The 57,143-nt window shown below is 58.8% G+C and carries 48 protein-coding genes and 2 pseudogenes (1 of these 50 running past the window's edge); 28 read left to right on the forward strand and 22 right to left on the reverse strand.

Features of this window, described 5'->3' with window-relative positions:
- Positions 1 to 252: 252 nt before the first annotated feature.
- The gene (locus AEQ67_RS11375; protein WP_059403960.1) at positions 253 to 2,307 is read right to left on the reverse strand and encodes a S9 family peptidase; all 2,055 of its coding nucleotides are present in this window, start codon (positions 2,305 to 2,307) and stop codon (positions 253 to 255) included.
- A 214-nt stretch (positions 2,308 to 2,521) separates the two neighbouring features.
- Between AEQ67_RS11375 and AEQ67_RS11380 the strand changes: the two genes are divergently transcribed.
- The 3 genes from AEQ67_RS11380 to AEQ67_RS11390 are packed head-to-tail and all read left to right on the forward strand — an operon-like array spanning position 2,522 to position 4,384.
- The gene (locus AEQ67_RS11380; RefSeq protein WP_059403961.1) at positions 2,522 to 3,019 is read left to right on the forward strand and encodes a hypothetical protein; all 498 of its coding nucleotides are present in this window, start codon (positions 2,522 to 2,524) and stop codon (positions 3,017 to 3,019) included.
- A 33-nt stretch (positions 3,020 to 3,052) separates the two neighbouring features.
- A complete protein-coding gene (locus AEQ67_RS11385) occupies positions 3,053 to 3,829 on the forward strand; it encodes a class II glutamine amidotransferase (protein ID WP_059403962.1) in 777 nt (258 codons plus the stop codon).
- A 12-nt stretch (positions 3,830 to 3,841) separates the two neighbouring features.
- Positions 3,842 to 4,384 carry a DUF2937 family protein gene (locus AEQ67_RS11390; protein ID WP_059403963.1) on the forward strand — a complete coding sequence of 181 codons (543 nt, stop codon included), beginning with the start codon at positions 3,842 to 3,844 and terminating at the stop codon, positions 4,382 to 4,384.
- 103 nt (positions 4,385 to 4,487) lie between these two features.
- On the opposite strand, the gene AEQ67_RS11395 is transcribed toward AEQ67_RS11390, so the two are convergent.
- Positions 4,488 to 5,402 (reverse strand): LysR family transcriptional regulator, encoded by a 915-nt coding sequence (locus tag AEQ67_RS11395; RefSeq protein WP_059403964.1) that lies wholly within the window; start codon positions 5,400 to 5,402, stop codon positions 4,488 to 4,490.
- A 147-nt stretch (positions 5,403 to 5,549) separates the two neighbouring features.
- Here AEQ67_RS11395 and AEQ67_RS11400 point away from each other — a divergent pair, with 147 nt between their 5' ends.
- The 4 genes from AEQ67_RS11400 to AEQ67_RS11415 all read left to right on the forward strand — a co-directional run bounded on the left by AEQ67_RS11400 (position 5,550) and on the right by AEQ67_RS11415 (position 9,276).
- A complete protein-coding gene (locus AEQ67_RS11400) occupies positions 5,550 to 6,836 on the forward strand; it encodes an MFS transporter (protein ID WP_059403965.1) in 1,287 nt (428 codons plus the stop codon).
- Between the two features lie 63 nt (positions 6,837 to 6,899).
- Complete coding sequence (locus AEQ67_RS11405) at positions 6,900 to 7,652, forward strand: 5-oxoprolinase subunit PxpA (protein WP_059403966.1); 753 nt, start codon at positions 6,900 to 6,902, stop codon at positions 7,650 to 7,652.
- Positions 7,649 to 8,353 (forward strand): 5-oxoprolinase subunit PxpB, encoded by a 705-nt coding sequence (gene pxpB, locus AEQ67_RS11410; protein ID WP_059403967.1) that lies wholly within the window; start codon positions 7,649 to 7,651, stop codon positions 8,351 to 8,353. Before AEQ67_RS11405 ends, pxpB begins: the two co-directional genes overlap by 4 nt.
- A complete protein-coding gene (locus AEQ67_RS11415; RefSeq protein ID WP_059403968.1) occupies positions 8,350 to 9,276 on the forward strand; it encodes a biotin-dependent carboxyltransferase family protein in 927 nt (308 codons plus the stop codon). Before pxpB ends, AEQ67_RS11415 begins: the two co-directional genes overlap by 4 nt.
- Positions 9,277 to 9,395: 119 nt before the next feature.
- Here the strand turns inward: AEQ67_RS11415 and AEQ67_RS11420 are convergent, their stop codons facing one another.
- Positions 9,396 to 10,574, reverse strand: a complete 1,179-nt coding sequence (locus AEQ67_RS11420) for a vWA domain-containing protein (RefSeq protein ID WP_059403969.1) — start codon at positions 10,572 to 10,574, stop codon at positions 9,396 to 9,398.
- A gap of 13 nt (positions 10,575 to 10,587) precedes the next feature.
- Entirely contained in the window at positions 10,588 to 11,433 is an 846-nt protein-coding gene (locus tag AEQ67_RS11425) for an AAA family ATPase (protein ID WP_010462104.1), read from the reverse strand.
- 203 nt (positions 11,434 to 11,636) lie between these two features.
- Here AEQ67_RS11425 and AEQ67_RS11430 point away from each other — a divergent pair, with 203 nt between their 5' ends.
- Together AEQ67_RS11430 and AEQ67_RS11435 are read left to right on the forward strand one after the other, a co-directional pair.
- Positions 11,637 to 11,867, forward strand: a complete 231-nt coding sequence (locus AEQ67_RS11430; RefSeq protein WP_059403970.1) for a DUF4160 domain-containing protein — start codon at positions 11,637 to 11,639, stop codon at positions 11,865 to 11,867.
- A complete protein-coding gene (locus tag AEQ67_RS11435; protein WP_059403971.1) occupies positions 11,855 to 12,358 on the forward strand; it encodes a DUF2442 domain-containing protein in 504 nt (167 codons plus the stop codon). Before AEQ67_RS11430 ends, AEQ67_RS11435 begins: the two co-directional genes overlap by 13 nt.
- Here AEQ67_RS11435 and AEQ67_RS11440 read toward each other — a convergent pair.
- Positions 12,355 to 13,461, reverse strand: a complete 1,107-nt coding sequence (locus tag AEQ67_RS11440) for a DUF748 domain-containing protein (RefSeq protein ID WP_442965634.1) — start codon at positions 13,459 to 13,461, stop codon at positions 12,355 to 12,357. The two genes, AEQ67_RS11435 and AEQ67_RS11440, sit on opposite strands and share 4 nt — an antisense overlap.
- A gap of 97 nt (positions 13,462 to 13,558) precedes the next feature.
- Here AEQ67_RS11440 and cysK point away from each other — a divergent pair, with 97 nt between their 5' ends.
- The 3 genes from cysK to AEQ67_RS11455 all read left to right on the forward strand — a co-directional run bounded on the left by cysK (position 13,559) and on the right by AEQ67_RS11455 (position 17,135).
- On the forward strand, positions 13,559 to 14,533 hold the full coding sequence (gene cysK, locus AEQ67_RS11445) for a cysteine synthase A (RefSeq protein ID WP_059403973.1): 975 nt from the start codon (positions 13,559 to 13,561) through the stop codon (positions 14,531 to 14,533).
- Between the two features lie 276 nt (positions 14,534 to 14,809).
- Positions 14,810 to 15,748: an aspartyl/asparaginyl beta-hydroxylase domain-containing protein gene (locus AEQ67_RS11450; RefSeq protein ID WP_059403974.1), complete on the forward strand. Its 939-nt coding sequence runs from the start codon at positions 14,810 to 14,812 to the stop codon at positions 15,746 to 15,748.
- Between the two features lie 523 nt (positions 15,749 to 16,271).
- Positions 16,272 to 17,135 (forward strand): DMT family transporter, encoded by an 864-nt coding sequence (locus AEQ67_RS11455; RefSeq protein WP_059403975.1) that lies wholly within the window; start codon positions 16,272 to 16,274, stop codon positions 17,133 to 17,135.
- A 36-nt stretch (positions 17,136 to 17,171) separates the two neighbouring features.
- Here AEQ67_RS11455 and AEQ67_RS11460 read toward each other — a convergent pair whose 3' ends face one another.
- The 4 genes from AEQ67_RS11460 to AEQ67_RS11475 all read right to left on the reverse strand — a co-directional run bounded on the left by AEQ67_RS11460 (position 17,172) and on the right by AEQ67_RS11475 (position 21,309).
- Complete coding sequence (locus AEQ67_RS11460; RefSeq protein ID WP_059403976.1) at positions 17,172 to 18,113, reverse strand: LysR family transcriptional regulator; 942 nt, start codon at positions 18,111 to 18,113, stop codon at positions 17,172 to 17,174.
- 69 nt (positions 18,114 to 18,182) lie between these two features.
- Complete coding sequence (locus AEQ67_RS11465; protein ID WP_059403977.1) at positions 18,183 to 19,712, reverse strand: tripartite tricarboxylate transporter permease; 1,530 nt, start codon at positions 19,710 to 19,712, stop codon at positions 18,183 to 18,185.
- A complete protein-coding gene (locus AEQ67_RS11470) occupies positions 19,709 to 20,242 on the reverse strand; it encodes a tripartite tricarboxylate transporter TctB family protein (RefSeq protein WP_059403978.1) in 534 nt (177 codons plus the stop codon). Before AEQ67_RS11470 ends, AEQ67_RS11465 begins: the two co-directional genes overlap by 4 nt.
- Before the next feature lie 53 nt (positions 20,243 to 20,295).
- Positions 20,296 to 21,309, reverse strand: a complete 1,014-nt coding sequence (locus AEQ67_RS11475; protein ID WP_059403979.1) for a Bug family tripartite tricarboxylate transporter substrate binding protein — start codon at positions 21,307 to 21,309, stop codon at positions 20,296 to 20,298.
- A gap of 581 nt (positions 21,310 to 21,890) precedes the next feature.
- Here AEQ67_RS11475 and AEQ67_RS11480 point away from each other — a divergent pair.
- From AEQ67_RS11480 to AEQ67_RS11505, 6 genes are all read left to right on the forward strand, one after another.
- The gene (locus AEQ67_RS11480) at positions 21,891 to 23,228 is read left to right on the forward strand and encodes an MFS transporter (protein WP_059403980.1); all 1,338 of its coding nucleotides are present in this window, start codon (positions 21,891 to 21,893) and stop codon (positions 23,226 to 23,228) included.
- The gene (locus tag AEQ67_RS11485; RefSeq protein WP_059403981.1) at positions 23,221 to 24,177 is read left to right on the forward strand and encodes an amidohydrolase family protein; all 957 of its coding nucleotides are present in this window, start codon (positions 23,221 to 23,223) and stop codon (positions 24,175 to 24,177) included. Before AEQ67_RS11480 ends, AEQ67_RS11485 begins: the two co-directional genes overlap by 8 nt.
- Positions 24,174 to 25,178, forward strand: coding sequence for a 4-hydroxythreonine-4-phosphate dehydrogenase PdxA (locus AEQ67_RS11490; protein WP_059403982.1), 1,005 nt, complete (start codon positions 24,174 to 24,176; stop codon positions 25,176 to 25,178). Before AEQ67_RS11485 ends, AEQ67_RS11490 begins: the two co-directional genes overlap by 4 nt.
- A 713-nt stretch (positions 25,179 to 25,891) precedes the next feature.
- Positions 25,892 to 27,067 (forward strand): L-rhamnonate dehydratase, encoded by a 1,176-nt coding sequence (locus AEQ67_RS11495; protein WP_007943924.1) that lies wholly within the window; start codon positions 25,892 to 25,894, stop codon positions 27,065 to 27,067.
- A 52-nt stretch (positions 27,068 to 27,119) separates the two neighbouring features.
- Positions 27,120 to 28,115 carry an AraD1 family protein gene (araD1, locus tag AEQ67_RS11500; RefSeq protein ID WP_059404049.1) on the forward strand — a complete coding sequence of 332 codons (996 nt, stop codon included), beginning with the start codon at positions 27,120 to 27,122 and terminating at the stop codon, positions 28,113 to 28,115.
- Between the two features lie 250 nt (positions 28,116 to 28,365).
- The gene (locus tag AEQ67_RS11505; protein ID WP_059403983.1) at positions 28,366 to 29,946 is read left to right on the forward strand and encodes an aldehyde dehydrogenase (NADP(+)); all 1,581 of its coding nucleotides are present in this window, start codon (positions 28,366 to 28,368) and stop codon (positions 29,944 to 29,946) included.
- 133 nt (positions 29,947 to 30,079) lie between these two features.
- Here AEQ67_RS11505 and AEQ67_RS11510 read toward each other — a convergent pair whose 3' ends face one another.
- Positions 30,080 to 30,988 carry a DMT family transporter gene (locus AEQ67_RS11510; RefSeq protein ID WP_059403984.1) on the reverse strand — a complete coding sequence of 303 codons (909 nt, stop codon included), beginning with the start codon at positions 30,986 to 30,988 and terminating at the stop codon, positions 30,080 to 30,082.
- Between the two features lie 178 nt (positions 30,989 to 31,166).
- Between AEQ67_RS11510 and aceK the strand changes: the two genes are divergently transcribed.
- The 3 genes from aceK to AEQ67_RS11525 all read left to right on the forward strand — a co-directional run bounded on the left by aceK (position 31,167) and on the right by AEQ67_RS11525 (position 38,467).
- Entirely contained in the window at positions 31,167 to 32,885 is a 1,719-nt protein-coding gene (gene aceK, locus AEQ67_RS11515; RefSeq protein ID WP_059403985.1) for a bifunctional isocitrate dehydrogenase kinase/phosphatase, read from the forward strand.
- Positions 32,886 to 33,070: 185 nt separating this feature from the next.
- Positions 33,071 to 36,982: an ATP-dependent RNA helicase HrpA gene (hrpA, locus tag AEQ67_RS11520; protein ID WP_059403986.1), complete on the forward strand. Its 3,912-nt coding sequence runs from the start codon at positions 33,071 to 33,073 to the stop codon at positions 36,980 to 36,982.
- A gap of 363 nt (positions 36,983 to 37,345) precedes the next feature.
- A complete protein-coding gene (locus AEQ67_RS11525) occupies positions 37,346 to 38,467 on the forward strand; it encodes a beta-ketoacyl-ACP synthase III (RefSeq protein ID WP_059403987.1) in 1,122 nt (373 codons plus the stop codon).
- Positions 38,468 to 38,689: 222 nt separating this feature from the next.
- On the opposite strand, the gene AEQ67_RS11530 is transcribed toward AEQ67_RS11525, so the two are convergent.
- Complete coding sequence (locus AEQ67_RS11530; protein WP_059403988.1) at positions 38,690 to 40,006, reverse strand: putative porin; 1,317 nt, start codon at positions 40,004 to 40,006, stop codon at positions 38,690 to 38,692.
- A gap of 284 nt (positions 40,007 to 40,290) precedes the next feature.
- Between AEQ67_RS11530 and AEQ67_RS11535 the strand changes: the two genes are divergently transcribed.
- On the forward strand, positions 40,291 to 41,415 hold the full coding sequence (locus tag AEQ67_RS11535; protein WP_059403989.1) for a GNAT family N-acetyltransferase: 1,125 nt from the start codon (positions 40,291 to 40,293) through the stop codon (positions 41,413 to 41,415).
- Positions 41,416 to 41,430: 15 nt separating this feature from the next.
- Here AEQ67_RS11535 and aqpZ read toward each other — a convergent pair whose 3' ends face one another.
- The 5 genes and pseudogenes from aqpZ to AEQ67_RS11565 all read right to left on the reverse strand — a co-directional run bounded on the left by aqpZ (position 41,431) and on the right by AEQ67_RS11565 (position 46,993).
- A complete protein-coding gene (aqpZ, locus tag AEQ67_RS11540; RefSeq protein ID WP_059403990.1) occupies positions 41,431 to 42,126 on the reverse strand; it encodes an aquaporin Z in 696 nt (231 codons plus the stop codon).
- A gap of 637 nt (positions 42,127 to 42,763) precedes the next feature.
- Entirely contained in the window at positions 42,764 to 44,596 is a 1,833-nt protein-coding gene (locus AEQ67_RS11550; RefSeq protein WP_059403992.1) for an ABC transporter ATP-binding protein, read from the reverse strand.
- Between the two features lie 92 nt (positions 44,597 to 44,688).
- Positions 44,689 to 45,246 carry a peptidylprolyl isomerase gene (locus AEQ67_RS11555; RefSeq protein WP_059403993.1) on the reverse strand — a complete coding sequence of 186 codons (558 nt, stop codon included), beginning with the start codon at positions 45,244 to 45,246 and terminating at the stop codon, positions 44,689 to 44,691.
- Positions 45,247 to 45,249: 3 nt separating this feature from the next.
- Positions 45,250 to 46,055: pseudogene (locus AEQ67_RS11560) on the reverse strand (alpha/beta fold hydrolase).
- Positions 46,056 to 46,069: 14 nt separating this feature from the next.
- Entirely contained in the window at positions 46,070 to 46,993 is a 924-nt protein-coding gene (locus AEQ67_RS11565) for a LysR family transcriptional regulator (protein WP_059403995.1), read from the reverse strand.
- Positions 46,994 to 47,042: 49 nt separating this feature from the next.
- Between AEQ67_RS11565 and AEQ67_RS11570 the strand changes: the two genes are divergently transcribed.
- From AEQ67_RS11570 to AEQ67_RS11580, 3 genes are all read left to right on the forward strand, one after another.
- Entirely contained in the window at positions 47,043 to 47,357 is a 315-nt protein-coding gene (locus AEQ67_RS11570; RefSeq protein ID WP_059403996.1) for a hypothetical protein, read from the forward strand.
- A 151-nt stretch (positions 47,358 to 47,508) separates the two neighbouring features.
- The gene (locus AEQ67_RS11575) at positions 47,509 to 48,108 is read left to right on the forward strand and encodes an FMN-dependent NADH-azoreductase (protein WP_059403997.1); all 600 of its coding nucleotides are present in this window, start codon (positions 47,509 to 47,511) and stop codon (positions 48,106 to 48,108) included.
- Between the two features lie 340 nt (positions 48,109 to 48,448).
- Positions 48,449 to 49,318 (forward strand): carboxylate/amino acid/amine transporter, encoded by an 870-nt coding sequence (locus AEQ67_RS11580; RefSeq protein ID WP_059403998.1) that lies wholly within the window; start codon positions 48,449 to 48,451, stop codon positions 49,316 to 49,318.
- A gap of 99 nt (positions 49,319 to 49,417) precedes the next feature.
- Here AEQ67_RS11580 and AEQ67_RS11585 read toward each other — a convergent pair.
- Both AEQ67_RS11585 and AEQ67_RS11590 read right to left on the reverse strand, forming a co-directional pair.
- A pseudogene (locus AEQ67_RS11585) lies at positions 49,418 to 50,026 on the reverse strand (mechanosensitive ion channel family protein); the annotation flags it as partial.
- A 503-nt stretch (positions 50,027 to 50,529) separates the two neighbouring features.
- Positions 50,530 to 51,006 carry a helix-turn-helix domain-containing protein gene (locus AEQ67_RS11590; RefSeq protein WP_059403999.1) on the reverse strand — a complete coding sequence of 159 codons (477 nt, stop codon included), beginning with the start codon at positions 51,004 to 51,006 and terminating at the stop codon, positions 50,530 to 50,532.
- A 167-nt stretch (positions 51,007 to 51,173) separates the two neighbouring features.
- Here AEQ67_RS11590 and AEQ67_RS11595 point away from each other — a divergent pair, with 167 nt between their 5' ends.
- The 3 genes from AEQ67_RS11595 (at position 51,174) to AEQ67_RS11605 (ending at position 52,544) form a co-directional block, all read left to right on the forward strand.
- Positions 51,174 to 51,569, forward strand: coding sequence for a DUF6957 family protein (locus tag AEQ67_RS11595; RefSeq protein WP_059404050.1), 396 nt, complete (start codon positions 51,174 to 51,176; stop codon positions 51,567 to 51,569).
- Positions 51,570 to 51,779: 210 nt separating this feature from the next.
- Positions 51,780 to 52,070 (forward strand): hypothetical protein, encoded by a 291-nt coding sequence (locus tag AEQ67_RS11600; RefSeq protein ID WP_236710306.1) that lies wholly within the window; start codon positions 51,780 to 51,782, stop codon positions 52,068 to 52,070.
- A gap of 90 nt (positions 52,071 to 52,160) precedes the next feature.
- A complete protein-coding gene (locus AEQ67_RS11605; protein ID WP_059404001.1) occupies positions 52,161 to 52,544 on the forward strand; it encodes a hypothetical protein in 384 nt (127 codons plus the stop codon).
- Positions 52,545 to 52,617: 73 nt separating this feature from the next.
- Here AEQ67_RS11605 and AEQ67_RS11610 read toward each other — a convergent pair whose 3' ends face one another.
- The 4 genes from AEQ67_RS11610 to AEQ67_RS11625 all read right to left on the reverse strand — a co-directional run.
- Positions 52,618 to 53,649: an AAA family ATPase gene (locus tag AEQ67_RS11610; RefSeq protein ID WP_059404002.1), complete on the reverse strand. Its 1,032-nt coding sequence runs from the start codon at positions 53,647 to 53,649 to the stop codon at positions 52,618 to 52,620.
- Positions 53,634 to 55,199 carry an ATP-dependent nuclease gene (locus tag AEQ67_RS11615; RefSeq protein ID WP_059404003.1) on the reverse strand — a complete coding sequence of 522 codons (1,566 nt, stop codon included), beginning with the start codon at positions 55,197 to 55,199 and terminating at the stop codon, positions 53,634 to 53,636. Before AEQ67_RS11615 ends, AEQ67_RS11610 begins: the two co-directional genes overlap by 16 nt.
- Before the next feature lie 57 nt (positions 55,200 to 55,256).
- A complete protein-coding gene (locus tag AEQ67_RS11620) occupies positions 55,257 to 56,657 on the reverse strand; it encodes a hypothetical protein (RefSeq protein WP_152974830.1) in 1,401 nt (466 codons plus the stop codon).
- A gap of 160 nt (positions 56,658 to 56,817) precedes the next feature.
- Positions 56,818 to 57,143: the 3' portion of an SIR2 family protein gene (locus tag AEQ67_RS11625; RefSeq protein ID WP_059404005.1), read on the reverse strand. 1,204 nt of this gene lie beyond the right edge of the window; the window shows 326 of its 1,530 coding nt (coding positions 1,205–1,530); its start codon lies off the right edge, out of view; the stop codon is at positions 56,818 to 56,820.

A 57,143-nucleotide genomic window follows, 5' to 3' on the forward strand; every position in this document is an offset into this window, starting at 1 on the left:
CGCTTGGGTGAAAGGAGGAGAGGCGAAATCTCCCACGGATCTGTACTGCGTCAACAGTCAGAATCGGGCTTTGTCCCTCCTCCTCCCTTCAAGTCCTACCATACAAGCGGGCTTGCCCGCGATGAGGCGATAACATTCGACATTGATGTTGAATGTGCCGCCGCTATCGCGGGCAAGCCCGCTCCCACAGGGAAAGTGTGTTGGATCGGGCCCGGTGTCAGGTCTTAAGACCGGCACGCCGGGCCAAGTTCCTCAGGCGATGCCCAGAACCTTGAAAACAAATGCATATTCGAGTGCTACGTCACGTAATCCCTGATAGCGACCGCTCATCCCGCCATGCCCGGCGCCCAATTCAGTCTTGAGCAACAGGGGATTGGTGTCGGTTTTGGTCGCGCGCAATTTCGCCACCCACTTCGCCGCTTCCCAATACTGCACGCGACTGTCGTTGTAGCCGGCGATCACTAGCGTGGCGGGATACGCCTGTGCGGTGACGTTTTCGTACGGGGCGTAGGCCTTGATCCGCTCATAGACGTCCGGCTCTTGCGGATTGCCCCATTCGTCGTATTCGGTGACGGTCAACGGCAGGTCCGGGTCGAGCATGGTGTTGAGCACGTCGACGAACGGCACTTCGGCAATCGCCGCAGCGAACAGTTCCGGACGCTGGTTAAGCACCGCGCCGATCAGCAGCCCACCGGCGCTGCCACCGCTGATCGCCAGTTGTCGAGAGGTGGTGAAGCCGTTGGCAATCAGGTGTTCGGCGCAGGCAATGAAGTCGCTGAAGGTGTTGTGCTTGTGTTCCTGCTTGCCGGCGCGATACCAGGCCTCCCCGAGTTCACCGCCGCCACGCACGTGCGCAATGGCAAACGCCACGCCGCGATCCAGCAAGCTGAGACGGGCATGGGAGAACCACGGGTCGAGGCTTTCGCCGTAAGCGCCGTAGCCATACAGATAAAGCGGTGTGGGTTTTCCGAGTGCTTCACGTTTGACCACCAGGCTGATCGGCACTTGCGTACCGTCCGGTGCGGTAGCCCAGAGGCGCTGGCTGACGTAGGCATCAGCGTCGAACGGGCCGAGCACCGGGGTTTCCTTGAGGACCTTTTGCTCGCCGCTACCCAACTCAAGCTGGCGGATTTGCGCCGGACGGTTCAACGCCTCATAACGCAGGCGGATCTTGTCGCTGACGAATTCCAGACTGTTCTGCACGTGCAGGCTGTACGCCGCATCCGGTAGTTGCACACGGTAGCTCGGCAGGTCTTGCGGGTGGACTTCGATGATCGGCAAGCCGCCTTCACGCAGGCTCAGGGTCATGGCCCCGGTATTCAGGCTCATGCCTTCGATCATCGTGGTGGCGCTGTGCGGGATCAGGTTCTGCCAGTCGGCTTCGGTCGGCGCGGCGCCGGTGTCGACCGCCGTGTACAAGGCGAAGTTGATGCCGTCGCGGTTGGTGCGAATGAACCAGGTCCATGCGCCGTCGAGGGCGCCGTGGTCGACGTCGTACTCATGGTCTTCAACCCTCGGCGCGATGCAGGTAAAGGCCTGCTGCGGCAGGAAAGCGTCGAGGACCCAGACTTCGCTGGTGGTTTTACTGCCCACGGACAGCAGCAATTGCTGCTCCGAACTCGAGCGGTAGCAATGCATGAAGAAGCGACCGTCGGTCTCATGGAACACTTCTTCGGCCGCCGTGCCGTCCAGCCGATAGCGGAACAGTTTGTGCGGGCGGTGGGTGTCGTCCAGTTCGCCAAAGAACAGCGTCAGGCTGTCATTGGCCCAGGTCATGCTGCCGTCGCAGTCCTGGAATTCCAGTTCGCTGACACGTCCGCTGGATAATTCCTTCACGAACAGCGTGTAAATCTCATCGCCGGTGGTGTCGAGGCTGTAGGCCAGGCGCTGGTGGTCGGGGCTGATGCTGAAGGCGCCGAGGGAGAAAAAACCGCCCTTGGCCAGTTCGTTCGGGTCCAGCAGCAGTTGTTCCTGGCTTTCGTCGAGCTGCAGGCTGTCGTCGGCCGGGCGCGGGCAGCGGTAATGACGGGCGTATTCGTCACCGGCCGTGGTGCGCGTGTAATACAGGTATGGGCCCCACGGGGAGGGCAGCGACAGGTCGGTTTCGAGAATCCGCCCCTTGATCTCTTCGAACAGGGTCTCGCGCAGTTCGGCCTGATCGGCGGTTTGCGCCTCCTGATAGCGATTTTCAGCGTTCAGGTAGTCCAGCACCAAAGGGGTGTCGCGCTCCTGCAGCCAGGCATACGGGTCAGAACCTTCAGCCTTGTGGGCAATGGGCGCGTCGGAAACGTTGGCGGATAGGGGCATGAAAGACTCTCGAACAATGTACGGAATAGGGGCTTCACACAGTGTAGGAGCGAGCTTGCTCGCGATGGAGTGTCAGTCGCCATTGACGCTCAATGACACACCGCTATCGCGAGCAAGCTCGCTCCTACAGGTTTCGTGTCCCGACCGACTGGCATTGGGGCAAGCCTGATGTGCGAAAAGTCGTTACTATAAGCGCCTCTTTGCCTGCCTTGCCATGGACACCATGACCGAGAACGACTATCTGATCGCTTGGGGCCTCTACGCCTTTGCCGCTTTGGGCTGCCTGTTGGTGTGGATGCGCTTGACCCGCTGGATGTGGCGTTGGCTGCGTGAACCGCTGCGGCTGTTGGTGGCCGTGTTGCTGTTCAGCCCGACCATCATCGATCCGGTGAAGGAAAAAGTCGCCCCGGCCATTGCCATTACGGCCCTGGACCTCGCCTTCAAGGTCGGCAACAACGCCTGGCGGGCGATTTCCGATCTGTTGATGTACGGCATGATCGCCTTCGGCATTTACCTGGTGTTCGTGGCGATCCGTTTCCCCATCGAACGCGCCTCCAGGGCTCGCAAGGAACAGGCGGCCGCCGCCAAGGCTGCGGCCCGAGCCGACGAACCGGAAGACGATCAGCCTTTCGGTGGTGCCGGTGATGATCGTTACGGTCGTCCACCGGTCCCGAGCAATCCTCAGCGTATGCGCGTAGAACCACGGTTGTAACCTTGCCCCTTGCCTTGAATCGAGAATCCGAACATGTGTGAATTGTTGGGCATGAGCGCCAATGTGCCGACCGATATCGTGTTCAGCTTCACCGGGCTGATGCAGCGAGGTGGGCGCACCGGGCCGCACCGTGACGGTTGGGGCATCGCTTTCTATGAAGGCCGTGGCCTGCGATTGTTCCAGGACCCGGCCGCGAGCAGCGAATCGGAAGTGGCGAACCTGGTGCAGCGCTACCCGATCAAGAGCGAAGTGGTGATCGGCCACATCCGCCAGGCCAACGTCGGCAAGGTCTGCCTCTCCAATACCCATCCGTTCGTGCGCGAACTGTGGGGGCGCAACTGGTGCTTCGCCCACAACGGCCAGCTCGCGGACTTTGAACCCATCAAGAGTTTCTACCGCCCGGTCGGCGATACCGACAGCGAAGCGGCGTTCTGCGATTTGCTCAACCGGGTGCGCGCAGCGTTCCCCGAACCGGTAGAGATCGAAGCGCTGCTGCCGGACCTGGTGGCCGCCTGCGCCGAATACCGCAGCAAAGGCGTGTTCAACTGCCTGCTCAGCGATGGCGATTGGCTGTTCTGCTATTGCTCGACCAAATTGGCGCAGATTACCCGTCGCGCACCGTTCGGCCCGGCGCGCTTGAAGGATGTCGATGTGATCGTCGACTTCCAGGCTGAAACCACGCCCAACGATGTGGTCACGGTGATCGCCACCGAACCCCTGACTGAAAATGAAACCTGGACCCGCTACGAACCGGGCCAATGGAGCCTCTGGCGACGCGGTGAATGCGTCAGCCAGGGCAAGACCGAATAAGGACTCTGCCCCATGTTGCTCAGTTATCTACGGCTGGTGCTGTTCGCCGCGGGCCTGTTGATCGGTGTCCAGGTGCCGGGTTTCATCAGCGATTACGCCAAGCGGGTCGAAGCGCATCTGATTGAAGCGCAGACCTCTTTGAGTGGTTTTCAGGGCACGGCCAATCAGTTCTTCAAGGGTGACATGCAGGCGTTGGTCGCCCATTACCGCGCCAGCGAAGATCCGATCTTTCGCAGCGATGCCGACAGCCTGAGTACCTTGCTTACCCGTCAGATCGCTCTCGACAAGCAATTCCAGGCCATGCAGGGCCCGTGGTACATCCGCTTCCTGCAAGTGGCGCTGGCCGCCGACCCGGATATCCGCAAGGAAACCTGGAATGGCTACAGCTACCAGATCCTGCTGACGCCGGAAGCGATGATCTGGGGCATGAGCGGCGCGTTGCTGCTGTCGTTCGGCATCGAGTGCCTGTTCCGACTGATCGACTGGGTGGTGCTGGGCGGCAAACGCCTGCGCCAGAGCCGCCCGATCGAAGATCGCGATGTGCGCGGTCTTTGATCCGTCCAAGATCGCAGCCTCGTTTCACTCGACAGCTCCTACAGGGGAATGCAAGACCCTTGTAGGAGCTGTCGAGTGAAACGAGGCTGCGATCTTTTGATCTTCAACGACTCAAGACGATGTAGTTTTCACCCACCTTGCGCGCATACCCCTTCAGCACTTGCTGGCACAACGCAACAATCTCCTCGACCCACTCCACGCCCGTGCGCCACGACACCACCACCTGCAAATCCGGCGGTCGTTGATCGATCGCCAGCAAGGTCAATTCCCCCCGCGCCAGCTCCTCGGCGACCAATACCGGCGGCAACGCGCCGATGCCGAAGCCGTCCCGCAGCAAGCGGGTAATCGCCGACACCGAGTTCACGCAGTTCAGGCGTGGTGTCACAACACCACCGGCCTGCATCAGGGCTAGAATTTCCTGATGCGGATGGGAGTTTTTCGAGTACGTAATGATCCGTTCCCGAGCCAGGTCGGCGATGCCCGAATACTCGCGGTTGTAGATCGAATTACTGGCCACGATCCAGCCCATGGGATGGCTGGCCAGTTCCAGGCTGCGCACGCTTTCCTGGCGCAGCAGGTCGGTTTGCAGGATCAGGTCGAGAAAACCTTTTTGCAGTTGATCGCAGAGGTTGAGCGAGGTATCGGCCACCAGCTCGATTTCCACCAGCGGATAGTGATCCATCATCTGTGCTACCAATGGGCTCAGCCACGTGTGAATGACCGTGTCCATGACGCCGATCCGCACGCGTCCGACCTTGCTCGAACGGGTTTCGATCGACTGCTTGAGGGCTTGCATGGTGTCCATCATCTGCTCGGCATAATCGAGCACTTTCAAGCCTTCGGGTGTCAGGCTCACGCCGCGTGAATCGCGCAGGAACAGCTTCACGCCGAGCTCGCCTTCGAGCACCGCGATGCGGCTGGAAATCGACGCCTGGGCGGTGAAGAGCTTGTCTGCCGTCAGGCGAAAACTCTTGAGACGGGCGACCCAGACGAAGGTCTCGAGAAATTTCAGGTTCATGCGATCAACTTTTTCTTATGCATAGGCCGGGGTTTTATTAGTTGGACGTAGAAGGGCCGGGCGCCCAAAAATCGACGCATCCGGTTCCCACGATAGGCGTCGTCGGGGCTCAGAACAATACCAATAAAATCAGCGCGGAGATTTGCCATGAGTGCGCCCGACACCACAGCCATCCCGAAAGCCACGGCTCGCCCGGGTCCTTTCGACTGGTACAAAAACATCAATCAGCAGGAACGCCGCACGTTCTGGAGCTGCAAGATCGGCTATGGCCTGGACGGCATGGACACTCAGATGCTCAGCTTCGTGGTGCCGACCCTGATTGCCATGTGGGGCATCACCACCGGCGAGGCCGGGCTGATTCACACCAGCACCCTGATTGCCTCGGCCATCGGCGGCTGGGTGGCGGGGATTCTCTCCGACCGCATCGGCCGCGTACGCACCTTGCAACTCACCGTGCTGTGGTTCGCCTTCTTCACTTTCCTGTGTGGCTTCGCCCAAAACTACGAGCAACTGCTGATCAGCCGCACCTTGATGGGCTTCGGTTTCGGCGGTGAATGGACCGCTGGCGCCGTGCTGATGGGCGAAGTGATTCGCGCCAAGGACCGCGGCAAAGCGGTGGGCATGGTGCAATCGGGCTGGGCGCTGGGTTGGGGGCTGACGGCGATTCTGTATGCACTGCTGTTCTCGATCATGCCGCCGGAAGACGCCTGGCGCGCGCTGTTCATCCTCGGCATCGTGCCGGCGATTTTCGTGATCTTCGTTCGTCGTCTGGTCAAAGACCCTGAGATTTATCGCGAAGCCAAAGCCAGGCAGGAACCGAGCAACCCGGCGAAGTTCTACGAGATCTTTGCCCCCGGCATCCTCTTCACCACGATTCGCGCTTCGGTGCTGACCACCGGTGCACTGGGCGGCTACTACGCAATCACGTCTTGGCTGCCGACTTTTCTGAAGAACGAACGCGGCTTGAGCGTACTCGGCACGGGTGGTTATCTGGCGATGGTGATCGTCGGTTCCTACGTCGGCTATGTCATCAGCGCGTATTTGACTGACATCCTTGGCCGTAAGAAGAACTTTATTCTGTTCGCGGTCGGCTCGTTCACCATCGTTCTGCTCTACACCCAGTTGCCGGTCAGCAACGCTGTGATGCTCTGGCTGGGCTTTCCGCTGGGCTTCTTCGCTTCGGGTATTTTCAGTGGCAGGGGTGCGTTTTTGACCGAGTTGTTTCCAACGCGGATTCGAGGCTCGGGCCAGGGCTTTTGCTACAACATCGGCCGGGCGCTGGCGGCGTTGTTCCCGCTGCTGGTCGGTTTGCTCAGCCAGAAAGTGCCACTGAGCGTGGGCATCGGGGCTTTCGCGGCGGTTTCCTACGGGGTGGTCATCCTCGCGGCGCTGAGCCTGCCGGAAACCCGTGGCAAGCAACTGGACGCCGAGTAACTGATAATCTGCGGGGTATCTGCCCGGCAGTAAAAAAACAATATGCCTACAGGAGTGTTCAGCATGAGCCGCCTGCTATTGAACTGCGACATCGGCGAGAGTTTCGGCAACTGGACCATGGGTCTGGACGCCGAGGTCATGCCCTTCATCGATTGTGCCAACATCGCCTGCGGCTTCCACGCTGGCGACCCGAGCATCATGCGCAAGACGGTCAGCCTGGCCCTGAGTAATGGCGTGCAGATCGGCGCGCATCCGGCCTATCAAGACCTGGTGGGCTTCGGCCGGCGTTCCATGGCCTACACCGCGCAGGAACTTCAAGACATTCTGCATTACCAGATCGGCGCCCTCGACGGTATCTGCCGGGCCCAGGGCGGAAGCCTGAGTTACGTCAAACCCCACGGTGCGATGTACAACGACATGATGGCCAACCCGGCGCAATTGCGCGCAGTGCTGCAGGCCGTGGCGTCCTACGACCGGCAATTGCCGCTGATGCTGATGGCCACTCGCGACAACAGCGCCGCCCAGCGAATGGGCGATGAATATGGCGTAATCCTGTGGTTCGAAGCCTTTGCCGATCGCGCTTACGACAGCGCGGGCATGCTGGTGTCGCGGCAACTGCCGGGTGCGGTGCATCACGATCCCGAGAAAATCATCGAGCAGGCGCTGACCATTGCCCGTGGCGGCGATCTGATCGCCAGCGACGGCAGCCCCTTGCACTTGCAGGCCAATACCCTGTGCGTACACGGCGACAACGCCAGTTCGGTCGCCGCGGTGCGGCGTATTCGTGATGCCTTGAATCGGCAGAGCGCGCCATGAAACTGCGCGTGGAAGTGGTCGCGCTGGATTGCCTGATGGTGCGTCTGTTCGATGAGATTGCCGAGGCCAACATGCCGTGGATGCTCGCTGCCAGCGAAAGTCTGCGTGCGGCGTTCGCCGGGCATCTGATCGACCTGGTGCCGTCCTATACGACGTTAATGGTGCATTACGATCTGACCGCGCTGAATCCGTCTCAGGCTCGGGAATTGATCGCGCAAGCTTTGATCGATCTTTCGCCAAACGCCAGTATTGGCGGCAAATGCCATGTTTTGCCGGTCTGGTACGACTTGAGTGTTGGCCCGGAGCTGAGTCTGTTGTCCAAGCGCAGCGGGCTGACGGTGGAGGAGGTGATCTGTCGTCACAGCGAACGTGAGTACCAGGTATTCGCGCTGGGCTTTGCGCCGGGGTTTGCCTTCATGGGGCTGGTGGAAGAAGTGCTCGCCGCGCCGCGTCTGAATACTCCACGCAAGAAAGTCGCTGCCGGCAGTGTCGGTATCGCCGAACGCCAGACGGCGGCTTATCCGGTGGTGTCTCCTGGCGGCTGGAACCTGATCGGCCGCACACCGGCCAAACTGTTCGACCGCGAACGCGACGGCTACAGCCTGATGCAACCGGGCGACACGGTGCGCTTCGAAGCGGTCAGTCACGCCGAATTCATCAACCTGGGCGGTGACGACACGCCACTGGAGGCGCAGGCATGAGCCGTCTATCCATTGAAGCCAGTACACCGCTGTGCCTGTTGCAGGACGCGGGCCGTTTCGGCGTGCGGCACTTGGGCGTGACCCAGGGCGGCGGGCTGGATTGGCGATCGATGTCCTGGGCTAATTGGCTGCTGGGCAATGGGCTGGATGCGCCGGTGATCGAAATCACCCTTGGCGGGTTCACCGTAGTGGCCGAGGACGATTGCGTGCTGGCACTGGCCGGAGCGGATCTTGGCGCACAAGTGAATGGCGAAGCCTTAGCGCCTTGGCGCAGCTTCCGGCTGAACAAAGGCCAGCGATTGCAGTTCACTCAGCCGTTGCTGGGCGCTCGGGCTTACCTGGCCGCACCGGGCGGATTTGATGCGCCCAAGGTACTGGGCAGCAGCGCGACGGTGGTCCGTGAAGAACTCGGTGGGCTGGATGGCCTGGGCCGGGCGTTGGCCAAAGGCGCGTCGTTGAGCTATTCGGGCAGTGCGTTGTTGTTGCTGCGGGAGTTGCCGCACGAGCATGTACCGAATTTAAAACTGGATGCGCCGCTTGACCTGGTACTCGGTGCGCAAATCGGCGAGTTCAGTGGCCAGAGTTTGTTCGACGCGTTCAACAGTGCCTGGACCCTCGACAGCCGTGCCGACCGGATGGGCATTCGCTTGCTGGGAACGGCTTTGCAGTATCAGGGCAAACCGATGATTTCCGAAGGCATCCCGCTGGGCGCGGTCCAGGTGCCACCGGATGGGCAGCCGATTGTATTGCTCAATGATCGGCAGACCATCGGCGGCTATCCGCGATTGGGGGCGTTGACGCCGTTGGCCTTGGCGCGGCTGGCGCAGTGTTTGCCGGGGGCTACGGTGAGGTTGAAGCCGGTGGTGCAGGATGTCGCGCATCGCGAACAGGTCGAGTATTTGCGCCGATTTTTGAACCGTTAAAAGCATCGCGGGCAAGCCCGGCTCCCACAGGGTTTGGGGTGGCTCACATATTTGTGAACGACATCAATCCCTGTGGGAGCCGGGCTTGCCCGCGATGGGGGCCTGAAGGGCTGCGAAGATTACTTTGAAAGAAACCGCATCCCTTCCTCCAATCCCCGCAACGTCAGCGGGTACATCTGGTCGTCGATCAAGTCCCGAACGATATTGGTCGAAGACGTATAACCCCACGTATCTTTCGGATACGGATTGATCCAGATGACCTTCTTGTACTTCGCCATGAAGCGCTGCATCCACACGTAACCGGCTTCTTCGTTCCAGTGCTCGACACTGCCGCCGGCCTGGGTGATTTCGTAGGGCGCCATGGCGGCATCACCAATGAAAATCACTTTGTAGTCAGCGCCATATTTGTGCAGCAAGTCCTGGGTAGACGTGCGCTCCGACGTGCGGCGCATGTTGTTCTTCCACACCGATTCATAAACGAAGTTGTGGAAGTAGAAGTACTCAAGGTGCTTGAACTCGGTCTTGCAGGCCGAGAACAATTCCTCGCAGATTTTCACGTGGGCATCCATCGAGCCGCCGATGTCGAACAGCAGCAACAGCTTGACGGTGTTGCGTCGCTCCGGCCGCATCTGGATGTTCAGCAGGCCGGCATCCTTGGCGGTATGGTCGATGGTGCCATCGATGTCCAGCTCTTCCGCCGCCCCCTGGCGGGCGAATTTGCGCAGTCGACGCAGGGCGACCTTGATGTTGCGCGTGCCCAGCTCGACCGAGTCGTCGAGGTTCTTGTACTCGCGTTGATCCCAGACCTTGACCGCTTTGCCCTGGCGCTTGCCGGCATCGCCAACCCGAATGCCTTCGGGGTTGAAGCCACCGGAGCCGAATGGGCTGGTGCCGCCGGTGCCGATCCATTTGTTGCCGCCGGCATGGCGTTCTTTCTGCTCTTCGAGGCGTTTCTTGAACTCTTCGATCAGCTTGTCCAGACCGCCGAGGGACTGGATTGCGGCCCGTTCTTCGTCGGTCAGGGAACGTTCGAATTCCTTGCGCAGCCAGTCTTCCGGGATCAGCGCCTGAAGGTGATCGTCGAGCTTTTCCAGGCCATTGAAGTAGGCTCCGAAGGCCCGGTCGAATTTGTCGAAATGCTTTTCGTCCTTCACCAGAATCGCCCGGGACAGGTAATAAAACTCGTCCATGTCGGCGAAGGTCACGCGCTGTTTCAGCGCGTTGATCAGGTCCAGCAGCTCGCGCACCGAGACCGGCACCTTGGCGGCGCGCATTTCATTGAACAGGTTGAGCAGCATGGCGATCAGCCTCTTAGCGGGTGCCGCGACGGCTCATGAACGCCAGGCGCTCAAGCAGTTGCACGTCCTGTTCGTTCTTCACCAGGGCACCGGCCAGCGGCGGAATGGCCTTGGTCGGATCGCGTTCGCGCAGCACGGCTTCGCCGATGTTGTCGGCCATCAACAGTTTCAGCCAGTCCACCAGTTCGGAGGTCGATGGTTTCTTCTTCAGGCCCGGCACCTTGCGCACGTCGAAGAACACGTCCAGCGCTTCGCTGACCAGGTCTTTCTTGATGTTCGGGTAATGCACGTCGACGATCTTCTGCAGCGTCACGCGATCCGGGAAGGCGATGTAGTGGAAGAAGCAACGGCGCAGGAAAGCGTCCGGCAGCTCTTTCTCGTTGTTGGAGGTAATGATGATGATCGGGCGTTTCTTGGCCTTGATGGTCTCGTCGATCTCGTAAACGTAGAACTCCATCTTGTCGAGTTCTTGCAGCAGGTCGTTCGGGAACTCGATGTCGGCCTTGTCGATTTCGTCGATCAGCAGAATTACCCGCTCTTCGGATTCGAAAGCCTCCCAGAGCTTGCCCTTTTTCAGGTAGTTGCGAACGTCGTGGACCTTTTCGGTGCCCAGTTGCGAGTCGCGCAGGCGGCTGACCGCGTCGTACTCGTACAGGCCCTGATGCGCCTTGGTGGTGGACTTGATGTGCCAGGTGATCAGCTTCGCGCCAAAGGACTCGGCCAGTTGTTCGGCGAGCATGGTCTTGCCGGTGCCCGGTTCGCCCTTGACCAGCAATGGACGTTCCAGAGTGATGGCGGCGTTGACCGCCAGCTTCAGGTCATCGGTGGCGACGTAGGCCTGGGTGCCTTCGAACTTCATCTGCTAATCCTCGAACGGTAACGCCGACCTGAACGAGGCAGGGCGGGGCGCAATAAGTTGTAGTACCCGACTATAACGCGGTGCCCGGTCGACTGTGAACGCAGACGGCTTATTCAGTCTCTGAATGGGGCGTCACATCTTGACTCAGTCTCGGCTGCTGGCCAGTATTGAGCTATCGCCATATTGGCGATAGCTTGCCGGGCATGTCTACTAAATATCGGTTTCGAGATACGTATCGCATTCAGTTGCGCGAGAAGGATCATCCGCCGCCCCATGTCCACCTCACCGGTGGCGGGCTCGATGTGATGCTTTGCCTAATAACCCTCGAAGTGATGGTGGGCAGGGCACCGCCGCTGATTATCAAGGAAGCGCTGGAGTGGGTCAGGGCCCATCAGGTGCAATTGCTGGAGGATTGGAAACGATGTTACCCATGAAGCGACCACGGCTGTCGGCCGTGCAGGCATTGCCGGATTACCGTCTCGCACTGACTTTTATCGACGGTCAGCAACTGACGCTCGATTTGAGTCGCGATTTGCACGCCTTTCCAGGGTTGCAACCCTTGCTAGTGGATCACGCATTTAACAGTGCAACCCTGGGCGATGAGGGTTGGTGTGTCGAGTGGCCTGAACGGGATATCCAGATTGGCGCCGACACCTTGTATCTGGATGCGCTCGCGCAAAATGCCTCGGACGAAAACACCCGGATCTTCATCGACTGGCGTGCTCGCACCGGCTTACCGCTCAATCAGGCCGCCGAGGCGCTGGGCGTCAGTGCCCGAAGCATCACCCGCTACAGCAGTGGTCGTGAAGCCGTGCCCCGATCGTTGGCGCTGGCCTGCCTGGGCTGGGACTTCCTGCAGCAGCAAGCGAACCCGGCACGGGCAGCGGAAGAAACCGGTCGCTACACCGTTACACGCAAACCTTAACCGGTGTCCGGCTTCGGCCGTTCGTACCGGGCGTTGAACGCCTGAATGAAACCATTGCGTAAAATCTGCAAAAACGCCTGGAACGCGCTGATATCTTGTCTATGCACGTTGCCGCTCAATTCAACACGAGTCGCAAACTGGTTCTTGCCCTGATTTTTCAGCACGGTTTCGCCGCCGCCGACAATGGCCTCCCAAATGGAGCGGAAAAGTCCTTTGTCCTTGTTTTCCACGTCCTGCTGCCAATTGAACACATCAACGTCTTTCAACAGCGGCTTGATGTAACCGGTTAATTGAGCTTTTTTGGCCTGTGCCTCAATCACCACGTCACCGTGACCGGCATTGAAGTCGAACTTGCCATAAGCCGAGGCGAAGTCGTTCATGCGTTTGAGTTCGATGTCCTTGGCCCGCAGCCGGAATTGGAAGTCTTCGAAATTGCTCAGCGGATCGAAGGTCGCGGTGGTTTCCAATGGCGCGTGTCCCAGCAATAACGCCTTGCCTTCGAAACGAGCGTCACGTTTGCCTTCGGTGTCGACCACGTTTGTCAGGTTGTAAATACTGGCGTTGACCTGGGTGGCGTTCATATTGACGGGGGGTTTGGAACTGAAATTCCGAAAGCTGATCTTGCCGTCGTCAATGCGCACTTCGTTCAAGGTGATCGGCAGCAACTTGCCCAGTTGCGCGCGCCAGTCGGTGCCTCGACCGGTCTGGGAATTCTGTTTGTTGGCGCCGCCATCGACGAAGTTCACCTCGGGTTTGATGAACTGCACCTCGGCCACCACCGCGTGGTCGTACCAGAGCGAGTGCCAACTGACCGAGAGATCGATCAGCGGCGCATTGACGAAGGGCACCGGGACCTTGCCGTCGACCTTGACGATTTTCAGTCCGTTGATTTTGTAGGCGCCGCGCCACAGCGCCAGGTCGACGTCGGTGATCTGGCCACGGTAGTCACCCATGTCCGCCAGTTTTTCGTTCAGGTAGTTGCGCACCATGTAGGGCAGGGCGACGTGCAGGGCAACCAGCAGCACGACGAGGCCCGCGAGGGTCCACAGGGGCCAACTGTATCGACGCTTCATGGTGGCAGTTCTCCGGCTATGTAAAGCCATTGACTGCGGCGTTCAGCGGACGTTCGACCCGACTGGACGCCCACGGGCAACAGGCATACCGTGGGGACCTTATTCAACGCTGTATAAGGACCCAGCCATGAGCCGTATTTTCGCTGACAACGCCCATTCCATTGGCAATACACCGCTGGTGCAGATCAACCGCATCGCGCCGCGCGGCGTTACCATCCTGGCCAAGATCGAAGGGCGTAACCCCGGATATTCAGTCAAGTGCCGGATCGGCGCGAGCATGATCTGGGACGCCGAAAGCACCGGCAAACTCAAGCCTGGCATGACCATCGTCGAACCGACTTCCGGCAATACCGGCATTGGCCTGGCCTTCGTGGCCGCCGCTCGCGGTTACAAATTGATGTTGACCATGCCTTCGTCCATGAGCATCGAGCGACGCAAAGTGCTCAAGGCACTGGGTGCCGAACTGGTCCTGACCGAGCCAGCCAAGGGCATGAAAGGCGCGATCGAAAAGGCCGCTGAAATTGTTGCCAGCGATCCGTCTGCCTACTTCATGCCGTCGCAGTTTGAAAACCCGGCCAACCCGGCCATTCACGAAAAAACCACCGGCCCGGAAATCTGGAACGACACCGACGGTTCTGTCGACGTTTTGGTGGCAGGTGTCGGAACCGGCGGAACCATTACCGGGGTTTCGCGGTATATCAAGAATACGCAGGGCAAACCGATCATCTCGGTGGCGGTGGAACCGGCGGTATCGCCGGTGATTACCCAGGCGATGGCGGGCGAGGAGATCAAGCCGAGTCCTCACAAGATCCAGGGCATCGGCGCCGGTTTTGTGCCGAAGAACCTGGACCTGTCGATGGTCGATCGGGTCGAATTGGTCAGCGACGAGGAATCCAAGGCCATGGCCCTGCGCTTGATGCAGGAAGAAGGGATTTTGTGTGGTATTTCCTGTGGCGCTGCCATGGCTGTGGCGGTACGCATGGCAGAAACGCCGGAGATGCAGGGCAAGACCATCGTGGTGATCCTGCCGGATTCCGGTGAGCGTTACCTGTCGAGCATGTTGTTCAGTGACCTGTTTACCGAACAGGAGAACCACCAGTAACACCGAGTTTGGTTGGCGCCATCGCGAATACGCCTCGCTCCTGTAGGAGCGAGTCTTGCCCGCGAATGCCACGCAACGGTCTGGAAAATGAATAAGCTGACTCAGGTCAGCCCCTGTTCAGGTGCCCTATGTTAAGAAGTGCTTTATTGCACAATCCTTAACATTGAATGTTGAGTTATGCGGGTTTTTCCCGTGGCCGGTAATGTTTATCATGGCCGGCTGCCACGTCGGGTAAATGGCGTTGTGCAGAGTTGTTTTATTCTCAAGGAGTTGTGGATGACCTTTTCCTTTGCCGCAAAGGCGTCGCTATTGCTGCTGTTTCTCGGCAGCACTCTCTATGTGCATTTGCGCGGCAAGGCGCGATTGCCGGTCCTGCGTCAGTTCGTCAACCATTCGGCACTGTTCGCGCCTTACAACGCATTGATGTACCTGTTTTCCGGCGTACCGTCCAAGCCCTACCTGGACCGCAGCAAGTTCCCGGAGCTGGACGTGCTCAAGGACAACTGGGAAGTCATCCGCGACGAGGCGATGCACCTGTTTGACGAGGGCTACATCCGCGCCGCCGAAAAGAACAACGACGCCGGTTTTGGCTCGTTTTTCAAGAAAGGCTGGAAGCGTTTCTACCTCAAGTGGTACGACAAACCCCTGCCATCGGCCGAAGCCCTGTGCCCGAAAACCGTGGCACTGGTCAGCAGCATTCCCAATGTCAAAGGCGCCATGTTCGCGTTGCTGCCGGGCGGCAGCCACCTTAACCCGCACCGTGACCCGTTTGCCGGTTCCCTGCGTTATCACCTGGGACTGTCGACGCCGAACTCTGACGACTGCCGCATCTTCGTCGACGGTCAGGAATACGCCTGGCGCGATGGCGAAGACGTGATGTTCGACGAAACCTACGTGCATTGGGTCAAGAACGAAACCGACAAGACCCGGGTCATCCTGTTCTGCGACATTGAACGACCGCTGAGCAACCGCGTCATGACCCGCATCAACCGCTGGATCAGCGGCTGGCTGGGCCGCGCGACTGCGCCGCAGAACCTTGATGATGAACGCGTTGGCGGAATCAACCAGGCTTATGCCTGGAGCAAGAACTCCAGCGATAAATTCAGCGGTGTGGTCAAACAGTGGAAACGTCGCAACCCCAAAGCCTACCGCGTGCTGCGGCCAGTGTTGGCGGTGGTGGTGCTGACGTTGTTGGGGTATTGGTTGTTTGGCTGATCCGAACACAAAAATCTCAGGCGAACCCCCTCCCTGTAGCAGCTGGCGAAGCCTGCGTTCGGCTGCGCAGCAGTCGTAAAATCAGGCGACGTGGTGTTTCAGGAAGACCGCGTGCTCAGGTTTCACGACTGCTGCGCAGCCGAACGCAGGCTTCGCCAGCTGCTACAAGGGGTGCGTTGCGGCTGGCCATTGCAATTCTTGTCTCGCGCTGGTTATAGTCGGCGCTCGGTGATTTCCTCCCCATCAAAAAAAGATCAGCCCAATGCCTGCATCCCTCATCAACGCGGTAGTCGATTCAGCGGTCAACGCTGGCGTCGTGCCGTGCGGGAATCAGCAGCCTGTGCAGATCAGTCATTACCCCCCACCTGTCAGTAGCCCGCCGGTGTGCGCAGTCGTATCCCCGCCGGGCGTTGGCGTTTCGGGCTGCTCAGCTGCTCTTTGCTGTCCCCCGCGCCCGCCACAAAAAACTACTGAATTTCAGCTTCGGCTGAGTTGGCATTTTGCCTGACTACAGGTGGTATTCATGTTTGTCCTTTCCAAGAAGTCCGCGCTCGCGGCGGCGTCCACGAGCCTGTTCGTTTTGCTGTGGAGCAGCGGGGCGATCTTTTCCAAATGGGGCCTGGCCCACGCATCACCCTTTGCGTTTCTGCTGTTCCGTTTTGCCATCGCGCTGTGCGGCCTGGTGCTGCTGGTGCCGTTGCTCAAACTGAAACAGCCCAAGGGCGGCAAGCCGATGTTGTATGCGATGGCCACGGGCGTGGTGTTGCTGGGGGCTTATCAGATTTTTTATCTGCTGGCCCTCGACCTGAAAGTGACGCCCGGTGTCATGGCCACGATCATGGGCGTGCAACCGATCCTCACCGTGGTGCTGATGGAACGTCAGCGCTCATGGAGCCGGATGTTCGGTCTGGCGCTGGGCCTGGCCGGGTTGATCATGGTGGTCTACCAGGGCATCGGTCTGGCCGGCATGTCACTGGCCGGCATGCTCTTCGGATTGCTGGCGCTGGCAAGCATGACGTTCGGCTCGATCATGCAGAAACGCATCACCGACAATCCCCTCGGCACGCTGCCGGTGCAGTACCTGGCCGGGCTGTTGCTCTGCGGGATGTTCGTGCCGTTCCAGCCGTTTCACTTCGAACACAGCAGCGGTTTCATCGTGCCGGTGTTGTGGATGGGATTGGTAGTGTCGGTGTTGGCGACCTTGTTGCTGTACCGCTTGATCGCGCGAGGCAATCTGGTGAATGTCACCAGCCTGTTTTACCTGGTGCCGGCGGTGACGGCGGTCATGGACTACCTGATTTTCGGTAACCGGTTGGCGGCATTGAGCATCCTGGGCATGCTGCTGATTATTGTCGGTCTGGGGTTTGTCTTCCGTAAAACAGCGTAAATCCGAAAAGGCCTGGGGCAGTGCTCCAGGCCTTTTTTATTTGGCCAGCGCATGTTCGGCCCGTACCGAATTCATAAACGCCTGCATCGCCGAGGATTGAATGCGATGACGCCGGGTGATCAGCCCATACGGCGGCAGCCGCGCTTCGAACTTGACCGGCAACACCGCCAGCAAATCCCGACCGGGATAATCCTCGACCACCGACACCGGCGTGACGCCGAGCATGTCGGTCTGCTGTATCAATGAGAGCAAGGTCATGATCGACGTGGTTTCGACGATGCTGCTGGGGATGTCGACCCGCGCATTGTGAAACACCTGATTGATGATCGCGCGCATCGGGCTTGGATGCTGTTGCAGCACCCACGTCATGTGCTGCAGTTCTGCCCAGCTCAGTTGTTTCTCCTGCGCCAGTGGATTTTGCGCGCCGGCGATCACGCACAAGGCTTCTTCGCCGAGGCTGTCGAACAGCAATTCTTCGGCCCGCGCGCCGACCGGAATCCGCCCCAGCACGATGTCCAGTTGATCCTGCAAAAGGGCCTGTACCAGCACGTCGCTGGTGTCGACCTGGATGCTCATGGACAGCCGCGGATGGCTTTGCTTCAAGGTCGCGATGGTCCGGGTCAGCAGCCCCGAGGCCAGCGCCGGAATCGCCCCGACCGCCACCCGGCCGAGGTTGCCGGATTCAAGCGCCACCAGTTCTTCACGCATGCCGCTGATTTCGGCAAACACCATGCGCGCGTAGTAGATGACGGTTTCCCCGAACGGGGTAGAGCGCATGCCCCGAGGCAAGCGTTCGAACAGTTCGACGCCGAGCAAATCCTCGGCTTCGTGGAGCATCTTGGTCGCGGCCGGTTGGGTCATGCCGATATGGTCGGCGGCGCGGCGCAACGAGCCGAATTCCTGCAACGCCAGCATCAGCCGCAGTTGGCGCAGACGCAGTCGACTGTGGATCACATTGGCAGCAGGAATTCGGGTCATGGGCCGTGCTCGCAAAAGGGACTGCGGCAAGCCTGACAACAAATGTCAGGCGTTGCCAGCATTGCTGTGTCACAGCACCGATTTTGGCTTGGCGACGTGGGGTTTGCGCAGGCCCATCAGGGTTTGCAGCGCCTTGGAAATCAGCGGCCAGAACAGCATCAACAGCGCCGCCGTGGTCAGGCAGCCGACCAATGGGTTGGACCAGAAAATCCCCAAGTGCCCGTCAGAGAACAGCATCGACTGCCGGAACGCGTCTTCAGCCTTGTCCCCCAGCACCGCCGCCAATACCAGCGGAGCGATCGGGTAACCGAGTTTCTTGAACAGATACCCCAGCGCGCCGAAGCCCAGCATCAGCACCACGTCGAAGAACGAGTTGTGCACCGAGTAGGCGCCGATGGTGCAGACCATGATGATAATCGGCGCAATGATCGAGAACGGAATGCGCAGGATCGAGGCAAACAGCGGCACGGTAGCCAACACCACAATCAGGCTCACGACGTTGCCCAGGTACATACTGGCGATCAGGCCCCAGACAAAATCATGCTGCTCGACGAACAGCGTCGGGCCAGGGTGCAGACCCCAGATCATCAAGCCACCGAGCATCACCGCTGCTGTCGCCGAACCGGGAATGCCCAGGGTCAGCATTGGCAGCAGTGCGCTGGTGCCGGCGGCGTGGTCAGCGGTTTCCGGGGCGATCACGCCTTCGAGTTCACCCTTGCCGAAGTTGTCGCGGTTCTTCGAGAAGCGCCGCGCCAGGCTGTAGCTCATGAACGATGCCGCGGTCGGCCCACCCGGCGTGATGCCCATCCAGCAACCGACCAGCGTGCTACGAACAATGGTCCACCAGTAGCGCGGCAACTTGGCCCAGGTGCGCAGGATGATCATCGGTGTGATGCGCGCATGCTCGCCACGGAACACCAGGCCTTCCTCAACGGTGCAGAGGATTTCGCCGATGCCGAACAGGCCGATCACCGCCACTTCGAAGCTGATACCGGTCATCAGCATCGGTTGATCGAAAGTCAGGCGCAGGTTGCCCGACACAGTGTCCATGCCGACGGCGGCCATGGCGAAGCCGATCATCATCGCGACCACGGTTTTCAGCGGCGGGTTTTTGCTCATGCCGATAAAGGTGCAGAACGCCAGCAGGTACACCGCAAAAAACTCCGGCGAACTGAAGGACATGGCGAACGCGGCAATCCGCGTCGACAGGAACGTCAGCAACAACACCCCGGCCAGGGCGCCGATCAGCGCCGAACTGAACGCGGCGGTCAGGGCTTCGGCGGCGCGGCCTTCACGGGCCATCGGGTAGCCGTCGAAGGTGGTCGCCACCGATGAGGGCTCACCGGGGATGTTGAACAGAATCGAGGTGATCGAGCCGCCGAACAGCGCGCCCCAATACATGCACGACAGCAGGATGATCGCCGACACCGGCGACATGGTGAACGTCAGCGGCAGCAGCAACGCCACGCCATTGGGGGCGCCGAGGCCGGGCAACACGCCGACCAGAATACCCAGCAGCACGCCGATCACCATCAGGCCGATGTGGCCCGGGGTCAGGATCAGGTTCATGCCTTGCAGCAGGGAATCGAACTCGCTCATTTGAAATTTCTCCCGGCCAGGGCAATCCAGTCGCCCATCGGGCCGGCATCCAGCGGGACCTTGAACCACAGCGCGAAAATCAGGTAGCTGGCCAGCACCGCGCCGAGGGACACGCTGCCGATCATCAACTTGCCGTATGGCTTGGCGCGGACCTTGTCGCGCCACATGAACCAGGCGATGAAGCAGGCCGACGCCACGTAGATGCCCGTGAATGGCATTGCGCCAACGAACAGCACAATCGGAATGAACACCGACAGCACTTGCTTGAACGCCGTGCGGCTGACGAACGAAATGCTCAGGGCGTGCCAGCGCACCAGGGTCAACACGCCATTGGCGACGCTGGCGGCGCTCAGCAGCAGGCCAATGTAGAAAGGGAAGTAACCCGGCTCAGGGCCGGAATCGCCCCAGCCGATACCCTGTTCGAGGCTGCCGAACATCACCACCGCGCCGATCAGCGTGGTGAAGAGTGCCAGGCCGAGCTCGACCCAGCGGGTGCCGACCAGCGCCGGTGAATCCGAAGAATGGGACATGAAAACACCTCCAGCAGGAGACGGCCGTGCGTATGCGGACGGCCGTGCACAACTCAGTTTTTCAGCCAGCCGGCCTCTTTGAACACCGGCGTGACACGGGCGGTGTCTTTTTCAATGTAGGCGGTCAGCGGCTCACCTTCGAGGAAGGTCGGCACCAGCGCGTTCTGCTTGACGTAGGCTTTGAACTCCGGAGTTTCGGTGACTTTGCGCATCAGCTCGACATAGAACGCGCGCTGTTCGGCGGTGACTTCGCCGGGCATGAATACGGTGCGCGGGAAGCGGTATTGATCGATGCCCAGGCCCTGTTCGTGGCAGGTTGGAACGTCGGCCCAGGATTTGTCACCCGCCACTTTCTCGGTATAGCCCATCCGCTCTTTACTGAACACGCAGAGCGGTTCGACCTGGTCGCCGCGCCATTGGCTGATGCTTTCGCTGGGGTTGTTGACGTTGGCGGCAATGTGTTTGCCGGCCAGTTGGGTCGCGGCTTCACTGCCGCTCTTGAACGGGATGTACACCAGTTTGCTGTTAGTGGTCTGGTTCAGCAGCAGGGTCAGGGTCTGGTCGACATCCTTGGACTGACTGCCGCCCATGCGCAGGTTTGACGGGTCGGCCTTGACCGCTTCATAGAACCCTTTGGCGTCCTTCCACGGTGCGTCTTTGTAGCTCCAGAGAATGAAGTCGTCCTCGGCCACGGCGGCGATCGGGGTCAGTTCCTGCCATTGGTAGCCGAGCTTGGACACCAGCGGCAACAGGTAGATGTTGTTGGTGCCGATCACCAGTTTCTCTGGATCGCCCTTGTTCATTTTCAGGTCGAGGAACGCTTCGGCGCCGTTGCCGCCGCCCTTGTTCAGGACGATGGTATTAACGTCGAGGAACTTGTGCGTGGTGATGATCGACTGGATCAGCCGACCAAGCTGGTCGGTGCCGCCACCGGGGCCACCGGCGACGACGATTTCGACGTTCTTGTCCGGTTGCCAGGCGTGAGCGAGGGCGGGAAGGGCGCCAGTGGCAACCAGCGTGCAGCCAAGAAACAGACGGGATGTGCGACGGACGAATGCATTTCGCATGATGGAAGGGCCTCGTTTTTGTAGTTGTTATGAGTGACTTGTCGTTGCTCAAAAGCTGCAAGCCTGGCCTGAGTGTGTGAAGCCGCAGGCGTCGCGTCTAGTCAAAACAATACATACACCGATAGCCTGGGGTTATAGCTCGACTAACGACTAACGACTAACGACTAACGACTAACGACTAACGACTGTAGGAGCGAACTTGCTCGCGATGGACTCAAGGGCACCACGTTTATCCAGGAAGCACGTGTTTTCGTTGAATACCATCGCGAGCAAGCTCGCTCCTACAGAAAAGAAAGCGTGGCCACGTTGAAAGGTCGTTGAAAGCAGGGCATGACATAACCCGAGGCTATCGCCTGATTTCAAGTTTTGATTAGACGGTTATCACTGCGCCTTCGATAGTTGCTCACCAACGCTGTGACAAACGCGGCACAACGCCCGACCTGTGTAGGAGCCGGCTTGCCGGCGAAAGCGGCGCATCAGTCAACATTGACGGCGCCTGAAACACCGCTTTCGCCAGCAAGCCGGCTCCTACACAGTCAATGTCTGCATCTGCACAACAATAATAAAACGAGGTACGCACCATGGCTCGTCCCAGTGCTTCCCTGCATCTGCCTGGCGCAGGTGTTCAGCCAGTAGCGGCGACATCGCTGACCGGCACCGCCAAAGCCAGCAACGTGCGCTGGCGGATCTTCGCGATCATCTTCGCGTTGACCATGGTCAACCTGATCGACCGGGTTTCGCTGTCCATCGCGATGCCGACCATCGCCCATGAATTTTCCCTGTCGCCGAGCCTGCAAGGGCTGATCCTCAGCAGCTTTTTCTGGGCGTATGCGTTGCTGCAGATTCCCGGCGGCTGGATGATCGACCGCTTCGGGCCGCACCGGGTCATCAGTTGGTCCACCGGGTTGTGGGGCACGTTTCAGGTGCTGGCCGCATTCGCCACGGGCGGGTTGTCGTTGCTGTTCGCCCGTGTCGCGCTTGGGGCTGCCGAGGCACCGTTGTTTCCTTCAGGCGGCAAGCTGATTTCCCTGTGGCTGGCGCCGAGCGAACGCAGTCGCGGCGCAGTGCTGATGGACAGCGGCAGCCCGTTGGGCGTGGCGCTGGGCGGGTTGATCATTGCCTACCTGATCGCTTCGCTGGATTCGTGGCGGCTGGCGATTGTGATCGCCGGCATCGCGACGGTGGTGTTGGCCTGGCTGGCGCGGCGTTATCTGCGTGATGACCCGGCCAGCCACCCGCAAGTGAATGCCGAAGAACTCGACAAGATCAGCGCCGGGCGTGCCACGCCTGCTGCCGAAGCTGCACGGGTGCCAGTCAAAGGCTTGGGCATCGCGGCCCGTTCCCTCAGTGGCTTGCTGATCGGTCGGGCCAGCTGGGCGATGGTTTATTTCGGCTTGCTGACGTGGGGGCCGAGTTATCTGGCGCAGGCTCGCGGCTTCGATATCAAAGGCATCGGCGCGGCGACGTTCGTGATCTTCGTCTGTGGTGCGTTGGGCTCGTTGACGGGCGGTTTCCTTTGCGACGGGTTGATCCGCAAGGGCGTCAGTCGTGGTGTCGCGGTCAAGAGCCTGCTGGCGTTTTCCGGTCTGGTGGCCCTCGGCGCGTTCCTGTTGCTGCCAACCCTGAGCAATCCTTTTGCGGCCGTGGCGCTGTTGGCCATGACCGCCTTTTTTCTGATGTGGGGCAGCCTCTACTGGAGCTTTCCGGCGTTGCTGGCGGCCCCGGCGCGCGTCGGACTGATCGGCGGCGTGATGAACATGGCCGGCAGCACCGGCGGCATCGCGGTGCCGATTCTGGTGGGGATCATTCTGCAAATGACCGGTGGATTTGCTCCGGTGCTGGGGTTCTTTGCGGTGTGTTCGGCGGTGTTTGTATTGGCGACTTTATTCATCAGTCTCGACGAGGTGCGTTATGACTGAGTTGTGGAGCGGACCAATAATCGATGCCCATCATCACTTCTGGGACCCGTCGATCAATGACCATCCGTGGCTGGCGCCCGACGCCAACATCCCGTTTCGCTACGGTGACTACAGCGCGATCAAACGTCGCTATTTTCCCGAGGATTATTTCGCCGATGCCGGCGCTCATAACGTCGTGCAAACGGTGTACGTCGAGACTGAATGGAACCCGCAGGACCCGATTGGCGAAACCCGTTTCATCGAGCAATTGGCGGCCCGTTACGGCGTGCCGAATGCGGTCGTCGCGCAAGCCTGGCTCGATCACCCGGACGCCATCGCAGTGCTCACCGAGCAAGCAAGTTTCAAGTGCGTGCGCAGCGTTCGCCACAAACCTGGCGGCCCGACCGCGCCCGCGCAAGTTGGCCATGTACGCAGCCTGATGAGCGACGAACATTGGCGCCGCAGTTTCGCCGCGCTCGAAGGCTTGGGGCTGCATTTCGATTTGCAGACACCCTGGTGGAACCTGCATGAAGCCGAACGCCTGGCCCGGGATTTCCCTGACACCACACTCATTCTCAACCACGCCGGATTGCCCAGTGACCGCAGCGCCGAAGGTCTGGCGGGTTGGCGTTTGGCAATGGCGCGGCTGGCCGAGTGGCCGAACGTGCAGGTGAAGATTTCTGGCCTGGGCCAGGCTGGTCAGGCGTGGCGCGCCAAGGACAACGCTTGGATCGTGCGCGAGGTCATCGCCATGTTCGGTTGCGACCGCGCGATGTTCGCCAGCAACTTTCCGGTGGACAGCCTGTGCGGCTCGTTCGACGACATTTACAACGGTTTCAAATCCATCGTTGCTGATCTGCCGCAGGCCGATCAGGAGCGTCTTTTCTACAGCAACGCGCAGCGGGTTTATCGCTGCGAGCCTTGCGCCATTGCGCGGACATGGCCTGAACCCTTGAGGAGTGAAGCATGAAAAAAACCACCATCGCCATGGTCCTGGGTGACCCGGCAGGCATCGGCCCGGAACTGATCGCACGCCTGCTTGCAGAGCCTCAGGTACGCAGTCAGGCCAATGTGATTCTGATCGCCGATGAGGCGGAAATGCGTCGCGGCATGCGCATCGCCGGCACGGAGTTTCCTTACCGTCGCGCGGGGTCGCTGGATCAGTTGGAGTTTCGTGATGACACGCCACTGTTCTATGACTTTCGCGGCGATACCCTCGGCGAATTTCCGCGCAGTGAAGCCAGTGTCATCGGTGGCCGCTACAGCCTCGATACCCTGGAAAAAGCCCTGCGCCTGACCGAGGCCGGCACCACGGATGCCGTGTTGTTCGGGCCACTGAACAAGACCTCGCTGCACATGGCCGGCATGGCGCACAACGATGAGTTGCACTGGTTCGCCGAGCTGCTGGATTTCCACGGGCCGTTCTGCGAGTTCAACGTGCTCGACAACCTCTGGACGTCGCGGGTGACTTCACACGTGGCCCTGGCCGAAGTGCCGGGGATGCTCAGCCAGGCGCGGGTGGTGGAAGCGATCCAGTTGATCGACACCGCGCTCAAGCGCAACGGTCTGGAAAAACCGCGCATCGGCGTGTGTGGCTTGAACCCGCACAACGGCGACAACGGCTCGTTCGGTCGCGAGGAGCTGGACATTATTGGCCCTGCGGTTCGATCGGCACAGGCGCTGGGCATTGCGGCCGAAGGGCCGTACCCGGGGGACACGATTTTCCTCAAGGTCCAGGGCGATGCCAGTGCCTTTGACGCGGTGGTGACGATGTATCACGACCAGGGACAGATCGCGATCAAGTTGATGGGCTTCTCTCGTGGAGTGACGGTGCAGGGCGGCTTGCCGATTCCGATCACCACGCCAGCCCATGGCACGGCGTTCGACATTGCAGGGCAGGGCAAGGCGAATGTCGGGGCCATCCGCCAGGCCTTCGAAATCGCCTGCCGAATGGGCGCCAACAGCTACTGACACACCACAACACCCTTGTCGGAGCTGGCTTGCCAGCGAAGACGGCCTGTCAGACACGCATCAGGTGACTGTCAGATCGCTTTCGCTGGCAAGCCAGCTCCTACAGTGACCGAGGCCGTATCTCGATTTTGTAATCAATCCAAACCTCTTGTAGGAGCTGGCTTGCCAGCGAAGACGGCCTGACAGACACGCATTGGCTGACTGTCAGATCGCTTTCGCTGGCAAGCCAGCTCCTACAGTGACCGAGGCCGTATTTCGATTTTGTGATCAATCCAAACCCCCTGTAGGAGCTGGCTTGCCAGCGAAGACGGCCTGACAGACACGCACTGACTGACTGTCAGATCGCTTTCGTTGGCAAGCCAGCTCCTACAGTGACCGATGCCGTATCTCGATTTTGTGATCAATCCAAACCCCCTGTAGGAGCTGGCTTGCCAGCGAAGACGGCCTGACAGGCACGCATAAGGTGACTGTCAGATCGCTTTCGCTGGCAAGCCAGCTCCTACTTTTTTGCGTGGTGGCTGATAACCCGATCTGGTTGATAACGGGATTAACCGATCACTCCAGGTTATCGCCGGATACGCATAAGTGATTATCCGCAGCCTCCTGGCGCTGGCTAAAGTCGCTCCATCGAATGCCCGAAGCCGGTCCAGCCGAGCGGCTCTGCGCAGCGACTCAACAACTACAAAAAGCCGGCAGCGCAAGGAATTGTATTCATGAAAATCAAAGCCATCCGTACCCGCGTTTTCGAGTGGAAAGGTAAAGTCGTCCCCCCTCAAGCGCACTTCTGCACCAATGCCAGCGACATCCTGTTCGAGCGCGGCGATGCCATGGGCTCGTTCCGTTTCCACGGATGGCTGGTGGTGGAAGTCGAGACCGACACCGGTCTTGTCGGCATCGGTAACTGCGCCCTCGCGCCGCGTGTGGCCAAGGAAATCATCGACACCTACCTGGCGCCGATTGCGATTGGCGAAGACCCGTTCGACAACGAATACATCTGGCAGAAGATGTACCGCCAGAGCCACGCCTGGGGCCGTAAAGGCATCGGCATGGCCGCGATCTCGGCGATCGACATCGCGATTTGGGACATCATGGGCAAAGCGGTGAACAAGCCGGTGTTCAAACTGCTCGGCGGGCGGACCAAGGAAAAAATCTGGACCTACGCCTCCAAACTCTACGCCAACGACAACCTCGACCTGTTCCTCGAAGAGGCCCAGGGTTATCTGAACCAAGGGTTCACCGCGCTGAAAATGCGCTTCGGCTACGGCCCGAAAGACGGCCCGGCGGGCATGCGCAAAAACATCGAGCAAGTGCGCGCCCTGCGTAACCTGGCGGGCCCGGACATCGACATCATGCTCGAGTGCTACATGGGCTGGACCCTCGAATACGCCCGGCGCATGTTGCCCAAACTCGCCGAGTTCGAACCGCGCTGGCTCGAAGAACCGGTGATCGCCGACGACATCGAGGGCTACATCGAGCTGAAAAAAATGGGGATCATGCCGATCTCCGGCGGCGAGCACGAGTTCACCTCCTACGGCTTCAAAGACCTGCTGGAACGCCGCGCTGTCGACGTGATCCAGTACGACACCAACCGCGTCGGCGGCATCACCGCTGCGCGCAAGATCAACGCCATGGCCGAAGCCTGGTCGGTGCCGGTCATCCCGCACGCCGGGCAGATGCACAATTACCACCTGACCATGTCCACCACCGCCTCGCCGATGGCCGAGTTCTTCCCGGTGTTCGATGTCGAGGTCGGCAACGAACTCTTCTACTACGTGTTCAAGGGCGAGCCGCAACCGGTCAACGGCTACATCCAGCTCGACGACAACACGCCGGGCCTGGGCCTGGAAATCTCCGATGAATACTTGAGCGACTTCAACATCATCGAGTGACCTTGAGGCGCCGCTCATGGGCGGTGCCATCCCCGACTTTCTGGAGGCCGTCATGCGCCTGATTCAATTCGAAAACACTGCCGGTGAGCGCCAGGTCGGCGTCGTCGATGGCTCACACGTGCAGGTGTTGAAAGACACCCGCAGCACCCGTGAGCTGGCACTCGCGGCGATCCGCGCCCAACGCAGCCTGCAAGAAGAAGTCGCCCAACGCGGCACCGAGCCTGGCCCGGATTATGCGCACCTGTTGCAGCAGGGCAAGGTCCTGCCGCCGCTGGACCACGAAGACCCGGCCCATTGCCTGATCAGCGGCACCGGCCTGACTCACCTGGGCAGCGCCTCGGCACGGGACAAAATGCACCAGCAAGACGGCGCGGTCGAAGCCGGAATGACCGACACCATGCGCATTTTCAAATGGGGCCTGGAGGGTGGTAAACCGTCAATCGGTCAGGTCGGCGCGCAGCCGGAATGGTTCTACAAAGGTGACGGCAGCATCGTCGTGCGCCCCGGTGCGGACTTCCCGGTGCCGCCGTTTGCCGAAGACGCCGGCGAAGAGCCGGAGCTGACTGGCCTGTATGTGATCGGCGACGACGGCCAGCCGTATCGCGTCGGTTATGCCTTGGGCAACGAGTTCTCCGACCATGTCATGGAGCGGAGCAACTACCTGTACCTCGCGCATTCGAAACTGCGGTTCTGCGCCTATGGCCCGGAACTGCGCGTCGGTGAATTGCCCAGGCACCTGGCGGGCACCAGCCGCATCACACGCAACGGCGAAACGCTCTGGGAAAAGGAGTTTCTCAGCGGCGAAGACAACATGTGCCACAGCCTCGCCAATCTCGAATTCCACCACTTCAAATACGCGCAGTTTTTACGTCCCGGCGATGTCCACGTGCATTACTTCGGCACCGCCACGCTGTCGTTTGCCGATGGGGTGAAAACCCAGCCGGGGGATCGCTTCCGGATCAGCCTCGACGAGTTTGGTGCACCGCTGGAAAACGGCATCGGCGAGAGCGCCCAGCCGCTGCCAATCGGCCAGGTCCGCGCGCTCTAAAAAAGGATCGGGAAACACCAACGAACCTGTAGGAGCTGGCTTGCCAGCGAAGACTTTCACCGGCAAGCCGGCTCCTACAGTGGCTGATGCCGTATCCCGATTCTGTGATCAATCCAACCCCCCTGTAGGAGCTGGCTTGCCAGCGAATGGTCCCCAAACCTTACGCCGTCCTCGTGGACGCTATCGCCAGCATGCCGGCTCCTACACAGTTCGCCGACCCGTTTCTACCCAATCGATCAGGAAACGCCTCATGACCACGCCTCTCGGACACAACTACATCGGCGGCCGTCGCAGCGCAAACGGAACGCTACAACTGCAAAGCCTCGACGCCACCACTGGTGAACCGCTGCCCGGCACCTTCTTCCAGGCGTGCGAAGCCGAAGTGGCTGCGACGGCCAAAGCGGCGGCCGCTGCGTACCCGATCTACCGTGACCTGAGCGCCGAAAAGCGTGCGCAGTTCCTCGATGCCATCGCCGATGAAATCGACGCATTGGGCGATGACTTCGTCGCCACCGTTTGCCGCGAAACCGCGTTGCCGGCCGGGCGCATTCAAGGCGAACGCGCACGCACCAGCGGCCAGATGCGCTTGTTCGCCAATGTCCTGCGTCGCGGTGATTTCTATGGCGCGCGCATCGACCGTGCGTTGCCGGATCGCCAGCCGTTGCCGCGTCCGGACCTGCGTCAATACCGAATCGCTTTAGGCCCGGTCGCCGTGTTTGGCGCCAGCAACTTTCCGCTGGCGTTTTCCACCGCCGGTGGCGATACCGCCTCGGCGCTGGCCGCCGGGTGCCCGGTGGTGTTCAAGGCCCACAGCGGGCACATGGCAACCGCCGAATGGGTGGCGGACGCGATCATCCGCGCCGCCGAGCGCACTGAAATGCCACCCGGCGTGTTCAACATGATCTACGGCGGGGGCGTCGGCGAATGGCCGGTCCGGCACCCGGCGATTCAGGCGGGGGGTTTCACCGGTTCGCTCAAGGGCGGCAATGCCCTGTGCCACATGGCGGCGACACGGCCACAGCCGATCCCGGTGTTTGCCGAGATGTCGAGCATCAACCCGGTGTTCCTGCTGCCCGAAGCGCTCAAGGTTCGGGGTGAGCAAATCGCTGCGCAGCTGGCTGGATCGGTGACGCTCGGCTGCGGTCAGTTCTGCACCAATCCGGGGTTGGTCATCGGTCTGCGCTCGCCGCAGTTCAGCACCTTCGTGGAAACATTTTGCGCCAGCATGAACCAGCAGCCCGCGCAAACCATGCTCAATGCTGGCGCCCTGGTCAGCTACAGCCAAGGCTTGAGGGAGCTGTACGAACATCCGGGGCTGACGCACCTGGCAGGCAAACCGCAACAGGGTAATCAGGCCCAGCCGCAGGTGTTCCAGGCGGATGTGAGTCTGTTGCTCAAGGGTGACGAACTGCTTCAGGAAGAAGTGTTCGGGCCGACCACCATCGTCATTGAAGTCGAGGATCGGGCGCAGTTGGCAGCGGCGTTGCACGGCTTGCGCGGGCAATTGACGGCGACGTTGATTGGCGAAGCCGAGGAGTTGCAGGAATACCGCTGGCTGGCTCAGTCGTTACAGGACAAGGTCGGTCGGATTTTGCTCAATGGTTATCCGACAGGTGTCGAGGTGTGCGAGGCGATGGTGCATGGCGGGCCGTACCCGGCGACGTCGGATTCGCGAGGGACTTCAGTCGGAACCTTGGCGATTGATCGTTTCCTGCGGCCGGTGTGCTTCCAGAATTATCCGGATGCGTTGTTGCCCGAGGCGTTGCAGAACGCTAATCCGCTGGGGATTCGGCGGTTGGTGGGTGGGGAGGTGAGTCAGTCGGCTTTGTAGTTGTCTGAGCCGACGCCATCGCGGGCAAGCCCGCTCCCACAGGGTTCGGGGTTGAACACAAAATATGTGAACGATAACAATCACTGTGGGAGCGGGCTTGCCCGCGAAGGCGTCATCAGCCGCACTACCCAATTTACTTGGCGGCTGCCACAGCAGCCTTCACCACCGTCGGCTTCAATACCAACCACAACCCCGCCGCAACCAACCCCCCGCCATAAATGTGCGCCATCGACAGCGGCTCATCCAGCAACAACGCCCCCCACAACACACCGAACGGCGGGATCAGGAAGGTCGTGGTCATCGACTTCACCGGTCCGACCGAGCTGAGCAAACGGAAGTAGATTATGTACGCCAGCGCGGTACACATCAGCCCCAACCCCAGCAACGACAGCCAGACATTCCAGCCACCCCAGCTCGCCGGTGGCTGGCTGATCACGCTGTAACCGAACAACGGCAACAGGAACAACGTCGCCCCGAGCATGCTGCCCAGCGCCGAAAGACGGCTGTCGAGCCCGCCGGCCTGATCGAGCCAGCGCCGGGCAAGGAACCCGGCAAAGCCATAACACGTGGTGGCGAGCAGGCAGGCCAGGGCGCCCAGCAGCAGTGACAGGTCGAACGCCACCGGCCCGGCACGGGTCAAGACGCCGACGCCAAGCAAGCCGAGAAACACCCCGCCCAGCTTGGCGGCAGTCAGTCGTTCACTGAAAAACAGGCCGCCAATCAACACGCCCATCAACGGCGTGGTGGCGTTGAAAATCGCCGAGTAACCGGCCGGCAACACCTGGGCCGCCACGGAGTAGAGCGTCGCCGGAATCCCCGAGTTGATCACCCCGAGCAGCATCACGGTCTTGAGCTTGCCCTTGAAGTCCCAGCTGATGCGCATCAATCCGAGAATCACCAACAAGCCGGCGGCGGCAATCGAAACACGGAAAAACGCCGTCGGAACGGTGCCAAGCACCGGCGCAATGATGCGCATGAACAAGAAGCTCGCGCCCCAGATGGCCGCCAGCGACAGTAAACGAAAAATATCGACGGGGCTCATGGCGCATTCCTGGCTTGATGGGGCCGAGAGTGTTGCCGAGCGCCTGATCGATGGCAACCGAAAAACGAGCATCGAACTCGCCAGGCGCATTCCAGGGCCTGTCTCAAAAATTACACTTCTCCTGCACCCGGTTCACTGGCTAAGCTCAGGCTTCCGAAATTCCCGCAGAGGTCTCACCATGCCGCAGCAATGGCCAGCCGCCGATATCGCCCGACTGATCCTCGATGGCTTTGACGATTACCGCGAGCATTTCCGGCAGATCACCGACGGTGCCCGGGCTCGCTTCGAGCAAGCCAAGTGGCAGGAGACGCAAATCGCCTCGGCCGCACGGATCAATCTGTACGAAGAGAAAGTCAGCGAAACGGTGGAGCGTCTACGCGTCGCGTTTGATACGCAAACGCTGGACGTCAGTTGCTGGCCGCTGGTCAAAAGCGCGTACATCACCCTGATCGACCTGCGTTTCGACGATGAACTGTCGGAGACCTGGTACAACTCGATCTTCTGCGGGCTGTTCAGCCATGACCTGATCAGCGACGGCTGCATGTTCATCCACACCACCCGGCCGAGCCTGCGCCGGGCCCGCGCCGCGCAAACCCGCACCTATAAGCCTCAGGGCCAGTTGTCGGGCATGCTCGCGAGCATCTTTGCCGACTACCGTTTCAGCGAAGACTACGCCGACCTGGCCGGCGACCTGCGGCGCCTCGAAGCGCAACTGCGCGAGAACCTGCCGGACTGGGTCTGCAAGGACCCGGATTTGAGCGTCGAGCTGTTTTCCTCGGTGCTCTACCGCAACAAGGGCGCGTACCTGGTGGGGCGCATCTACACCCAGGACGAACAATGGCCGCTGGTGATTCCGCTGCTGCACCGTGAAGGTCGCGGGATTCAGATCGATGCGCTGATCACCGATGAAGCGGACGTCTCGATCATTTTCTCGTTCACCCGTTCGTATTTCATGGTCGACGTGCCGGTGCCGGCGGAGTTCATCGGTTTCCTCAAGCGCATCCTGCCGGGCAAGCACATCGCCGAGCTGTACACCTCGATCGGCTTCTACAAGCACGGCAAATCCGAGTTTTACCGCGCGCTGATCAATCACCTGGCCAACACCGACGACCAGTTCATCATGGCCCCCGGCGTGCGCGGCATGGTGATGAGCGTGTTTACCCTGCCGGGTTTCAATACCGTATTCAAAATCATCAAGGACCGTTTCTCGCCGTCGAAAAACGTCGACCGCGCCACGGTGATCGAGAAGTATCGCTTGGTGAAAAGCGTCGACCGCGTCGGGCGCATGGCCGATACCCAGGAATTCGCCGACTTCCGCTTCCCGTTGAGCAAATTCGATCCAGCGTGCCTGGAAGAACTGCTTGAGGTTGCGGCGTCCACCGTGTCGGTGGAAGACGACACGGTGCTGATCCGTCACTGCTGGACCGAACGGCGGATGACGCCGTTGAACCTGTACCTGGAAAACGCCAACGACGCTCAAGTCCGCGAGGCGCTGGAAGATTACGGCCTGGCGATCAAGCAACTGGCGGCGGCGAACATTTTCCCTGGCGACATGCTGCTGAAGAACTTCGGTGTCACCCGTCACGGGCGCGTAGTGTTTTATGACTACGACGAGATCTGCTTCCTGACCGAAGCCAACTTCCGCCACATCCCGCAACCGCGCACCCCTGAAGATGAAATGGCGTCTGAGCCGTGGTATTCGATCGGGCCGCTGGATGTGTTCCCCGAGGAATTTCCGCCGTTTTTGTTTGCCGATTCGGGGCAACGCAAGCTGTTCGATCAGTTGCATGGCGAGTTGTACAACGCCGATTACTGGAAAAGCCTGCAGGAAGCCATTCGGGGCGGGAAGATCATCGACGTGTTCCCGTATCGGCGCAAAGGCCTTGATAACGAGTAGTTCTCTGCGATTGCTGCGCAATCGATCGCGGGCAAGCCCGCTCCCACATTTGACCGTGGTGCCTCCGATTTTGTGGTCCCCATAGATTCAATGTGGGAGCGGGCTTGCCCGCGATCGGCCGCGCAGCGGTCGTAAAATCTGCGACAATCCGCCCCCTGCGCCACTAGACGACTTTTGCGTACCTGATGACTGACGAATCGCCTTCAATCGACAAACTGCTGAAAAACCTCGATCACGCCATGCTCGCCGACCGCCACCGGCTGCGGCGGCAGTTGCTTGAGCTGCGCAAAAAACCTGACGAGGCCAAGCTGGCCCAGTGGGTGACGCGTATGCAGGCGTCCTGTGATCAGGTGCTGGCGCGGCGTGCCAGCCTGCCGGTGATTCGTTACGACGACAGCCTGCCGATCGCCGCCAAGCGTGACGAAATCAAAGCAGCGCTGCTCAAGCACCAGGTGCTGATCATCGCCGGCGAAACCGGCTCGGGTAAAACCACCCAATTACCGAAGATCTGCCTGGAAATCGGTCGAGGCCAGCATGGCCTGATCGGCCACACCCAGCCGCGTCGAATCGCTGCCCGCAGCGTCGCCAGCCGGGTCGCCGAAGAGCTGGCTACGCCGTTGGGCGCACTGGTCGGCTATCAGGTGCGGTTCGAGGATCAGAGCGATTCCAACACCCTGATCAAGCTGATGACCGACGGCATCCTGCTGGCGGAAACCCAGAACGACCGCTACCTCGAACGCTACGACACGATCATCGTCGACGAAGCCCACGAACGCAGCCTCAACATCGATTTCCTGCTCGGCTACCTGAAAACCCTGCTGCCGCGTCGTCCGGACCTGAAAGTCATCATCACTTCGGCGACCATCGACCTGGAGCGTTTCTCCAAGCACTTCGACGATGCGCCCATCGTCGAGGTCTCGGGCCGTACCTTCCCGGTGGACACCTGGTATCGCCCGCTGACCCTGGAGCAGGATGAAGAGGGCAACCGCGTCGAGGACGACTTGACCGTGGACCAGGCGATCCTCGCCACCCTCGACGAAATTGCCGCGTTCGAACGCAGCGAACGCAAGAGCCCCGGCGATGTGCTGGTGTTCCTGCCCGGCGAGCGCGAGATTCGCGACGCGGCGGACATGCTGCGCAAGGCCCAACTCAAGCACACCGAAATTCTGCCGCTGTACGCGCGGTTGTCGCCTGCCGAACAGCAACGGATTTTCCAGTCGCACCCAGGCCGTCGCGTGGTGCTGGCGACCAACGTCGCGGAAACCTCGCTGACTGTGCCGGGCATTCGTTACGTGATCGACAGCGGCACCGCGCGCATCAGCCGCTACAGCTACCGCGCCAAGGTCCAGCGTTTGCCTGTCGAAGCGATTTCCCAGGCCAGCGCCAACCAGCGTAAAGGTCGCTGCGGACGGGTCGAGCCGGGCATTTGCATTCGCCTGTACAGCGAAGAAGACTTCATCGGTCGCCCGGAATTCACCGATCCGGAAATCCTCCGTACCAACCTCGCGGCGGTCATTTTGCAGATGCTGCATCTGCGTCTCGGCGAGATCACCGATTTCCCGTTTATCGAGCCGCCGGATGGCAAGGCGATCAGCGACGGTTTCAACCTGCTGCAAGAACTCTCGGCGGTCGATCGCAATAGCCAGCTGACGCCGTTGGGCCGCAATCTGGCGCGGTTGCCGGTCGACCCGCGCATGGGCCGCATGCTGCTGGAAGCGGCGAAACTCGGCAGCCTGCAGGAAGTGCTGATCGTCGCCAGCGCCATGTCGATTCAAGACCCGCGCGAGCGTCCGCCAGAGCGTCAGCAAGCGGCGGATCAAGCGCACGCGCAGTGGAAAGACGTCGACTCGGACTTCGCCGGGCTGGTCAATCTGTGGCGGGGTTTCGAAGAACAGCGCCAGGCGTTGACGGCGAGTCCGCTGCGTAACTGGTGCCGCAAGAATTTCCTGAATTATCTACGTCTGCGCGAATGGCGCGATTCGCACCGCCAGTTGAGCCTGATTTGCCGCGACATGCAGCTCAGCCTCAATAAAGAGCCGGCGGATTATCCGAAACTGCACAAAGCCGTGCTCTCGGGCCTGCTCAGCCAGATCGGCCAGAAAACCGAAGACGGCGATTACCTCGGTGCCCGTCAGCGGCGTTTCTGGATTCACCCGTCGTCGGGCCTCGGCAAGAAGCGTCCGCAATGGCTGATGGCCGCCGAACTGGTGGAAACCACCAAGCTTTACGCGCGGATGGTCGCCAAGATCGACGCCGACTGGATCGAGCCGCTGGCCGGGCATCTGATCAAGAAAAACCACTTCGAACCCCATTGGGAGAAGAAGCGCGGACAGGTCGTGGCGTTTGAACAGATCACCCTGTTCGGGCTGATTGTGGTCGGGCGCCGGCCGGTGCATTACGGGCCGATCGATCCAGTGGTGTCCCGTGAGTTTTTTATTCGCGAAGGCTTGGTGCGCGGCGAGATTCAATCCAAGGCCAAATGTTTGTCGGCCAATGCGCAATTGCTTGAACAGCTCGACGAACTGGAGGCCAAGGCCCGCCGTCGCGACATCCTCGCCGACGAAGAAACCCTGTTCGCCTTCTACGACGCGCGGTTGCCGGCGGAGATCCACCAGACCGCGACCTTCGACAGTTGGTATCGGGTCAACAGCCAGAAAGACCCGCAACTGCTGATCATGCGCGAAGAAGACGTGCTGGCCCGCGAGGCCAGCGAAGTCACCGCCGCGCATTACCCGGACACCTTGCACATCGGCGATCTGGAGTTGGCGCTCAGTTATCACTTCGAACCGAACCATCCACGCGACGGCGTGACCTTGCGCGTGCCGGCGCCGCTGCTGCCGATGTTGCCGCCGGAGCGCCTCGAATGGCTGGTGCCCGGCGTCATCGAAGCCAAGTGCATTGCGCTGGTGCGCAACCTGCCCAAGGCGCTGCGCAAGAACTTCGTGCCGGTGCCGGACTTCGTCAAGGCGGCGTTGCAACGCATCACCTTCGCCGAGGGCTCGTTGCCTCAAGCCCTGGGCCGCGAGTTGCAGCGCATGACCGGCGCTCGGGTCAGCGACGAGGCCTGGGCCGAAGCGTCGCAGCAGGTCGAAAGTCACTTGCGGATGAACCTGGAGATCGTCGATGGCCAGGGCAAGTTTCTTGGTGAAGGGCGTGATCTGGCCGAGTTGACTGCTCGCTTTGCCGAGGCCAGCCAGGCCGCATTGGCCGTGCCGCAAACCGCGAAAAACCAGCAACCGGTGGAGCCGAAAGTGTTTGCCGCCGTTGCCGAAAAAACCCAGCAGAAGATTGCCGGGCTGTCGATGACGGTGTATCCGGCGCTGGTGGAAGAGGGTGGCACGGTCAAGGAAGGTCGCTTCTCGACGCCGGCCGAAGCCGAGTTCCAGCATCGCCGCGCCTTGCAGCGCTTGCTGATGCAGCAACTGGCCGAACCGGCGAAGTTCCTGCGCGGCAAGTTGCCGGGCCTGACCGAACTGGGCCTGATGTACCGCGAACTGGGGCGCATCGATGCGCTGGTCGAAGACATTCTGTTGGCCAGTCTCGACAGCTGCATTCTCGAGGGCGAAGACCCGTTGCCGCGTGATGGTGCCGGGTTGGCGTCACTGGCCGAACGCAAACGCGGTGGCTGGACCGAGCACGCCGAGCGTCTGGCGAAGCTGACGCTGGAGATTCTCAAGCTCTGGCACGGCCTGCAAAAACGCTTCAAGGGCAAGATCGACCTGGCGCAAGCCGTGGCCCTGAACGACATCAAGCAGCAGCTCAGTCATCTGGTTTATCCAGGCTTCGTCCGTGAAACGCCGATGCAATGGCTCAAGGAATTGCCGCGTTATCTCAAGGCGGTCGAGCAGCGCTTCGAGAAAATCGGCGCGCAGGTGCAGCGGGATCGGGTCTGGAGCGGCGAATTGTCCGGCCTCTGGACGCAATACCAGACCCGCGCCAACAAACACGCCCAGGAAGGCAAGCGCGATCCGCAACTGGAGCTGTATCGCTGGTGGCTGGAGGAATACCGGGTTTCGCTGTTTGCGCAACAATTGGGGACTAAAGTACCGATCTCCGACAAACGCCTGAACAAGCAATGGACCCAAGTCGAACCCTGACACGATCACTGCAATCAACACGAACCACTGTAGGAGCTGTCGAGTGAAACGAGGCTGCGATCTTTTGATCTTGCTCTTGATACGGAAGATCAAAAGATCGCAGCCTCGTTTCTCTCGACAGCTCCTACAGTCCCACAGTCCCACAGTCCCGCAGCGTTTGATCCAGCAAAAGGCGCCAAAACCCAATGTTTATGGCAAACTTCGCGCCTATAAACGCCGGCCCCGCGGTTTTGAGCCTTCACGGGTTATGGGCGGATCGGAATAAAGCGATGCCGGGTGTGCTTCCCGTGACGGGAACAGACCCTTTGTGTGTTGGTACGTCGGTGCCAACACTTTCTGCCTGACCAGATTAGAGAAACGACCATGCATAACGTCGTCATCAGCGGCACCGGCCTGTATACCCCGGCCAACAGCATCTCCAACGAAGAGCTGGTGCAGTCTTTCAACGCTTACGTCGCGCAATTCAACGCCGACAATGCCGACGCCATTGCGCGTGGCGAAATCGAAGCGTTGACCGAGTCCAGCGCGGCGTTTATCGAAAAAGCGTCGGGCATCAAAAGCCGTTTCGTCATGGACAAGGACGGCATCCTCGACCCGCAACGCATGGCGCCACGCTTGCCGGAACGCTCGAATGACGAGTGGTCGGTGCTCTGCCAGATGGCCATCGGTGCCGCCGAACAAGCCTTGCAGCGCGCCGGCAAGACCGCCGCAGACATCGACGGCGTGATCGTCGCCTGCTCCAACCTGCAACGCGCCTACCCGGCCATCGCCATCGAAGTCCAGGAAGCACTGGGCATCCAGGGCTTCGGTTTCGACATGAACGTCGCCTGCTCCTCGGCGACCTTCGGCATTCAGGCCGCCGCCAACAGCGTGCAACTGGGCCAGGCCCGGGCAATCCTGATGGTCAACCCGGAAGTCTGCACCGGCCACCTGAACTTCCGCGATCGTGACAGCCACTTCATCTTCGGCGACGCCGCGACCGCAGTGATCATCGAACGTGCCGACCTGGCGACGTCCAAGCATCAGTTCGATATCGTCAGCACCAAACTGCTGACCAAGTTCTCCAACAACATCCGCAACAACTTCGGCTTCCTCAACCGCGCGGCGGAAGAGGGCATCGGCGCCAAGGACAAACTGTTCGTGCAGGAAGGCCGCAAGGTGTTCCGCGACGTCTGCCCGATGGTCGCCGAGCTGATCGCTACGCACCTGGAAGAAAACCAGCTGAACATCAGCGACGTGAAACGCTTCTGGCTGCACCAGGCCAACCTCAGCATGAACCACTTGATCGTGAAGAAGCTGCTGGGCCGCGAAGCCACCGAAGAAGAAGCGCCGGTAATTCTCGACACCTACGCCAACACCAGCTCCGCCGGTTCCGTGATTGCGTTTCACAAGAACCAGGATGACCTGGCCGCCGGCTCGCTGGCCGTGCTCAGCTCGTTTGGCGCCGGTTATTCGATTGGCAGCGTGATCCTGCGCAAGCGCTGAGTTCGCCCTAAAAAGATCGCAGCCTCGTTGCACTCGACAGCTCCTACAGGGTGTACGCCATCCCATGTAGGAGCTGTCGAGTGCAACGAGGCTGCGATCTTTTTTTGGGCGCAAACAAAACAGCCTCGCGTTGGTGTACCGGACGGATGATGGGGACCGGTACACCAACGCGAGGCTGTAAAAAGAGCTCAGGCTTCCTTGCCCGAGTCATGTTGCGCGGAATCAGAACTTGGCTTCGGCATCCAGTTGCAGGGTGTTGATGTCCGAGTCTTTGAGGTTGGCGTTGGTGTAGTCCGAGTTAGCCATGAAGTAAGTAGCGCCGAGGTTGAAGTTCTTGTCCAACTCGTAGCTCACTTTCAACTTGCTGCCACGCGAACCGGTAAAGCCGTTGGCGAAGTCGGAGTCGGTGAAGGCACCGACCACCGCGTTACGTTGTACGTCGCGATAGTTGTAGTCCACGGCGAAGCCGTAGATCTTGGTCTTGACGCCGGCCAACCAGGCAGTGTCCTGATCGTTGCTGGCATCTTTGTTGTTGACGTACTGACCGTAGATCGACAGTGGCAGTGGCAGACCGCCAACGTCCAGCTGACCAAAACCTTCGTACAGCTTGAACTGCTCGTTCGGGCTGTTGCCGTTGATCGCCAGTTGCCCTGGGATGACGCCAGCGACTGGGGTGATGTCGTCGTCGTTGTCGTAGCCGTAGACGCTGCCGCCCAGGGTGAATTTCAGGTTGTCGGTGAGGGCGAAGCGCGCGCCCAACTGACCGGCGTACAGACGCAGGTCGTGTTTGAACTGCACACCGTCGCCGTCGACGTTGTCCTTGAGGGTGTAGTGACCGGCGCTACCGAACAGCTCGGTGCTGGCGCCCAACGGGTATTTGTAAGCCAGGGACAGACCTTCAGGGCTGATGTCGCTATCCCAGATGATGTCGCCCATGCTCACCCATTGCTGCGGCATCTTGCCGCCAACGATGTGCAGGTTCTTGGCGAAGTCGGGGTGGTAGTCGACGTAACCCTGGTCCAGCCAGATCTGCTTCTTGTCGAAGTAGTTGTCCAGACTCTGGTTGGTGGAGCGCGGGTCGTCGTTGTTGCCGGTGGCGATACGGATACCGGTGTCGACCTGCGGGTTGATTTCGGTATAGGCACCCAGGCGGGCACGAATACGCTGGCGATCCTGGTCTTTGTTGTTGGAAACGCCATCGTTGTGGACGTTTTCCTGACGGAAACGCACGTCACCCTTGAATTGGGTCTTGGCTGCCCACGCCAGTTTCTGGTCGAAGGTGCTCAGTTCAGTGGTTTTCTTCGCGGTCGCGGCGATCTGCTCGTTGGTCTCTTGCTGAGCCTGACGGGCGATCTGCTGGTCTTTCTGGTCCCTGGCCAGCTCGGCTTGCAATTCGCTGTACTGCGCGTTGGTAATCGAGCCGTTTGCCTTAAGCATGTCGAGCAGTTTGGCGTCGACTGCGGCGCTGGCCGGAACACTCATGGCCAGCAACAGACCACCACACAGGGCTGCCGCAGTTTTCGTGGAAGCAAGACGCATATCAATCTCCGAAGATGAGAGTGGATGACTGGGCCATCCAGGGCACAACCGACCATTGATGGACGGAAAACAGTGGCCGGGGGTAGAACCCGACGCTCTAAAAACAGGCGCCAGTATCGCGATGGTTTATGACAGAGCGGTGGCAATGTGATGGCATGTCGATGACGATACGAAGTTGCCGAGAACTATTGCGCTAGAGCGCTGTCGTCGAATTGCTCGTGTGCAATGGATAGCGATAAGCGATACTCGCGAGGCTTTATCGCGAAGAAGTGGAGAGGAAGTTGATGCCGTTGCAACGTTTGCAAAGCCTGTCTGAAATTGCGTCGCAAGCGTGGGACGCACTGGTGCCCGAGACTCAGCCATTTTTGCGTCACGCTTTTCTGAGCGCGCTTGAAGACAGCGGCAGCGTCGGCCCGCATTCCGGCTGGCAGCCCGAGCATTTGTTGCATATCGAAGGTGATCGTCTGATCGCCGCACTGCCCAGTTACCGCAAGTGGCATTCCTACGGCGAATACGTGTTCGACCATGCCTGGGCTGACGCGTGTGAGCGTGCCGGAATCGAGTATTACCCCAAGCTGCTGAGCGCCGTGCCGTTCAGTCCGGTCAGCGGGCCGCGGCTGTTGGCGTCCACGGTCGAGGACGGTTTCGAACTGCTGAAAAGCCTGCCGGGCTACCTTGAGATCGAAGAACTTTCCAGCGCCCACATCAACTTCACCGACCCGTTCACCGACGCCGCGTTGGCCGAGCAGCCGGGCTGGTTGCAGCGGATCGGCTGCCAGTACCACTGGCAGAACCGCGGCTATCGGGATTTTCAGGACTTTCTCGACGTTCTCAGTTCGCGCAAACGCAAACAAATGCGCAAAGAGCGCGAACAAGTGGCGGGGCAGGGCATTGATTTTGAATGGCTTGAAGGTCGGCAACTGGATCAGGCGCAATGGGATTTTGTCTATGCCTGCTACGCCAATACCTACGCTGTACGTCGGCAAAGGCCCTATCTGACGCGGGAATTTTTCAGTCTTTTGGCCGAGCGCACGCCCGAATCCATTCGCGTGGTGCTGGCCAAGCAAGGCTCACGGCCGGTGGCAATGGCCTTCAGTCTGGTGGGTGGCGACAGTTTTTACGGCCGCTACTGGGGCTGTCTGGCGGAGTTCGACCGGCTGCACTTCGAGACCTGTTTCTACCAGGGCATGGATTACGCGATTGCCAACGGCTTCCAGCGTTTCGACGCCGGCGCCCAGGGTGAGCACAAGTTGATTCGCGGGTTTGAACCGGTGATCACGCATTCCTGGCATTACCTGAGGCATCCGGGATTGAAGGCGGCGGTGAAGGATTTTCTGCAACAGGAGCGCGTCGGGGTACTGGCGTATGCCGAGGAAGCGAGGACCGCCTTGCCTTACCGGCAAGACTGATCCTCTGCCGAGGCTTTAACTGCCTTCCTTGCCCAGCCATCGATACGTCACGCCACCGACCACTGCACCGAGCAGTGGCGCCACCCAGAACATCCACAATTGCGCGATGGCCCAGCCACCGACAATCAGCGCCGGGCCGGTGCTGCGCGCCGGATTGACTGAGGTGTTGGTGACGGGAATCGAGATCAGGTGGATCAGTGTCAAGGCCAGGCCGATGGCGATCGGTGCCAGCCCGGCGGGCGCTCGCTTGTCGGTGGCGCCGAGGATGATCAGCACGAACATGGCCGTCATCACCAGTTCACAGACAAAGCCTGCGGCCATCGAGTATTTGCCGGGGGAGTGTTCGCCGTAGCCGTTGGAGGCGAGGCCGGCGGAAAGATCAAAGCCTTCTTTGCCGCTGGCGATGTAGTAGAGCAAGGCGGCAGCGATAACCCCGCCAATCACTTGGGCGATGATGTAGGCGGGCAGTTCCCTGGCCGGGAATCGACCGCCGACGAACAAACCGACGGACACGGCGGGGGTGAGGGGGCGACCGGGAAAAAGGCCAATGGCAAAGGCCATGGTCAGCACCGTCAGACCGAAGGCCAGGGCCACGCCAAGTACCCCGATCCCCAACGGAGAAGACGCGGCCAACACCGCACTGCCGCAACCCCCCAATACCAGCCAGAACGTGCCTAACAACTCAGTGACTGAACGTTTGAACAGAGACATGAGAGCGTCCTTGATAGGCTTCCCTATCGAGACTGTATCGAGTTTTGCATCCTTGCAGATTTACGACAGGCTCAGCTCCAGAACCTTGGGTGATTACAGCAGGGGTTTTGTGGATTTCCAGTGCGGGTGGGACGTGCCAGAGCCCATGGTTGGTGGGGTTTGGTGGGTTTTGGGATTGGGATTGGGGGTATATCCGTTTCTGCGGTAACGGCGGCTGGCAGATTCGCTCTTACAGCGAGTCCCTTTTTCAAACGCCTGCGTTCGGCCTCTGGGACAGGGGCAACAGATCAAGATCAAAAACCAAAGCAACAGCAGATCAAAAGCGAACGCAACCTCTGAAAACACCATCCCCCTGTAGGAGCTGGCTTGCCAGCGAAGCACTCGAATGCGCCACGTTTATCCTGATTGAATGCGTCATCGTTAACGACCTTCGCTGGCAAGCCAGCTCCTACAGGGGATTGGAGAACGAAACGTAGAAAGGGGCCGCGCACGGTCGGTGTAGGAGCTGGCTTGCCAGCGAAGCATTCGAATGCGCCACGTTTATCCTGATTGAACGCGTCATCGTTAACGACCTTCGCTGGCAAGCCAGCTCCTACAGGGCAGGTGACTCGCCGAAATAACGGATATCCACCCAACCTCAATCAATCCCCACAAACCCACCCGTCTGGTGCTGCCACAACCGCGCATACAACCCCCCATGCGCCAGCAGTTCAGCATGGCTGCCGGTCTCGGCAATCTTGCCTTTCTCCAGCACCACCAACCGATCCATCCGGGCGATGGTCGACAGCCGGTGCGCGATGGCGATCACCGTCTTACCCTGCATCAACGTTTCCAGGCTCTCCTGAATTGCCGCTTCAACCTCCGAATCCAGCGCCGACGTCGCCTCGTCCATAATCAGAATCGGCGCGTCCTTGAGCAGTACACGAGCAATGGCAATCCGCTGCCGCTGCCCCCCGGAGAGTTTCACCCCACGTTCACCCACGTGAGCATCAAAACCGGTCCGGCCTTCGGCGTCCGACAACAACGGAATGAACTCGTCGGCCCGAGCCTTGTGCACCGCTTCCCAGAGTTCAGCATCGGTCGCGTCAGGTTTGCCGTACAACAAATTGTCGCGGATCGAACGGTGCAGCAAGGAAGTGTCCTGAGTGATCATGCCAATGCGCTCACGCAGGCTTTCCTGGCCGACTTCTGCAATGTTCTGACCATCGATGAGGATGCGCCCGCCCTGCACGTCATACAGCCGAAGCAGCAGATTGACCAAGGTCGACTTGCCCGCACCGGACGGCCCGATCAGGCCGATTTTCTCGCCAGGTTTGATCGTCAGGTTGAGGTCGCCAATAATCCCGCTCTTCTTGCCATAGTGGAAATCCACGTGCTCGAAACGCACCTCGCCACGGCTGACCGCCAACGGTTTGGCCTGCTCTCGGTCGGTAACGCTGACCGGTTGCGAGATAGTCTGCAAACCGTCCTGAACCATACCAATGTTTTCGAAAATGCCCGTGACCACCCACATGATCCAGCCGGACATGTTGACGATACGGATCACCAGGCCCGTGGCCAGGGCAATGGCGCCCACGGTGATCAGCGACTGCGTCCACAACCACAGGGCCAGGCCGGTGGTGCCGACGATCAGCAAGCCGTTCATGCTGGTGATCACCACGTCCATGCTGGTGACCACCCGGCCAGCCAGTTGGGCTTTTTCGGTTTGTTCCTTGATCGCTTCGCGCGCGTATTGCTGCTCGAAATTGGTGTGGGCGAACAGCTTCAGCGTGGTGATGTTGGTGTAGCCGTCGACGATCCGCCCCATCAGTTTGGAGCGCGCATCCGAGGACACCACCGAGCGCTCCTTGACCCGTGGCACGAAGTAATAGAGGGCGCTGATGAACGCAACGATCCACGTCAGCAGCGGGATCATCAGGCGCCAGTCGGCTTCGGCGAACAGCACCAGCGAACTGATCGCGTAGATCAGCACGTGCCACAACGCATCAACCGCTTGCACGGCGGAATCGCGCAACGAGTTGCCGGTCTGCATGATGCGTTGGGCGATGCGCCCGGCGAAGTCGTTCTGGAAGAAATTCAGGCTCTGCTTGAGCACATAACTGTGGTTCTGCCAGCGGATCATGCTGGTCATGCTGGGGCTCAGGGTCTGGTGCACCAGCAGGTCATGCAGGCCCACGAACACCGGGCGCAGAATCAGTGCGACCACGGCCATCCAGGCCAGTTCGATGCCGTGTTCCTTGAAGAAATTGACGTTCGGCGTGCCTTGGGCAAGGTCGATGATGCGGCTCAGGTAGCTGAACAGCGCCACTTCGATCAGCGCGCCAAACAGGCCGACGATCAGCAGGACAGCGAAACTCGGCCAGACCTGCTTCAGATAATAGGTATAGAAGGGGAGAACCCGATCCGGCGGAGCCGCCGTCGGGGCGTCGCGGAATATGTCGATCAGTTTCTCAAAACGGCGATAAAGCATCAGTTCTCCGCCCGCGCGCGGGCTCTCCTTTAAGCACAATGAGCGGTGCCGGCAAAACCGGCGCCGCTCAGAACTCCCTGTTCAGCTTAGTCTCAGTCGATGCGCTTGGCCGACTTGATGAACACCGGGTCGGCCGGCACGTCTTTCATGCCGCCACGGGTTGTGGTTTGCGAATTGACGATAACGTCCACCACGTCCATGCCTTTGACCACTTTACCGAACACGGCATAGCCATCACCGCTGTCGAGGAAGTCGTTGTCCTTGACGTTGACGAAGAACTGGCTGGTGGCCGAATCGGGGTTGGAAGTCCGGGCCATCGACAGCGTGCCACGCACGTTATGCAGACCGTTCTTGGATTCGTTCTTGATCGGCGCCTTGGTGTCTTTCTGCTGCATTTGCTGAGTGAAACCACCGCCCTGGATCATGAAGCCCGGGATCACACGGTGGAAAATCGTGTTGTTGTAGAAGCCGCTGTCGACGTACTCAAGGAAGTTCTTGGTACTGATCGGCGCCTTGACCGGGTCCAGTTCGATTTCGATCTGACCGTTGGTGGTGTCCAGCAGCACGTGCGGCGCCTTGGCGGGCGTGGCGGCCATCAGGTTGGCGGCAAACAGTACGGAGCCAGCGACGAGGGCGATTTTTTTCAGCATGGGTCAGTGATCCTGAGTGTGGTGGTGTCGACTGCGGTGAGAAACTCGAGCAGGGTTTGGTTGAAGCGTTCGGGTTGATCCAGCGGGGTGGCGTGGCGCGAATCGGCGATCACCACCAGCCGCGCATCGGGCAGCAGTTTTACGTACGTCTCTTTCAGCGAGACCGGCGTGTAATCACGGTCGGCGCTGACGATGAGGGTTGGACAGGAGACCTTTGAAAGTCGTTCCTGAACACCCCAACCAACGATCGCATCGAAGCTGGCGAGATAAGCATGTTTGTCGTTTTTTGCCCAGCGCTCGGCCATTTTTTGTCGCAAATCCGCCTGTTCCGGTTTGGGGAACAGCTTGCCTCCAAGGGCCGTGCCGATGGCGCCGAGACTGAGGACACGCATCAGGCTCCAACGCTTGAACCATTGCCAATAGTCATCGCGGCTGCGCAGTTTGACCTCGGGCGCGCTGTTGACGATGCACAGGCTTTTGAGCAGTTGCGGCTGATCCACCGCCAGTTGAAAGCCGATCATGCCGCCCATCGAAAGCCCTACATAATGTGTCGGGCCGAGGTTCAAATGCTCCATCAGGGCGATCAAGTCGGCGCTGAACCCGGCGATGCTGTAGCGCTCGCGGGGCTTGTCGGAGCGACCGTGGCCGCGCACGTCCGGGACGATCACCCGGTAGTGGGCCGACAGCGCCGGGATCTGCTTTTCCCAGTCCAGTGTGCTGGAACCCAGCCCGTGGACCAGCAGCAACGGCGTGCCGTGGCCATATTCCTCATAGTGCAGGTTGCAACCTTCGTGTTCGAAATAGGCCATGCATACACTCCGTGTCAGGCTTGTTCAGGGGCGGCGAAAGGGGCATCCAGCGGCGCGGTGTCGAAGGTGCGCAGCAGTTCGATGAGAATCTGCGTGGCCGGGCCCAGCGGTTTGTCCTTGTTCGAGTACAAGTAAAAGCTCGGGTTGCGACTGCCGCCCTGATCCAACGGTAGCAGCTTGAGCGTACCTTCCTTGATTTCCCGTTCGATCATGTGCCGAGGCAACCAGGCAAAACCCAGCCCGCTGCTGACAAACGTCGCGGCGGTGGCCAGGCTGCCAACCGTCCAGCGCTGTTCGGCGCCGAGCCAGCCGACGTCCCGTGGCTGCTGCCGGCCGGAGTCGCGGATCACTACTTGCAGCTGGCTTTCCAGGTCCTGGAAGTTCAGTTCGCGGTTGAGGCGGTGCAGCGGATGTTCGGGATGGGCGACCGCCACGAACTCGACGTCGCTCAATTCCGCGCCCAGATAACCGGGAATGCTGAAACCGCTAATGGCCAGGTCGGCCACGCCTTCGAGCAAGACTTCTTCCACGCCCGACAACACTTCTTCGCGCAGACGCACCCGGCAGCCACGGCTTTGTGGCATGAACGCGGTCAGCGCGCGGACAAGGCGGGCGCTCGGGTAAGCGGCGTCGACCACCAACCGCACTTCGGCTTCCCAGCCCTGTTCCATGTGATGGGCCAGGTCTTCCAGTTGGCTGGCCTGTTTCACCAGTTGCCGGGACCGGCGCAGCAGCACGCCGCCGGCTTCGGTGAGTACCGCTTTGCGGCCATCGATGCGCAACAACGGCACACCGAGCTGGTCCTGCATGCGCGCCACGGTGTAGCTGACTGACGATTGCGAGCGGTGCAGCGCTTCGGCGGCCTGGGCGAAACCACCGTGGTCGACCACGGCCTGAAGCGTTCGCCATTGATCAAGGGTCACGCGGGGCGCTTTCATGAATAGCTCCTCTTGTCCTAAGCTGGCCGTCCCTATTGGAGACTGCTGAATGAAAAAATTTTGTTGTGTGGTGCTGGCGATGTTGCCGCTGACGGCGTTTGCCTATCCGATCGATGTGGAGAAAGATCTCAACGGCATGAAGATCGACTACAACACCTATGACACGGACAACGACATCGGCTCCATTCAGGTCAACAACTACGGCGACACCGATGCGACCTGCAAAGTAGTCTTCAGCAACGGCCCGGAAGCGCCGCGCACTCGCAATATCGAGGTAGCGGCCGGCAAGCACAAAAATGCCACCGCCAAGTTCACCCGCTCCATTATCAAGCTGCGTATCAAACTGACCTGCACCCCGAAATGACTTGAAGCGGAGCCATCCCCACAGGGCACGCTCCGCTTATAAACGAATTTATTGATGGGTTATAGCAGTTATTTGCGCTTTTTCATCGATATGACTCTGTTTAACCTTCACTCCATCGACTTACAGCATTCTCAGATGGAGCCTACATCCCATGTCACGCGTTCTGATCATCGAAAGCAGCGCCCGTCAGCAAGACTCGGTTTCCCGTCAACTGACCCAGACCTTCATCAGCCAGTGGAAAGCCGCTCACCCGGCCGACCAGATCACCGTTCGTGACCTGGCCGTCAACCCGGTGCCGCACCTGGATATCAACCTGCTGGGCGGCTGGATGAAACCCGCCGAACAGCGCAACGACATCGAACAGGCTTCCCTGGAGCGCTCCAACCAATTGACTGACGAGTTGCTGGCCGCCGATGTGCTGGTCATGGCAGCTCCCATGTACAACTTCGCCATCCCGAGCACCTTGAAAGCCTGGCTCGACCACGTGCTGCGTGCCGGTGTGACCTTCAAGTACACCGACACCGGCCCTCAGGGTTTGCTCAGCGGCAAGCGTGCCTACGTGCTGACCGCTCGCGGTGGGATTTACGCCGGCAGCACGGCGGATCACCAGGAACCCTACTTGCGTCAGGTCATGGGTTTCATCGGGATCCACGACGTGACGTTCATTCACGCCGAAGGCATGAACCTGGGCGGTGACTTCCAGGAGAAAGGCCTGAACCAGGCCAATGCCAAGCTTTCGCAGGTCGCTTGAGGCTTTAATCGCCAGATAATCGCTGGATGGTCTAGTGACCTGGCGCAACCCTTCAAGCCTGTACGCGCATCGACCTCCCTTTGCACTTGTTGCTCCTGAGTGCTGTAGCCCGATTGAACGCTTTAGCGAGATCGGGCTTTTTTTTGCCCAGGTTTTAATGAGCACCATACAAACCCTGTGGGAGCGGGCTTGCCCGCGAATGCGGTGTGTCAGTCGACTCAATGCTGTCTGACACACCGTCATCGCGGGCAAGCCCGCTCCCACAGGGTTTGTGTTGAATGCGTGTTCGCGATCACAGGCAAAACCGGCTATCGTCGCCGCCATTCGAAACGAGGCGAGCATGGGCTATCTACTTTTTGTCACGCTGATCCAGGCGTTTTCCTTCAGCCTGATCGGCGAATACCTGGCCGGTCATGTCGACAGTTACTTCGCGGTGCTGGTGCGGGTGCTGCTGGCGGGGTTGGTGTTTATTCCGCTGACCCGCTGGCGTCAGGTCGAGCCGGCGTTCATGCGCGGCATGCTGCTGATCGGCGCGTTGCAATTCGGTGTCACGTACGTTTGCCTGTACCTGAGCTTTCGCGTGCTGACGGTGCCGGAAGTGTTGCTGTTCACCATCCTCACGCCGTTGCACGTGACCCTGATCGAAGATGCGCTGAACCGGCGCTTCAATCCCTGGGCGCTGGTTGCGGCACTGGTGGCGGTGATGGGTGCGGCGGTGATTCGCTACGACCGGATCAACCCGGATTTCTTCATGGGCTTCCTGCTGCTGCAACTGGCCAACTTCACCTACGCCGCCGGGCAGGTGCTCTATAAGCATCTGGTGGCGCGCCATCCGAGCGACCTGCCGCATTACCGGCGCTTCGGCTACTTCTACCTCGGCGCCCTGGCGGTGGCGTTGCCGGCGTTTCTGCTGTTCGGCAAACAGAATTTCCTGCCCGAAGCACCGCTGCAATGGGGCGTACTGGTATTCCTCGGCCTGGTCTCGACGGCGCTGGGTTTGTACTGGTGGAACAAGGGCGCGTGCCTGGTGAACGGCGGGACGCTCGCGGTGATGAACAACCTGCATGTGCCGGTGGGGTTGCTGATCAATCTGCTGATCTGGAATCAGCATGAAGCGCTGGGGCGGTTGTTTTTTGGTGGGGCGGTGATTCTGATGGCGGTGTGGATCAGCCGGTTGGGCATCAGACCCACCGCAATCCGCACTTCGTAGGAGCGAGGCTTGCCCGCGAAAGCGGTGTGTCAGGCAACAGTATTGCTGACTGACACTCCCTCTTCGCGGGCAAGCCTCGCTCCTACAGGGGATGTGGTGCTACATGATGTGTTTTTCGGGCTCGGGGATGTGGCTCGCGCCCAGTACTGCAGGCAGCAACCCGGCGCGCAAATCCCCGCCACTCGGCTGCTGATAAAGACTCAAGCCAAACTCCGGCAGCACCGCCAGCAGGTAATCGAAAATATCCCCCTGAATCCGCTCGTAATCGGCCCACACGGTGGTGCGGGTGAAGCAGTAGATTTCCAGCGGAATGCCCTGGGCGGTGGTCTGCATCTGGCGAACCATGCAGGTCATGTTTGGCTGGATTTCCGGGTGACTCTTCAAATACGCCAGTGCGTAGGCCCGAAACGTCCCGATGTTGGTCATCCGTCGACGATTGGCCGACATCGCCGCAACGTTGCCCTGAGCTTCGTTCCAGGCCTTGAGCTCGGCCTGTTTGCGGCTGATGTAGTCGGTCAGGAGGTGCACCTGTGCCAGTTTCGACTCTTCGTCATCGCGCACGAAACGCACGCCACTGGCGTCGATGAACAGGCTGCGCTTGATCCGGCGTCCACCGGACTGCTGCATGCCGCGCCAGTTCTTGAACGACTCGGACATCAGGCGCCAGGTCGGAATCGACACAATGGTCTTATCAAAATTCGACACCCGTGACAAGGCCGTTAAATGGACACAATTAATCTATTAGAATCAAAAGGTTAGTGAAGATGATAGATGTCCATCCTTTTCAGCAAAAATGGACATTGCTAGAGCGATGATTGGTTGCAGTGGCACGGGTCAAGGGCAGGATCAGTCTTGCATTACTGCCCCGACTAGCTCAGCGGTAATGCGAAAACAATGGCATCACCTGCATCGAGTTATGCTAGAGCGCGCATAACACGCAAAAAAATCGCCAAAAATGCACCTCTAATGCACTTGGGGTCGCATCAGTAATACTCAGACCTCGACGTAGCTTTCTAAGCCTCCACATTCCTTCGCTAATCTAATTCCCCGCGCTCAGTCGTTGCCAACCATGCCTGCGCATCAAGCCAATATCGAACCTCACCCTGTCCCCCCGGTGGCGTTGCCTCTCTTCGGGTTCTATATCTCTATTTGTCCCGAATTTAGATCGAGCCGATTGCCTTAATCACTAGGATTTAGGATCCGCGAGAGCTTTATTCAGTTGGTGGGATTGATGATGCATCTTTGTGCCAGAGCCGTCGTATGGTTGCTTCCGGAAGTTCAAGCTGCTTACGAGCTTCCGCTTGGCTAAAGCCCTTAGCTTTCAACTTCTGTACCGCTAACCACTTGTCTCTTGCTTCGACCATGGCGGGCGTCATCCCCTGTTGCGGTTCACTCGGCAAAAGAGTGTCCGCCAAATCCAAGTCCTCAAGTTCAGCCAGACAAGTTAGGAGGACTTCTCGCGCAGTGCGCTTTTCATGCGCTGCGAGCGTCAGCGTGAAGAGTGACGAGGGATGAATTTTCAGGGCAGCAGCGAGCTCACAGCTCACGTCAAGCGTTGCAGTAGTTATCGCTGCTTCGAGCTGACTCACGTGAGATTGAGCGACTGTCTTTGCTATGCCGACCTGAGACAAGCCACGTTTCGTTCGAAGCAGCTTAAGCACTGCTGCATAGGGTTTGCGCAGCGACATTTTCCATATCCATAAAAGGAGACGGTATGCCGTGTTTGCCTGCCGCCACACAAATCTATATATTGATATTTATGGCGATCTGAGGAGGCTGGTACGTCGCTCAGTCAGCAATGGCGGTGATGTTTATCGCTGGGAGCGGTGTCAATTCATCTGAATGGAAGGTGTGCATGGATAGTCCCATCGAGGGTGGTCTGCTGGGTGACCCTGGTATCAGTTTAATGGGCTCCGAGCTTTCCCTCGACGAAGCCGTCGCGTTGGCCAGAAAGCGCTACAAATGGATGCCCCTATGCGCCGTCGAGGAGTGGATCATCCTAGACGCCATCGTCACCGACGACGAACGAGCCAAAGTAGCCGCCGCAGGCTGCCAACCAATCTTCATGTTTGCCCACAAAGTTGTGGACGACGAGCAGAGGCGTTTCGAGCCAGGCCATTGGGTGCGCTCAAGCATGGGCACCGCTTTCAAGGAAGGCTACCTATTCGAAACACGCAACACGGTCTATGTCTTGCTCGGCCCAGGCCATCGTAAGTCTGCTTCTATCGAAGCGATATTTTCCCTTTTCTGATTACCAACCGGTTCTGCTGGGCAACTGACGTGCTCCAGCAGCTTGAGGCGACACATGTTCAGAACCTTAGACAACGACCTGATAGGCGTTCCAGGAATGTTCGGGGAGGGCGTGTCCCATTGGCGTGGAGTGTCAAGGCTGCTACGAACACCTTGGTATCACCTCACCCTTTGTATCGAAAACGAGGGTCGACTTAGCGAGTGCGCGTTGATGATTGACGACACCCACCAGCTTCAAAAAATGTTGGTAAGCCAGGGTGCGGATTTAGCTATTACCGAGATTATGGCTGTGACGCCATCTTGGATGAATAAGTCCGGAGGCTGGCAGATGGAGCGGTTAACCAGAGTAACCGTTGGTGACGACGGGTCTGGTTCTGAGGTTTGCTTGTTGGAAGTGGCTAAGGGAGCGGTGTATCACACCTCACACCAGCGAGATTTCAAGATTGAAGCGCTGGCCAACCTGAGGCCCGTCTTTCTCTCATGCATGATTCAATCAGCCTGAAATTTACCAATAATCCCGCACGATACCAGCGCGTCTGGTTGCGTGTGCAGTTCTTGATAACTCCATCCAGACCGCAACCGGAGCCCAACGATGCTGGACACATTAGATATGAACTTCCACGGAAAACGCCACACAGATTTCGACCTCAAGCGAATCATTAAAGCCCAAGAGCAAGGTTTCGACATGCCGGTCACTGCGTACCTTTGCGGAGTATCCATCAGGGCGCGCGCAGGTATCGGTGTGGTGTTTGGCCACAAGCGAAAAGACCAATATGGGCGGTTCGGCGACGGTCACCTGATTAGGACTTCTGACGTGCTGAAGGTCGAACGTGAGGGGAGGTTTTGGGTGATGACGACGGAGAACTCGCGGTACGTACTAGCGACGTTTCAGAGGGGTAATGGGCGAGCGTCCCTGCGTGACTATTTGCGGGTCTCGAAAGGGCAGCACCATTTATCTCCGCGTGTGCTGCAGTAGGGGTCGCTAGCAAGGAGGGCGTTGCATTGCGTGCTCGGTGGGTAGATGCATCGAAACTCAGCTGTTGAGTGACTCAAGATTTTTTGTGTGCTGCAAATAGATGCTCGGGCGCGAAATAAACTTTACCGTAAGCACGAGTGCACGCTACATAAAGCTTATTTTTTGTTCTTGGTTTCATCTTGTGTAGCTGCCCATTTTGGTATTGTTGCCACTGTGATTTGCTGAGGATGATACAAACGTCCTTGTAGTGATCTAGACCCTTGCATGCTCCCCAGTTATTTGAATGGCATTCATAGCGGTGGTGCGTGTTGTAGAATAGCTTCACGATATTATTATCACGATGGATCACGTCAGCTTGAACCTGATCCTCAATTTTGATTATCGCGGTGTGTCGTTCCTTTACCGGGAATATCTCTATCTTCAGGTTGGCTCTGATAAAGTCGCAAACCGTCGTTCCGCATCTCCAGCTGTTCTTGAGTGTTTTCTTGTCAACGAAGTATCCGGAATCGCGGAACCGCTTTTCGTATTTTTCAATATTACTGTGAAGGTTGCAGTTGATGTTGCCATCCCTGCTTGTGTCAAACGTGTGCTGGTAGAAGTCACCCACAAAGAGAATGTCTGCCTTCACCGGGGATAACGCCATCAGCAAGTTGAAGTCGTTTGCTGCAAAATCTTGGACTTCATCGACAAATAATTGATCATAAAATCGCTCTAGGCGCCGTATGACTTCAGGGTGCGATTTTGTCTCATCGAGAAATTTAGCCAATCTGTTGTAGTAGAGGCGCCCGCTGGGATGACGATAGTGAGACATCTTATCCCGAGCGCGTGTTACTTTATCGGAGGGTAGCTTGAGGTAGAGACCTTTGGTTTTCATTTTCTGCTGAAGAAGCGGGCGGTAGCAGAAACTATGTAGAAATGAAAAATAGGTCATCACGGTAATGTGCTTGGGCATGTACCCAAACTTACCAATCACCTTGCTTCGGAGGTGATTAAAGTTGTTTTCAGTGTACGTGATTATGATCGCGCGTTTGTTTTCCGCTAGTCTTCTTATGATCTCGCTGGTTTTTCCAGAGCCAGCTACCGCGAACATTACTTTCTTATCCATGTCACGGCCTCCTGGATGTAGCCAGGTACAGAGAGGTTCTCATGGTTGGCCTCTAGAAGCTCATACGCCGCTTCAGCTTTGTTCTTCAGCATGTATTCCTGCACCGTCAGAGTCTTCCTATCCTCACCGAACAGTTCATTGCAAACCTTCTGGTTGTCCAGGTACATCCCGACTTCGAATGTATAGCGATTTGGATCTTTATCTGCAAAGATCTTGGCGCTATCGGTTATATGCTCTGAATAGTTGTCAATGCAATTTTGTTGGTGATTCTTGTCATTGTCCCTGATCGCGGCAACCTTGATGCTCAAGAGTCTAGCTAGCTCCAAGTAGCGCTTGAAGCTAGTGCCGCCAATCGAAATTATGTGTACGTGATCAGCCTGAGGGGTTGTACCTCCGGAAACTCGCTTATAAAGCTCCTCCATGAGAATGAACTCTGCATCACCTTCGACCAGGATGACCTTCTTGGATAGGGCGAACTCCAAGACGTTGTTGTCAGGAGCCTTCATAAAAAAGCCAGCAGTTTTTTCGGAGAGTGCTTTGAGCGTGCCTGTGCTTTGAGATGTCCCTAGAAGCAGCGCATGTCGGAGATCGAGCCTGGAGCAGATGTGGCTGCTATGAGTCGCTACGAAGAGCTGGGTCGATTCAGTACGTGCGAGGCGTTCAACCAGTCTCTTCGTGTTGGTGTGGCTGAGATGGTTCTCAGGTTCCTCAAGCAGGAGAACATCAAGGCCCCCTCGGGCATCGTGACGACCTAGCGCAAATTCGGTTTTAATGAAGCATTGCTCGCCCTTGCCGCGATTTTCGATTGAAATACCATCTTTGGTAATTACCAAATCTGTTTCTAGATTGGCTCGAGTGCTCGTACGAATTCCAAATTCATACGGCGGCAACTTTTTGTTTAATTCTCCTAGTTGGCTGTCGCGGAAGCCTTCTTTACCTCTTCGATATAAATTTTCAAGTCGATGCCGCTCTGGAACCTCAGCATTAAGTCCGAACACTGTTCGGGTATATTCCCTGGCAGCATACTCGCTGTCTATGCGAGAACTGTCCAAGTGGAGGTGCCTTAGAGGGCGTCGATAGCTATTGAATCCCTCGCCTGCGAAAGTGTGGAAGGTGACGGCGTAGTATTCGAAGGGGAAATTTTGTGGATCGTGCTCCAGCATCTGCTTGATGGCCAAGTGGTAGTCATCTGGAACGGCTATCCTCATTCGTATACCGTCGTAGTTATCACCAAGTTGATTTTGTTTGCCGTGGAAGTACGGTTCATCACCATCCTCAAGGAACAGATCAACCAGCACTTCAGGTAGGCCAGAAACTTTTTTCTCGCCGCTGAGGAAATCCATTACAGCTTGGCGGTTTATAAGTGCTTCTAGCCCGAGAGTTTCCACGCGGCTCCGGCTTGCGCTGTTCACGAGGTCAATAGCGAGCAGGACGGTACTTTTGCCTGTTTCATTGTCTCCAATGAGCACATTTTTTGTTGGGTTGAAATCCATTTCCAGTTCAGGAAACTGCTTGAAGTTGCGAAGCATTAGTTTGGTGATGGCCGGCATTTTTTATCCTTATTAAACCTTGTATTTCTTCAGCGTCAGCTGTCGGCGCGGTGCTGCTTAGACCTTCGGTTCTTGGTGCTTGTAGAAATCTTGTGCGTCTGCCCAACCATCCATATGCTTAGCGATGATTTCCTCTGGGCTTATCTCTGTGAGAACTGGTATGCAACTTTCATCAAAGATGCTTGAGCGCTCTTGGACAAACCATGATAGGGACAGGAATTCTTTTGATACGCGATCAAACAGACACTCACTTACCCTGTAGGCGCCTTTCATGAGGTCGTTGGAGTCGCGACAGATTTGCATGGAGTGAGTGCCATCCATTAGCCAAACACAATGAACATCCAGATTTTTGAAAAGCTGTTTGGTTAGCTCGAGATCGATGAGTACGAAAATGCCGAAAGCTTCTTGCATGAAGAGGGTGGCATTTTGAGGGGACATTGACAGTGTGAATGGGTACGCGGGTAGCCAGGATAGCTCGGGGCCCAACGGTGTAACCCACGTAGAGGTTGTGGCCCACTTATCAATCTCTAAGTACACCAAATCGCGATTCTCTAGGATCGCGTTTTGATAGCAGACATAGCGCAGTCCCGGCTCGGGAGCTCCACTCCAGAGGCCAGTCCGGAGCGCTTGCTGAATTCCGTGGTTTAAAAACTCCCGATGATCGACCTCTTCGCTCGCCATCTCTGTGCGAATGATTCGGATAGATCCCCTAAAATTGCGGGCCTCATCCTGTTCGAAAAAGGTTGTGATTTTACCGAGCTGTTCAGCTTGTCTTGCTACGCGCCCACCTGTGACCTTGGACGATTTTAATTCCAGTGGAACTGGATCTGGGCCGGCGAGCGCGCACAAATCTCCATGACGAATGATGTTAGTGAGGTCGGACATCACCACGGGTACGCCCATTTCGATGCCCTGCTTCAGCTTGGCGTACTCGTGGCCGAAACCTTCCTTGCCATATATGGCCCCTGCGGTCTGCTTCACCTGATATCTATCGTCGTAAAGCAGATGTCTCAGGGCATGCTGGCTTTGGTAAATCGCAGCAATTCCGTCCCCAAAGCATCGCCACAGGTAGGCAAGTTGGCGGATCTCGTCCAGTCTCGCCATGATGCCTTTACGAAGATCCTTGAGCATTGTGGAGCGTGCTTTGACAGCAGCGCCACCGCTGCGGTACTTCGGTTGGGCGAGGATACGAGGAACGCGATTTTGCGCCTTCCGCAACCGGGATATTCGAATGTCGCACGTGGCGATTTTGAGGATCAGTAGGTTCTGCAGCCCCAGTACGACGTCTAATCTGTCGGGATCTGCAGCAATGGAGTGGAGCAGGGTAGACGCGAGTCTAAAACCCACTTGCTCGCGAGGAAAGCGCTGGTAGAGCGGATGAGCCAGTTCAAGCTTTGGGAACGCTTTGGTGGCTAGCTTTTCTATGGCAGGAAATTCTATTCCGTAATGATTCTTCACTCCTACCTCCATGGCGATGAAACCGGTCACAACGAGGACTTCGAAGCAGCACAGGTTAATCCTTTCTAGGAGATTGTGAGCCAAACCTCAAGGCGGGTACTTCTGGCCTTGGAGCCTTCTTTACCCTGCGCTCGTAGGAATGCCCAATGCGGCTATTTAGTCAACTGCCACGTGCGCGGCTGATGATATGCAGAATTTTTGGAATCTCACCGTAATTTTCGTACCATATAATGTTGACACCCAGCTCCAACATTAACTCTTCATTCAGTGCGTGATGAGTGTCCAGAAACTTTTGCGCGCCCTTGGTGTTCTTTAAAATCGTGCTTTGCTCCCCGTTCGTAACTTCATAGCAAAACTCATGAAGGTCTAGCCGCTTCATAAATGCAAAATGTTTATTCTGTTCAACGCTTCTTGCAGAAATATCAAGGAGTCTTCTCAAATTTGGGTCGGTCATTGACAGGCCGATCATTAAGCAATTGTTCTCTC

This window comes from Pseudomonas sp. RIT-PI-q (assembly GCF_001297125.1).
Taxonomy (GTDB): Bacteria; Pseudomonadota; Gammaproteobacteria; order Pseudomonadales; family Pseudomonadaceae; genus Aquipseudomonas.

Coding starts and splice junctions, on each gene's coding strand:
- AEQ67_RS11570 (WP_059403996.1), top strand. CDS start 47,043: ATGAAAAAATTTTGTTGTGTGGTGCTGGCGATGTTGCCGCTGACGGCG.
- AEQ67_RS11470 (WP_059403978.1), bottom strand. CDS start 20,242: ATGTCCCATTCTTCGGATTCACCGGCGCTGGTCGGCACCCGCTGGGTC.
- AEQ67_RS11485 (WP_059403981.1), top strand. CDS start 23,221: ATGACTGAGTTGTGGAGCGGACCAATAATCGATGCCCATCATCACTTC.
- AEQ67_RS11550 (WP_059403992.1), bottom strand. CDS start 44,596: ATGCTTTATCGCCGTTTTGAGAAACTGATCGACATATTCCGCGACGCC.
- AEQ67_RS11505 (WP_059403983.1), top strand. CDS start 28,366: ATGACCACGCCTCTCGGACACAACTACATCGGCGGCCGTCGCAGCGCA.
- AEQ67_RS11380 (WP_059403961.1), top strand. CDS start 2,522: ATGGACACCATGACCGAGAACGACTATCTGATCGCTTGGGGCCTCTAC.
- AEQ67_RS11430 (WP_059403970.1), top strand. CDS start 11,637: ATGTCTACTAAATATCGGTTTCGAGATACGTATCGCATTCAGTTGCGC.
- AEQ67_RS11450 (WP_059403974.1), top strand. CDS start 14,810: ATGACCTTTTCCTTTGCCGCAAAGGCGTCGCTATTGCTGCTGTTTCTC.
- AEQ67_RS11400 (WP_059403965.1), top strand. CDS start 5,550: ATGAGTGCGCCCGACACCACAGCCATCCCGAAAGCCACGGCTCGCCCG.
- AEQ67_RS11455 (WP_059403975.1), top strand. CDS start 16,272: ATGTTTGTCCTTTCCAAGAAGTCCGCGCTCGCGGCGGCGTCCACGAGC.
- aqpZ (WP_059403990.1), bottom strand. CDS start 42,126: ATGTCTCTGTTCAAACGTTCAGTCACTGAGTTGTTAGGCACGTTCTGG.
- araD1 (WP_059404049.1), top strand. CDS start 27,120: ATGCGCCTGATTCAATTCGAAAACACTGCCGGTGAGCGCCAGGTCGGC.
- AEQ67_RS11405 (WP_059403966.1), top strand. CDS start 6,900: ATGAGCCGCCTGCTATTGAACTGCGACATCGGCGAGAGTTTCGGCAAC.
- AEQ67_RS11510 (WP_059403984.1), bottom strand. CDS start 30,988: ATGAGCCCCGTCGATATTTTTCGTTTACTGTCGCTGGCGGCCATCTGG.
- AEQ67_RS11480 (WP_059403980.1), top strand. CDS start 21,891: ATGGCTCGTCCCAGTGCTTCCCTGCATCTGCCTGGCGCAGGTGTTCAG.
- AEQ67_RS11530 (WP_059403988.1), bottom strand. CDS start 40,006: ATGCGTCTTGCTTCCACGAAAACTGCGGCAGCCCTGTGTGGTGGTCTG.
- AEQ67_RS11590 (WP_059403999.1), bottom strand. CDS start 51,006: ATGTCGCTGCGCAAACCCTATGCAGCAGTGCTTAAGCTGCTTCGAACG.
- AEQ67_RS11580 (WP_059403998.1), top strand. CDS start 48,449: ATGGGCTATCTACTTTTTGTCACGCTGATCCAGGCGTTTTCCTTCAGC.
- AEQ67_RS11435 (WP_059403971.1), top strand. CDS start 11,855: ATGTTACCCATGAAGCGACCACGGCTGTCGGCCGTGCAGGCATTGCCG.
- AEQ67_RS11475 (WP_059403979.1), bottom strand. CDS start 21,309: ATGCGAAATGCATTCGTCCGTCGCACATCCCGTCTGTTTCTTGGCTGC.
- pxpB (WP_059403967.1), top strand. CDS start 7,649: ATGAAACTGCGCGTGGAAGTGGTCGCGCTGGATTGCCTGATGGTGCGT.
- AEQ67_RS11600 (WP_236710306.1), top strand. CDS start 51,780: ATGATTGACGACACCCACCAGCTTCAAAAAATGTTGGTAAGCCAGGGT.
- AEQ67_RS11565 (WP_059403995.1), bottom strand. CDS start 46,993: ATGAAAGCGCCCCGCGTGACCCTTGATCAATGGCGAACGCTTCAGGCC.
- AEQ67_RS11605 (WP_059404001.1), top strand. CDS start 52,161: ATGCTGGACACATTAGATATGAACTTCCACGGAAAACGCCACACAGAT.
- AEQ67_RS11535 (WP_059403989.1), top strand. CDS start 40,291: ATGCCGTTGCAACGTTTGCAAAGCCTGTCTGAAATTGCGTCGCAAGCG.
- AEQ67_RS11610 (WP_059404002.1), bottom strand. CDS start 53,649: ATGGATAAGAAAGTAATGTTCGCGGTAGCTGGCTCTGGAAAAACCAGC.
- AEQ67_RS11385 (WP_059403962.1), top strand. CDS start 3,053: ATGTGTGAATTGTTGGGCATGAGCGCCAATGTGCCGACCGATATCGTG.
- AEQ67_RS11495 (WP_007943924.1), top strand. CDS start 25,892: ATGAAAATCAAAGCCATCCGTACCCGCGTTTTCGAGTGGAAAGGTAAA.
- AEQ67_RS11390 (WP_059403963.1), top strand. CDS start 3,842: ATGTTGCTCAGTTATCTACGGCTGGTGCTGTTCGCCGCGGGCCTGTTG.
- AEQ67_RS11395 (WP_059403964.1), bottom strand. CDS start 5,402: ATGAACCTGAAATTTCTCGAGACCTTCGTCTGGGTCGCCCGTCTCAAG.
- AEQ67_RS11420 (WP_059403969.1), bottom strand. CDS start 10,574: ATGCTGCTCAACCTGTTCAATGAAATGCGCGCCGCCAAGGTGCCGGTC.
- cysK (WP_059403973.1), top strand. CDS start 13,559: ATGAGCCGTATTTTCGCTGACAACGCCCATTCCATTGGCAATACACCG.
- AEQ67_RS11460 (WP_059403976.1), bottom strand. CDS start 18,113: ATGACCCGAATTCCTGCTGCCAATGTGATCCACAGTCGACTGCGTCTG.
- aceK (WP_059403985.1), top strand. CDS start 31,167: ATGCCGCAGCAATGGCCAGCCGCCGATATCGCCCGACTGATCCTCGAT.
- AEQ67_RS11440 (WP_442965634.1), bottom strand. CDS start 13,461: ATGGCTTTACATAGCCGGAGAACTGCCACCATGAAGCGTCGATACAGT.
- AEQ67_RS11415 (WP_059403968.1), top strand. CDS start 8,350: ATGAGCCGTCTATCCATTGAAGCCAGTACACCGCTGTGCCTGTTGCAG.
- AEQ67_RS11490 (WP_059403982.1), top strand. CDS start 24,174: ATGAAAAAAACCACCATCGCCATGGTCCTGGGTGACCCGGCAGGCATC.
- AEQ67_RS11615 (WP_059404003.1), bottom strand. CDS start 55,199: ATGCCGGCCATCACCAAACTAATGCTTCGCAACTTCAAGCAGTTTCCT.
- AEQ67_RS11425 (WP_010462104.1), bottom strand. CDS start 11,433: ATGAAGTTCGAAGGCACCCAGGCCTACGTCGCCACCGATGACCTGAAG.
- AEQ67_RS11465 (WP_059403977.1), bottom strand. CDS start 19,712: ATGAGCGAGTTCGATTCCCTGCTGCAAGGCATGAACCTGATCCTGACC.
- hrpA (WP_059403986.1), top strand. CDS start 33,071: ATGACTGACGAATCGCCTTCAATCGACAAACTGCTGAAAAACCTCGAT.
- AEQ67_RS11375 (WP_059403960.1), bottom strand. CDS start 2,307: ATGCCCCTATCCGCCAACGTTTCCGACGCGCCCATTGCCCACAAGGCT.
- AEQ67_RS11555 (WP_059403993.1), bottom strand. CDS start 45,246: ATGCTGAAAAAAATCGCCCTCGTCGCTGGCTCCGTACTGTTTGCCGCC.
- AEQ67_RS11575 (WP_059403997.1), top strand. CDS start 47,509: ATGTCACGCGTTCTGATCATCGAAAGCAGCGCCCGTCAGCAAGACTCG.
- AEQ67_RS11595 (WP_059404050.1), top strand. CDS start 51,174: ATGGATAGTCCCATCGAGGGTGGTCTGCTGGGTGACCCTGGTATCAGT.
- AEQ67_RS11525 (WP_059403987.1), top strand. CDS start 37,346: ATGCATAACGTCGTCATCAGCGGCACCGGCCTGTATACCCCGGCCAAC.